The following is a 46,218-nucleotide window of genomic DNA, read 5'->3' on the forward strand; positions in this document are numbered from 1 at the left end:
TGCATCTGCACCATAAGTACGCATAATACCCATAGGGCTTGGATAATTACTTAATCTCTTAGACATCTTATTGCCATCTTCTGCCAGGACAATGCCATTAACTATAGCATTCTTAAATGGGGGTTGATTGAATAATGCAGAAGATATGACGGTTAAAGTATAAAACCAACCACGAGTTTGATCGAGTCCCTCGGCAATAAAATCCGCTGGAAACGCTTTCTCTGTGTTCTCTTGGTTTTCAAAAGGATAATGATTTTGAGCATACGGCATGGCCCCAGAATCAAACCAGCAATCAAATACATAAGGAACACGACGGAAAATTTTTCCGTCCTTGATAATTTCTAACTCGTCGATAAAATGGCGATGCAAATCATTAATCCGCTCACCGGTTAGTTGCTCTAACTCTTGGATACTGCCAATAACTATAATTTCACCGTCAGAACTTTTCCAGATGGGAATCGGGGTTCCCCAATAGCGATTTCTGCTAATTGCCCAGTCCCGGGCTCCGTCAAGCCATTTACCAAATCTACCCTCTTTAATATGGTCAGGAACCCAATGAATCCTCCTATTTGCGTGAATCATACTGTTTTTGATTTTTTCAACAGACACAAACCAAGAATTGACTGCCTTATAGATTAAAGGCGCATCTGTTCTCCAACAAAAGGGATAACGGTGCATAATTGTGCCATGGTGAAACACTTTTCCTAAGTTTTTCAAGAATTTAATAATTAACTTGTCGCAATCTTTAATATATTGGCCATTATAATCGGGTACCTCTTCAGTAAAGCAGCCATGATTATCAACTGGGCATACTACAGGAACATTATGGTCCTTACATACAAAAAAGTCGGCCTCGCCGAAAGCAGGAGCCATGTGTACCACTCCCGTGCCTTCACTTTCTTCTACAAAAGCTCCTGGAAGCACTAAGAATGCGCCTTCTTCTCGCTTGGAACTAAAGTAATCAAAAAGAGGATAATAACTCCTTCCTAGTAACTCTTCTCCTAAAAAGGACTCCAAAATATCATAAGAATTAGCGTCTAAAAACCATCGAGATAAACATCCGCTTCCTAAAATATATTCTTCTCCAGAAAGCTTATCCCTAATACGTACGTAGGTAATTTCTGGATTAACAGCGACAGCCATATTGGATACCAAAGTCCATGGTGTCGTTGTCCATACCAAAAGAGAAGCATGATCATCACAAATCGCAAACTTGATAACTACCGAAGGATCGGAAACCTCCTTATAATTCTGCCCTGCTTCAAAGTTAGATAATGGTGTACCCAACTTAGTCGAAAAAGGAACAACTTTAGTCCCTTCGTACACCAACCCCCGATCATAAAGAGCACGGAATACCCACCAAACACTTTCCATAAAAGTGGTATCCATAGTTTTCCAAGTGGCGGAGAAATCTACCCAACGCCCTAAACGCCTGATATATTCTTGCCACTCGTTAACATAACGAGACACAATATTCCGACACTCTTCGTTAAAAGCTGCAATACCGAAGTTCTCAATAGCTCCCGGTTCTGTCAAATTTAAGGATTTCTCAACTTCATACTCAACAGGAACACCATGACAATCCCATCCAAATCTTCTAGGAACATAGTTACCATCCATTGTTGCGTATCGACCAACCACATCTTTAATAGTGCCAGCTAAAAGATGGCCATAATGAGGTAATCCTGTCGCAAATGGAGGGCCATCATAAAAAGAAAACAAAGGGCTCCCTTGACGATTAAGTAAAGTTTTCTGGAATATGTTCCTTTCTGCCCAAAAATTAAGAATCTTTTCCTCTCTCTGAGCAAGGTTTTCCTTGTTATCACAATCCTCTTTCATACACTGAACCGCTTCGTATTTAAGATAAAATCCAAAAGAACCTAAGAATACCGTAATTTTACAACGGAAGAAGACCTTTCACAAAAGGCACTATCTAGCGACGCTCAATACTAATATACAACAAGAAATACATACAAGGTTAGGATACATAGGACATATAGATACTATCCTAGCATCCTAAAATCTTTACCTTAGCTATGGCCTAACTACCAATATATCCATCAAAATAATCAAGGATATTTTTTTAAAATATTATCAGGACATTCTGGCTATTGCATAAAAGCAAAGAAAGATCTAGAATGTCCCCCTTGGGGGTGTATAGGTTTCGACTTGGAAATGAAGTGTTAATTGCATGCGGAGGACGTTGGCTGGCCTCCTAAAAAGCCGACAAAACAATAAATGCCGAACCTAAGGCTGAATGCGAAATTATCAGCTTTGCTGACCTCACTGAGGAAAGAATTGCTGCTTAATGAGCAAAAGTTGTTGCCTAAATTTTAGGTAGCCCGGCGCCCATGGATTCCACCAGAGATCTGTGGTGCGCTGTCATCGATCTGGTTGGAATTTGTTTCCTCTAATTCTCAAGGAAATTTGTTCGAGACTTTTGAGAGTCGTTGACTACTATAGACGTTCTTAGCTGAGGTAGTTCAATGTACTATTTACTAAGGACTAAGCATGTAGATATTTGCAGGGAGTTTGCTAAGGACGAGAGTTCGAGTCTCTCCACCTCCAATCTTTTAACCCAAAAAATTTCCCACGTTTTTGCGTAGAGGGCCTATAACCCTCCTCTCCGCTTGCAGTAGGTTCACCTCGGTTATTTCGATAAGCTTTTTCTAGCGAGAGCTGTTTAAACAATAAGACCACAATATTAATAAGATAGCCTGCGCACGACTGGTTCTCAATCCTCGAATCTGAGGACATTTCAAATAACTCTTACTGTTTTGTAACAAATCTCTGATAATCTTCACCCCGGTTTATCTAAAGAGCTTCGGCATCCTTTAAATTTTGCCTTTCAGGAATACAGCGAGGCTCTATCTTATCCGCATTACTCACAATAATACCTAAACTTATCTGAACACAAACTCAAGTTTACAAAAGCATAGGATTACAGACATCTGATGAACACGAGTAAACGCGAATCAAGTTATTCTCATTCAACCTTTTATGCAGAGGGCATACCTAAACGATTTGATAAATGAGCAAACATAGAATTATTTCAACACTCTAATTGTTTCATTAAATTGATGACAATATTTAATAAAACTAAAACACAATAAAGTTAAACAAATAGAATAGATATTTTTTAAATTTGAAACAAAAACAATCTTAATTGTGAATGAGCTATGTGGAAGAAATTCGAACTTATGATAAACTATCCGGAGGTTAATATCCTTGTCTCTAGAGCAGTTAGATTATGAGCATTACATCTTTATCTTTTCTATTAGTAAACCATCAACATGATGGCCAAGGTTTCCCCTGTTCTAAAGCCGATCATTCATGTGTTGTAATCAATCCTTTGTATCGTTCTTGTACTGAAATATTTCTAAGCTTTATCCCCATTGCGAGTGCTTTCACGGGTGTTTGGGCTCTATCGGCCATTTCAAAACTAGAGCATTCATTTTTAATTATTGCGGGGAACCTTAGTCCTGTATGCCCTTTAAATCCTTGTTTAGATATTAGTAGAGCTCTTCCAAAAATTAAAACAGATGCCATTTTGGAGATACTTGGTATTAAGGCGCTATATTATCTATTGAGACTAATAATCAGGATCGCTCAGTCCCTATTCTGTTTTTTAAAAAGACAAGAGAATGAAAAATACTATTCCTCACCAATCGTCCATCAGCCCAAGGTTAACACAAATAATATCAACTGTAATCTTACCTATGCCAACCCCTTGCCTGACTCCTTTACCAGCTTAATCGATCTCAACTCTTAAATGAAATATCGTATCAGAGTTTAGAGAATCGTTGCAGCTGCAGCTGCGAGTTCAGAACGTTCAGTACGCTTCATAAATACATGACCATACAATGCAAGGTGATGGAATTTTCCAACTAAATAAGTGAGACCATTGGAATTTTCATCAAAATAAAGACTATCAATTTGTGTAGGATCTCCAGTCAAAACTATTTTAGTCCCTTTACCAGCTCGAGAAATGATTGTTTTAATTTCGTGAGGAGTTAAATTCTGAGCCTCATCAATAATCATAAACACATTAGGTAAAGATCTGCCACGGATATAGGTAAGAGCTTCCATTTCCAATTTTTTAGCATCAAGCAAAGACTGCAGGGCGTCGGAGAAATCTCCCATACCATTAACGCTAAATAGAAACTCTAAATTATCATGAATTGGTTGCATCCAATGTAAAAGCTTTTCTTCCTTAACTCCCGGTAAAAATCCAATGTCCTTACCCATAGGAACGATAGGACGACTTACCAATAATTTATTATAATCTCCTCTATCGAACACCTGGTACATAGCAGAAGCCAAAGCTAAAATAGTTTTTCCTGAGCCAGCCTGTCCCATGAGTGATACCAGCTTAACATCATCTCTAAGCAACAAATCTAAAGCACATTTTTGTTCTATGTTTAAAGGTTTTACCCCCCAAATTTTATCTGGGAGAGCTTTAAGAGGTATCACTTTCTTTTCTTTCATGTGATAACGTCCTAGCGCGAAATGGCTATCTCCTGCTTTTAGAAAGAAATACTCATTTGGAGCAGGCGTAATTTCTAAAGGTAGTTTTAAATGACCATTCGTATAAAAATACTCTATATCAGCCTCTGCGACATTGATTTCGCGATACCCTTTATATAAAGATCGAAATGAAAAACGCTTATTTTCATAATCTCTCGCTTCGATTCCCAAAGCTTCTGCTCTTACTCTACGTCCTAAACTTTTAGTAACAAAAATCATGGGTTCGCGTTGCGCTATCACTTGTAATAATTCTAAAGTCAAAAGCTTCCTATTTTTTTCGTCTCCGGATAAGTTAGCAATTGAAGATACTTCTATTCGCAATTCGCTACCATTAGGAAGAGCAATACCCTCAACAACATGAGTTTTCGAACCTTCTATCAATAATCGGATATTACTTAACGCTCTAGAAGCGTTTTTAGCTGATTCATCTCGAAATTTTGCAAAAGTTTCTAGCTCTTCAATCACAGTGAATGGAATGATAATTCGTGTGTTTTCAAATGAAGACAATGCTTCAGGATCATATATAAATACACTTGTATCAACAACCATTGTCTTCTTCATGCTATTGCTCTGCCTCCTTGGCATATGAGTTACTGTCTCTAAAAATATTTTTTCTTTATCTATCTATTTTGGGATCATAACTTTGGCGTTTTCATAACTTTCTCTAAAGCGCATTTGATCTCGGGAAAACCCATAAGATTAGATGACATCTTTTATGATTTTTGAAAATACGAATGAGTGAGAATTTAGCAAGAATCAAAGAAATATGTTATGTGAACTAAGAAAGATTTTCTTCCATAATGCATTTGTAAACAGGTGCTAAAACTTAAAAAAAAATAAGAATTTAAAATTTTAGATAACAAAAAAAGATGCCATACTCTTACGCTGACAAAGAGGGTCTCTGCCTTTAAGAAAGTAGTTAAGCGATTTCAACTTCTATATTTGGTTGTATTTTACAGAATATGTGGTATTACTAACTTCTTTTATATAGTGATTTTTTGTATAGTCAGCATGCTTGATCCCTTAATTAAAAAATCGTATCTTGTGTCATTACAAATAGTTCCTTATCGAAGGGAAAGGTATTAAAGTATTAGTTAAAAATCGAAAGCTATAGAGACTCTGAACAGGGTCTCGAAAAATAACTCAGCATGCATGTTCTTCGAAATAGGACGATGTTTTTATGGAGCCATAGATAACTTCTACATTTTGCAGGTTTATCTATGGCATTGAATCAGGTCTTTGATCTTGAAAGTGCTAATTGGACTGAGATTGATGTCGGAATTCTGGAGGTTGTATTATGAAAGTAAAAATTAATGATCAATTAATTTGTATTCCTCCCTTTATCTCAGCACGTTGGAATCAGATAGCTTTTATCGAATCGGAAGAGGAAGAAACCAAAGGATTAGCTACTCTAAAGCTTCATTTAGTTAGTGGGAAAACTACAGTTATTCCTAACTTAGATCAATCAATCATTGATATAGCTTTCCACGAACACTTACGACACCTTGAGACTTCTCAAACACTCAAAGACGACATGCCTCGTGATGATGATAAGGTAGGTACGTTAGTAAATATTATCCAACAGATATCTAAAAATGCTGATATAACACTATTTTCTCCCAAGCATTTAGCTTCTCCTTTGTTTTCTGGAAGCAATCCCATCGAAATGATTTTACAACATGCACCCGAACATAAAGATCATCCCGATGCTCCCGCAGATGTATTAGAGAAAATGGCAGCAATCATACGTACCTTAACAGGGAATAACCCAATACTTCTTCCGAAACCCGAGCCGCATTGTAATTGCATTCATTGTCAAATTGGTAAAGTAATACTGGAAGAAGAAAATATGACGGTGACTGATCAAGATCTCTCCTTTCGTACATGGGACATTGTTCAAACAGGAGACAAATTATATGTAGTATCTAATCCTTTAGATCCTCAAGAACAGTTCAGTGTATATCTAGGTTCGCCTATAGGTTGCACGTGTGGTGAGATGCACTGTGAGCATGTTAAAGCAGTCCTGTATACTTAAGGAAAATACTTATGACCTGGTATTAAGGTTATCTCTTAAGAGCAAATTGAGACTGTTTCAAATCCCATATCACTTTATTTCTCATTCTTGGAAATGGAAAATTTCTTGAATTAACTTATGCTCTTATTTTAAGAGAATTGACTTTTTCACTTACGTTAATATAATCCTCTTTTCTAGGGTTGTCTCCCTTAGAGGATTGCTGGGCATTTGTGTGACAGTTATTCTAATGTCAATATATTGTAGGAGTAAGGCATGCGAACCTTATCGATTTTTGTGCTTTTGTTTGCTTTAGGAATGGGAGTGAGCTCGTCTTTTGTACATGCTGCTGATACACTTCCTGGGAAATCATCTGTCCACCAGACGGACAATGCCTTTTCTCCTTTCACAGGCGAGATCAAAGGAAATAGAGTTCGCTTACGTTTGGCCCCGCATACCGATAGCTCTGTGATCAAAGAGCTTTCTAAAGGAGATTACGTGGCCGTCTTGGGAGAAAATAAAGATTATTACATTGTCTCTGCTCCTGAAGGCATCAAAGGATATATCTTTCGCACTTTCGTCTTAGACAATGTGATAGAGGGTGAACAAGTGAATGTTCGTCTAGAACCTTCAACTTCTGCCCCAGTCTTGGTGCGATTGTCTCGGGGAACCAAAGTACAACCCACAGATGCTTCCTTACAAGGTAAGTGGCTAGAGATCCACTTACCTAAAGAGTGCGTGTTTTACGTTGCTAAATCTTTCGTATCCTCTAAAGGTCCGATAGATTTGTATAAACGCTGGGAAGGGCAAAAAAAAATTGCTGTAGACCTCTTAAATTCTGCAGTACAGTTTGCACAAGTGGAGTTGAAAAAAGATTTAGAAAGTATCGATCTGGAATCTATCTACAAAAAGATTAATCAGGTACAAACCGACGAGTTCCGTGACGTTCCTGGTCTACAGTCTTTAATCCAAAAAGCCCTAGAAGACATCCAAGATGCCTATCTTACTAAATCTCTAGCAAAAGACAAGGCAACTACGACAACGGTTGAAGTGAATTCTACTGTCGATTCCTCTTCTCTCCCTGCTAAAGGTTCCCTACTTTCGAAACATATACGAAAACAAGCTGTTATCAAATCTTCCCCTATGGTCCAAGGAAGACAAGCTATCGAGTATTCTCTTTTTAAAATATGGGCTAGCATGCAACCAGAGGAATATGCTCATACTTTGACACAAGAGGCTTTCTATCAAGAAGAACAGAAAAAAAAGCAGCTTTTGGTTGGAGAACTCGAAATATATCCTCACGTTGTTAAAAACAACCCTGGGGACTTCCTCCTAAAAAATAAAGAAAACACCGTTGCCTTTGTTTATGCGACCCAAATCGATTTAGAAAAATGGGTAGGGAAACGTGTTTCGGTAGAATGCTTGCCACGGCCAAATAATCATTTCGCGTTCCCAGCTTATTATGTTTGTAGCATCAAAGAATCCGCATCGTAAACACTGCTCTAAACTACTTTATATGTCGCAATAGCAAACAAAACAAGGGACTAAGATGTCCCTTGTTTGTTAGTCATTATTAGTAAATGGATGGAAAATCCGTTTTTCCTCGAAATACTCGATATACATAAATGCTGTATCCAATAATCAAAGGTAACCCTAAAATTACGATTACAAATAGAGTTTGCAAAGTTTTATTACTCGCTGCCGCGTTTGTAAGGGTATAGCTATATTGTTGATCAATCGTTGAAAGCAAAATATTGGGGAATACTAAGACTATCGAGGAAACAATCAACAGTAATAAACTACACGATGAACATAGAAAAGCAAGTAAGAAGCGTTGCTTTTTTACAGCAAGTTTTATAAGTAAGCAATCCCCCAATGTGAGAATCATTAACGCAAAAAGAACAGGATACGCCGGCAAACCAGAGAAATTACCTAAAGCAAAGCAGGAACCATATACTTGGGGAATCATAGTCACAGTGGCGACGACTAAGGAGAGATAGATTATACAAAATGCTGCCAATACTTTAGAAAAGCATTTAGCTAACCTGGCATGCAAATCTCCAGAAATTTTCAACATCATGAAAGTACTTCCATGCAACGAAAAAGCACTAATTACAAGTGCTCCGCATAAAGCGGCATAGGGACGAGAAAATAATTCCCAAGACAACGATGCATAAGGAGTTTCAGGAGATAAAGGCAAACCTAAAATCATGTTACCGACTAAAGACCCTAAGAAAAATCCTATAGCCATTCCAGATATAGCGAATGCAGCATCCCAAAAATTACGCCATTTTTTAGATTCAACTTTACTACGAAATTCTAACGCACAGCCTCTACAAATATATAGGAAAACTAAACACCATATAGGCATATAAAAGATAGATAGCAAAGCTCCATATGCTGATGGAAACCCAGCAAATAACCCTCCAAAAATAATGATAAGCCAAACTTCATTCCCATCCCAAATAGGTCCTATGGAATTTAAAAATAAGCGACGATCCTTATCGCTTTTTGCGATATAATAAATCGAACTTAGTCCCAGATCAAATCCATCACCTAGAGAATAAGCAAATACGGAAACGCCCAAAATAGCATACCAAATTACTGACCAAACTAAAGAAACATCCATAAGCTATCCTAATTATTTTTTTTCCATCTCCAAAAGATCGTTCTCATCTGGGCCTCTTTGAATTTTCTTACAAATGAGGAAGAGAAACAAACTCAGCAAACATATAAACACCACGGAAAACATTGCTAAAGATTGAATAATCTGCCTACTATGGACGATGGGAGATACCGCATCTTTGGTTTTTAATAATCCATATACTACCCAAGGCTGTCTTCCTAATTCCGCAGCACACCAACCAACTTCATTACATAGGGTAGGAATAAAAACTGAACAGGAAAGAATAAAAAGAACTATAGAACTTCTCGCCCATCGTTGCCCTTTATAAGCAAGCCAGGTAACTAGAGATAGTAAGACCATGCATCCCCATAAAGCAACCATAAGATGATAAAGCTGAAAAACTACGGGAACATTCGGCCACTCCTCTTTGGAAAATTGATCTAAGCCGATTACGGGAGTTTGTGTGTTTCGATGAATCAAAAATGAAAGAGCTCCAGGAATAGGTAAACCAACTACACGCTCCTTTTTCATATCAACATAGCCGAACAAATATATTGGAGTACGTTCTTCTGTTTTGAAAATACCTTCAAAAGCAGCCATTTTAGCTGGCTGATTTTTTGCTACTCCACGTGCTGATACATCTGCAGACCAGAGTTGTAAAATTAAAACTATTATCCCAATAACAGATCCTAATTTTAATCCTTGATGAGCAAAATCATAATGACGCTTTTTTCTTAAATAGAAAGCACTAACACTAATTACTAGAAATACTCCCGACAACCATGTTCCTAAAACTACATGGATATAACGATCTATACTTGAAGAAGAGAATACAACCTTCCAAAAAGAAGTCATAGCTGGCATTAGTTGCCCATTATGCATAACCATTTCATAACCTGAAGGTGTCTGCATCCAGGAGTTAGCACATACTATCCAAAAAGCACTCATATGCGCTCCCAAAGCAACCATACATGTAGAAAAGAAATGCATTTTTTTGGAAACTTTATGACGTCCAAATAAAAGAACACCTAGAAATCCTGACTCCAAGAAAAAAGCGAAAACACCTTCACTCCCTAGTAAAGAACCAAAAATATTTCCCGTATATTCTGAAAAGCGCGACCAATTAGAACCAAAAGAAAAAATCTGCATAATTCCTGTTACAACACCTATCACAAATGTTAGGGAAAATATGCCCACCCAAAACCATGTCATTTGTTTATACACGGATTTTTTAGTGATAAGATACATTCCTTCCATAAAAACTAACATCATACTCAGTCCCATGCTCAGAGGAACAAAAAGATAATGAAAGGCTATGAATAAACCAAACTGTGTTCTAGATAGAATTGTTGCATCCATATGTGCATCCCTGATAGAGATTCAATAATAAAGGTTATTACATCGGATTGTTAATAACAAAAATGAAGATTTCTTTACCCACCTTCTGTATTCTCGCGCCGAATCAAAGTTTCATAGTAACTTGATAGCATGATGAGAACAAGCTCCCTACACCCTGCTCTCAAACAATGCTAATGTTCTTTTAAATCTTTTAAGCTTCTTGATTTTTTCTCCACAATAAAGTTTATAGTTTTTTGCTGCTTCCACATCTGCAGATGCTCATTCTTTGCTCTACCGTACAGAGATAACAAAGCATATAAAGAAACTAAAAGAACAATGAAAATAAATGCTTAAAGACGATTATTTGTATTTCTTGTTTCAAAATTTATAAAATGCTTTGCTCTTAACCTTTTTCTCAGTATGCTAGGGCAATACACCATCTTCGTTTAGCAAACAGCTCAATTCAGGCGTACCGTTGTTGGGTTTCGCTAGATAAACTACTAATTTTATGCCCGTAGACATCACCTTTTATACAACCCCTATATTAGAAATTATGCTCATTTGGGTGGTGTTGAACTATCTTCTTAAGTTTTTCTGGGGAACGCGAGCCATGGACGTCGTTTTTGGTTTGCTGGCTTTCCTTTTTCTATTTGTTCTAGCAGACAAGTTGCATTTTCCTATTATCCGTCGTTTAATGCTTCATGTTGTTAATGTTGCGGCGATTGTGGTTTTTATTATTTTTCAGCCCGAAATACGCTTAGCATTATCTCGCATCAGATTTCATGGAAAAAAATTCGTGATAGATCTGCAAGATCAATTCGTAGATCATCTGTCCTCCTGTATTTATCAAATGTCTGAAAGGCAAGTAGGAGCATTAGTGGTGATTGAAAATAAAGACCCTTTTGAAGAGTTTCTAAGTTTTTCTTCCGTCAAAATTAATGCTAATTTTTCTGAAGAGCTTCTTGAAACTATATTTGAACCAACCTCTCCTTTACATGATGGTGCTGTTATTCTTAGAGGAGAAACTATTGCTTATGCACGTGTTGTCTTGCCTCTTGCTCATGATACGACACAGTTGTCGCGTTCTATGGGAACTCGCCATCGTGCAGCATTGGGAGCGAGTCAAAGAACAGATGCTTTGATTATCATTGTGTCTGAAGAAAATGGACAAGTTTCGTTATCTCGGGATGGGATATTAACTCGAGGAGTGAAGATAGACAGGTTCAAAGCTGTCCTTAGAAGTATTCTTTTATCAAAAGAGCAGAAACGCAAACCCTTTACGTCTTGGATTTGGAAGAAATGATGAATTTTTTTTCTCGATTTATCATGAGAAACTGGCTAAGAAAAGTCGTATCTCTAGGATTTGCGATTATCATTTGGCTTCTTGTTGGCCAAAGTGTGACGATTACAAGAACTTTAAACAACATACCCGTACGTATTGTTGATCTGGACCCCGAGCAAACGGTATTAGGCTTGCAAAGTAATGGTCTACTAGACAAAAAGGCAACTATCACTATTACTGGCAACAAAAATACTGTGGAAAACCTACGGCCGACCAATCTAGAAATCGTCATTAGTGCTGAAGGACATACGGAAAGTTGGATCGCCACCATTGATAAGTATGATTTGGTAAGTCTCGACGAAGATATCAACTTGCGTAGAGATATACAAACAGTATCTGCTGACAATATCTTTATACGTCTCACCCAGTATGTTACAGAGGACGTGATCATAACTATTACTTCTCCAGTAGGCAGTCCGCCTAAGGGATATGAATACTTAGATGTCTGGCCTAAATATCTCATACAAAAAGTAAGCGGTCCAAAAGAATATATTAATGCCTTGAAAGAACAGGGTTTGGAATTAACTTTTAATCTTAATAAGGTTTCTTTTGAAGAATTAGAAAGAAACCGTATTGCTCAGGGGAACCATGATGAGATCATCTTCCCCGTACCTCAAGATTGGAAAAAAGTTTTAATTCCATTTGGTGATACTAATACCTATGTAAACTTGAACGACCCTCAAGCTGATTTTCTACGTCTCTTGTTCTTAAAAAGAGAATTCATTCCTTTGAATCTTAATCTCCCTGTTTTACTATTTTTCCCTATTAAAAATAGCAAAACTATCAACCCACAATTATATACTCTAGAGCCATCCCCACCTCTCATTCTTAATCGTGGAATTTATCAAATAGATGTTCCGTTATATGCTAAGGACGTTAGCAAATTGTTTCTTGATGTTGTAAAAAACAATATCGCTCTAACAATAGTTATGTCTCCACCTCATAAAAATAACACTATCAATTGGGCGATAGAGTTCATTGATGAAAAAACATTAGAGAATAGATTCGTAGAAGCCATTATGGCTCAAGAACATGGTATACTTCATGATTTTGCTTTAATTGATGAGACAAGCATTCGACATCGCTTCAGAGAATACTTAAGAAAACTCTCTCTATTTTTAAAAGACGGATCTCCTTTAGATCTATCTGCTGAAATTTCCGGGAACAAGGTATTTATTATTTTTGAAGACAAAAAAGAAAAAGTGGCATCTAAACCCAACTAGCCTCCTATCCTTGTGATCTCTGTCATAAAACAAGCATTTTTTTTGATTTTTTTGTCTTTTTTATAGACAATTCTCTTTTTGTGGTTTTGCTTAGTTATTTATGTGTTTGGTTGATTGCCTGAGTACGTCTTTTGAGTTTATTTTGGATACCACGTGTCCTTGTGCTAGCATGTCCCCTAAAAAGCACATGCTAACGCTAGTTTCCGCTTTGGCCTTATCCATTCTTGCAATAGTAGGGATGGTCACACTTGCTTTCATTTGTTCGGGACATTTGGTCCTTTCTGGCTATGTACTCGGTATACACAAATATGTTTTTACCCCATTACTTTTGGGAGCAGCTTTAATAGCCCTGTCTTTATCAGTAAGTTGTTTTAGAACAAGCAGTCGTTTTTCTATGTAGTCTTTGCGTAGTTTGAGTTGCCAACATTGTTCTCCAATTAGTAAGGGTGGTATACACGGTCTCCGGTTTTTCCCGATTATTATAAAAGTGACGTTAGTGTGATGTTTCTAGATGGCGTAACCTATGTTCTAAGCTCTTTATTCATAAGCATATGTAAAAGAGTTCCTTATTCTTTTCTAAAATTCCTAGGCCATTTCTTTGGTTTATGTATTTTTTATCTTGTTCCGAAATACCGAAAAACTGCTCTTACCAATTTAGCACTAGCTTTCCCTAATAAATCCTACAAGGAGCGGTATAGCATTGCAAGACAGTCCGTTCAACATACCGTAATTACGATACTAGAACTATTAGCAGTCGAGTCATTAACACCTCATCTTGATGATCTAATTACTATTGATACTGCTGAAAAATCACCACAAGGTTTTTCACAAGATGAATTAATGACTCAGGAAGAATTACTTACTACCTTTACACAATTAGATAATAAAGAGGGACTAATTCTATTTTGTGGACATCAAGCAAATTGGGAACTTCCCTTCCTCTTTATTACAAGAAATTATCCTGGTTTAGCTTTTGCAAAACCTATAAACAACATCAAGCTTAATAGGAAAATTATTAAGCTGAGAGAAAGTTTTAAAGGAAGGATTGTGTCTCCTAAAGGAGGCGTTCGTCATGCTCTCCGAGCATTAAACGAGGGTTGGATAATTGGAATCGTTGGAGATCAATCTTTATTAACTTCGTCTTATACCTATCCTTTATTCGGCTCTGATGCATTTACCACAACTTCTCCTGGTCTATTGGCATACAAAACCGGGAAACCAGTGGTATCTGTTTCAATATCCCGCCATAACAAGGGCTATAAAATTGCTCTTAGCAACAAATTTTATGCAGACCGTTCATTACCAATTAAAGAGGCGTCCTCTAAATTGATGGATAACGTAATGCATTTCTTAGAAAAAGGCATTGCTGCACAGCCCGAACAATGGATGTGGATGCACAAACGTTGGAAACGGAAGTTGGTAAATAAATTCAAAAAACGTTACGCGTACAGTCATATACTTGTACTAGTGAAGGAGACAAACTTGTCTTCCCTAGAAACTTTCTTACAAGATCTTTCTGTATTTTACTCCGGAGCAACTCTCGATCTTGCGGTACAAACCTTACAAACTAGCTATAGTCTACCTGAAGCTTATTCTAATTATAATCTTAAAGTGTTCTCTAATCTGAACGAGCTCTACGACATGCCAAATAGTTATCCAGCTGTTTTTGATCTCATAAATCTTCCAAGGTCACTAAGAAAACACTATAAAAAAACAGGTTCTGTCGCTCTGTTTACTCAAAAAACACTAGAAAAAAAGTGTTTGACTGACAAACCCCTTATTTCCTCTCTTAAAAGTTTTTCTAGGCAACACACTAAAATAAATACAGAGAATTGTAATTGAAGAACATATAGCAATCAGCAAAACCACTACAGTAATAAGTTTTCTTATCCTAAACCTCAAAACTTGCTGATTACCATATGCTTTTAAAAAGAATTAACCTTCGAATTATTAGAAAGTTAAATGCCTTTAGTTGTTAATTTTATATAAGCCTTTCATTTTCTGTAGGCGTACAAGAAGTCGCAGTATTCTCAATAACCATAGAAATGTTGTCTAGGGTAAGTCCCGAAGCTTTTAACCAAGGCATACTCATGTTTGCAACTAACTGATTCCTTAAGCTTCGTTTTGCTATATCTTTCATCTCACGATATCTATTTATAGCTTTCCTCCCTTCCGTTTGAGCAAGTCTAGCAAAAAGAGCTGTTGAAGTTACAGCCGTTACAGGAGTCATATTATTTCTATCTACTTTTCTCTCTAGAGACACTCTATTCTCATCCACTTTTTTAATTACCTCTTTGATTTCAGGCAATTTATAAATTTCCGCACCCTTATCACAAACAATAGACATACCCCTATAAGCTAATATAATAGAAATCAAAGACATTAAATCATCAGAAGTTAACCATATACTATCTTCAGAACGAACAGCTATGGACAAAACTCTAGCTAATTCTACCATAATCTCTCCTGCTAATACGGAGCCCAATTGACGGTGCACCGTATCAATAGTATTTGTCACATAAAGAGTGGATAATGACTGTGATAATCTTCCAGAATCAAAAGAATTGGAGGACGAAAGAAAACCTAGAGAATCCCAGGAACAAACTACACTGATTTTCGATGCAAGTTCCTCGTCATTAATCGTAATATAACGATTACCTATTCCTTCAATCACACCCTCTTTCAGGATAGGTTTAGAAAGAACTAGAGCATAGTTATTTGCAGCCTGCCCCCACATATCTTGAGTTTCTTTTTTCATAATTCTATTGAATTTACTTGAAGATAACTTACACTCTGATCTAAGATCCTCGAAACTAGGAAGATCGACACGTTTTCCTGCTAACAATGCAATGGTATCCACTCCTAGATTTTTCAGAGCTACCATTACTACTGCAGCGCTATACTTTTCTTCGAGTTTTCTAATTTCCTCTTCTCGAATTCCGGAGCTATTAGTATTCAATCTAAATAAAGCAGAAAATAGCCCACAGAGTAAGGATCCAAATCCTCCACAACCACCTTCCCCTTCAGCACAACCACATCCCGTACATCCACAATTTCCTGAGCAAGACGCTTCGGCATTATCATAACAGAACTGTGCTGCTCTTCTTGTAGTTTCACTCGTCAATACACTAGTAACTAAGGAAACTATAGATGATGCTGCCATAAGATTAGCCTCTCCATCATGATGAGTAGTTTGATATAGATTGCTAAGTGCATCTAAAAATAGAGTCAGGTTCTCAGGAATAGGTAAACCAAAACATCCGCTTAGAATTCCAGTAAATTCACGAAGCATTACTGTAGTTAAAGCGCCACCCTCTTTTTCGAAAAAATTAAATAATGTTTGTAACTCATGTGATTGTGCGTATGTAGAACTAGACTTTACGAGTTGACAAAATTCGACAATATTATTCATAGAAGTAAAATCGCCTTCCTTAACTAGATCAAGCAAGCGACTATAATCAGCCCGTGACATACCTCCAGAGATACTATCCAAGCATTCTTTGACTTTGCCTCCTGTTAAACTACCATCTTCAATGTCTTTCTTCAAAAGATCTATAAAAAATCTAAATACTTGTGTACGTATGTTATGTGATTTGACTTCTAATTCATGAGGAGTAGAAGTTTCTAAATCTTCTTCTTGCACAGAAAGAGAAATATCATCTAAACATTCCATACTTGCTCTAGGCCGTATAGTAATTAGAGATGATCTTGCTAGTAAAACGGACTCACTAGAAACACTATTTTTAAGATACGCTCCGGTGTTATTCCTCATAACAACTGGAGGTTCATTTAGCGCATCTAAGGTTCCTTCTTCGTCTTCGTCAATATAAGGAAAATCTGATAAATCCGAAATGCACATAGATAGATTGTCCAGAACGGAATCCAATGCAAATAGTGCTGCTGAAGTTGTATCTGATGCTACGCTACTCACTTCTGTACAATCAGAATTTTCAGAAATAGCAAGACTAGCTTGTCTAGCATGCGTAGACCTGTTTTCTAAGTTTTTAGATAAATCGTCTTCTCTTAGCCAAACTCTAGAAGTAAGATTAGAAGAACTAAACCCTTGTGTGTTCCCTAATTCTCTAGATCTTAAAATTTCGCGTGCACTACAGAATGCACTACTATTATTGATAGAAGATGTCATAATCTTCTCCTAATTTTATTATTATACTGTTAATTCACGGATCACATTGAAGGGAATTGTTGCCGAAGGTGTTCTAGCCTTAGCGGCGGACATGTTAGGCTGCTTATTTTAAAATGTAAAGTAAAAATTTTATTTTGCATGAGATATAAATCATGCAATGATGCTCATATATATGCCTCAAGAACTCTCATATATTCTTTAGAGGAGTTCTCACGAAATTTGTGAATAATATCAAAAATCTGATAACCTCCTTTTTTATCAAGTGTCCAGAAAAAGAAGGAAAGGTTCGCAAATGCTAAAAATCGATCTAACAGGAAAAATAGCTTTTGTAGCAGGTATTGGTGATGACCAAGGTTATGGATGGGGCATTGCGAAAATGCTAGCAGAAGCTGGTGCTACCATTATTGTTGGAACTTGGGTACCTATATACAAGATTTTCTCTCAATCTTGGGGACTAGGAAAATTTGATGAATCTAGAAAACTATCCAACGGCGAGTTATTACAAATCGCTAAAATTTATCCTATGGACGCGAGTTTCGATAAACCCGAAGATATCCCTCAGGATATTTTAGAAAATAAACGCTATAAAGGGGTCTCTCAATATACCATTTCTGAAGTGGCAAATGCTGTAGCTAAAGATTTTGGAAAAATAGATATTCTTGTCCACTCATTAGCAAATAGTCCTGAAATTTCTAAACCCCTATTGGATACTTCGCGTAAAGGATATCTATCTGCTTTAAGTGCATCTAGCTACTCTTTCGTGAGCTTGCTCGCTCATTTCGGCCCCATTATGAATCCAGGCGGCAGCACTATCTCTCTTACTTACTTAGCATCGCTACGTGCTGTCCCAGGCTATGGTGGAGGAATGAGTGCAGCGAAAGCTGCTCTAGAAAGTGATACCAAAATGTTATCATGGGAAGCTGGTCGCCGATGGGGAATTAGAGTAAATACAATTTCTGCTGGTCCATTAGCTAGCAGAGCTGGGAAAGCCATTGGATTTATCGAAAGAATGGTAGAATACTATCTCGATTGGTCGCCGATTCAAAAACCTATGAACGCCGAACAAGTAGGAGCAGCAGCAGCATTCTTAGTTTCTCCTTTAGCTGAGGCAATTACAGGAGAAACTCTTTATGTAGACCATGGAGCCAACGTTATGGGTGTTGGCCCTGAAGTATTGCCTAAGAATCTGTAATCTCAGAGTAACGGGTTAATCCGGCTTCCCAAGCAGAGATAATACCTAACTTCTTTGCTGGGGGAGCCAAGAAATCTGCTAAGCCATGCATTGCCTCTGGCGCAGAGTTCATGACAATCTTGAAATCAGCACTTTTTATTAAATCAATATCGTTAGCATCGTCTCCTGAAGCCATAACAAATGGCCTCTGTCCTTCGTAGACTAAGTCAACGACTCTATCTACGGCACTCCCCTTTGATACTGATTTATCAGTCATAAATAAGATTCTATAATCTTCATCAAATGGCCACCGCATTAACGTAGCAGAAACATGCCTCATAATAGCAGCCGAAGACGTGAACCGATCAGCAATCTTTTCTACTTCTTCTTTCTTCCCGAAAATTTTAACAGCAGCGAACGTAGCATAAGGATAATCATTAACTAAACTATGCGTTTCCCTAAGACGTTTTTTTTCCCGAGAATTTGGGAAATACACAGGATCAAGCAGAAAACGTAGTTCATCATCACTACGCCCTAAAAATGCTCGATAATAGTGATCGTCATATTGTGCTCCAGATTCTATTGCAACAGCAACACGAGCGTCCTCTGTATATTGTGCCAATAAATGCAAAAATTCATGCGGGATGCTTCGTGAATAAAGAAAAGTTTTTTTCTCAGAAGACCAAACACATGCTCCATTTTGGCAGCCTAATAAATAAGGAATAGCAAACTTTTCGAATAAGCTATGTGCATAAGCAAAATATCTTCCAGTTAAGAAAAATAAATTCCATCCTGTATCATGTAAGCGATGCAGGGCATCCACTACCTGAGAGTCCAAATGATGTGGCAGATGAGTAATTGTCCCGTCAATATCTGTAACTAATAATTTATTCATTATTCCCTATCTCAAACCATAAAAATCTATGCACGCTTCAATTTCTTGGGAAAGCGGTGCTCTTACATCCCATTCCTTAAAGCACTAATAAAAATTCTTGCGACAAAAGTATGCTGTTCAAAGATACGTTTCTATAAGAAAACGAACACTCACTCAAAGAAATATCCAAATAGCAAATCATTCAAACAAAATTATAATTCGAAAATCTTATTAACTTACCAAAGCAAAACACAAGAAATGACAATTTGTACTTGGAAATCATAAGATATTCCCATATATATCATAGACTAAAAACCATTCCCAAATAAAAGTGTGTGATTATAGTAAGTTAAATTGATCGTACTTAGGGATAGGGATACATAAGGTTGGTAAACATGCTGCACTCACTTTTCTTTTATCTAATTTCTTTCTCTGATGAGTTGCCTTTCACTGACACTGTGAATGATTCTCTGAATGTCCCCAGCATGTTTCCTGAAAATATGAAGGTAGAAATTATCAAAATGATTTGTTCCCTTGTCTTCCTTTTAGCTTTTTTTGCTTTGGGAGCTTGGGGATTTAGAAAATTTTTAAAATCTAAAGGACAGACTTTTGGTAATGGATCCACTATTAAAATCCTTGAGAGACGGTCTTTAACCCCTAAAACCACTATTTATTTAATTCGTGTAATTAATAAGATCCTTATCATCGCTGAAACAGCCGAACAAGTGACCTTACTGTCCGAGTTCCCGCCGAATACTGATATTAATGAATTACTTCAAAATAACGACATAAAATCATCGGCTTCTTCTTCCGATCTTCTTAGCAAGGCAATACAAAAGTTTCACAGAAACAAGGACTTAGTCAATAAATATGCTGAAAGATAATGTAGATATACTTTGATCTACTAAGAACATTTTGGAGTAATCATAAATGACAACCTGGAACCTAGACGAAAATAATCTATCTAAATTCCTAAATGAATCGGGTTTTTCCCCTTCCGTAGAAAGAGAAAGTGGTTTAGCCTATATCAACATTCAAGCAAATGACTGTGATTTACCTTTATTTTTCGTAATACGCAATAAGGGTGATGTTTTACAAATGATTTGCTACCTACCCTACCAACTTCAAGATAATCAGAAAGGTTCTACGGCACGTTTACTACATCTACTAAACCGAGATATTGATATTCCAGGTTTTGGTATGGACGAGGAACAGGGTTTGATATTTTATAGGTTAGTAATCCCTTGTTTGAATAAGGAAATAAACGGGAATTTGATTCGTGTCTATATTGATACCATTACTCTAGTTTGCGATAGTTTTGCCCATGCTATCGGTTTGATTTCTTCTGGAGCTATGAATTTGGACGAGTTGAAACAACAAGCACAGAAAGAGCATAAAGATCAGTAGGTAATGGAGCCTGTTTGAATGTCCGTATTAATTTTTTATGACACAGAAACTACTGGAACACAAATTGAGAGAGACCGAGTCGTCGAAATTGCTGCCTATAATAGTATTACTCAAGAGTCTTTCGTTACTTATGTTAACCCAGAAATTCCCATTCCTGAAGACGCCTCAAAAATTCACGGAATTACAACAGAAATGGTAACATCAGCTCCGAAATTTTCTGAGATGTATGAAAAATTTATATCCTTCTGTGGTCCTGATAGCATATTAGTTGCTCATAATAACGATAATTTTGACTATCCCTTACTGCAAAAGGAATGCCGTCGTCATTCTCTACCCCCTTTGGATTTGCCCTCTATTGATTCTTTAAAATGGGCCCAGAAATATCGTCCTGACTTGCCTAAACATAACCTACAATACCTACGACAAGTATATGGTTTTGAAGATAACCAAGCTCATAGGGCTTTGGATGACGTTATCACCTTGCATAGAGTTTTTTCAGCGCTTACAGGAGATCTCCAACCTCAGCAAATTATTGAACTGATGTCTGCACGTTGTCACCCTAAGGTATTTAAAATGCCGTTTGGTAAGTATCGTGGTAAACCGATCACTGAAGTTCCTGCTTCCTATATCTCCTGGTTAGAGCAACAAGGAGCTTTAGATAAGCCTGAAAACAAAGATGTTAAAGCAGCTATTGACTCGTTAAAGCAACCTACATGACCGTATCTTTTGCATTTTCTCCCTGTCCTAATGATATCTTTTTATTCCGTGCATTCCTAGATGGTTTCAGCAATGAGACTAATGACAATTTAACAATTGCCGATATATCCATTCTCAACCAACTAGCACTAAATCATAGCCATTCTATAGTGAAAATATCTGCAGCTCTTTTTCCTCGTGTTTCCAATAACTATGGCCTTATGTCTGTCGGCAATATCTTAGGTCATGGTATAGGTCCTTTGGTTTTGTCCTGGAAAGGCAACAGTATCCTGACATCAATAGCAACTCCTGGGGATACGACTACAGCCCATGCGTTATGCAGATTATTCTATCCTGAAGCTCATTTAGTTCCCATGCCATATCATAAGGTAATTTCGGCAGTTTTAAATAAGCTAGTAGATGGTTGTGTGGTTATCCACGAAGAACGTTTTTCTTATGATTCTAGACTATGTATACACAATGATCTTGGTAAATTATGGGAACGGAAAACAGGGCTACCTGTTCCCTTGGGATGTTTAGTGTATTCAAAATCCCTATCAGCACATCTCGTCAGTAATTTAGAACTAGATATTAAACAATCATTAGATCGCTCTTTAAAGGACATTGACATTTCTATAAAAGTAGCTGCCAAATATGCTAGGAACAAACACTCTGATACTATTCAGAAATTTATTGACACTTATGTCAATGAGGAAACGTTATGTCTTTCTGAATTAGGAAAAAAATCTTTCAATACTCTGTGGAACTACATTGATGCCTCCTTCTCTATGTAAATTATTAATTATCATTGCAGACCCCATAGAAGCTAGATCTTTAATTCCTGCATTGGGCTTTCGACAAATAAGCCAGTTCTTGTACTCATGTTACGATCCTGTTTTACAAGTGACTATAGATCTGTTAATTTTATATGAATGGGGCGGACGGAGTCTCATCGAAAAGTTAGGTCATTTACAAGATCCCTATGATTATGACTTATGGATAAACCTTGGATTTGCTGGAGCATGTTCTGACAAAATTCCTTTGAATTGCTGTTACAGTATTTTTTCTGTTACTAGATTATCAAACGAGCCTGGTCATCTCACTTGTGATCCACCGCTTCCGATTCCATCTGTACCGTCTTTGCCTCAAGCAAAGCTATCCTCTTCGGAAACACCCTACAGATATGGATTACATGACTCTTTAGAACTCGTAGATATGGAGGGCTATATAGTTGCGACAGTATGTCGACACCATAATCAACGATGCGTAATGATTAAGGTAACTTCAGATTATACCACTCCTAATGGAGTCAGCTATCTCAAAGAAAATATGGAAAAACTTGCGCATACTCTAACGGAAGCTTTCGTAGCATCCCTGCCTGAGATTATTTGCCTAGCTATCAACGACGTATCTGTATAGATAGTCCTTTTTACCCCAGGGTTGCGCCAATAGGATCTGACGCACACGAAGAAAAGTCATCTCCTTGGGATGTTGATAGTTCCCACATTCTTAAAAAATTAGGACAATTTGCGAGAAGCTCTTCTTTCGTTCCAACTGCAATTATTTCACCATGTTCCAAATAAAGGACTCGGTCAACATGCTCTAAAGTAGATAACTTATGTGCGACAATTATTTGAGTACACGTCCCCTTGAGATTACCTATGATCTCCTTAATATAGTTTTCACTAATAGCATCTAAAGAAGAAGTAGCCTCGTCTAGAATTAATATAGAAGCCTTTCTGAGTAATGCCCGAGCAATCGTAAGACGTTGTTGTTGTCCACCGGAAAGATTTCTACCACACTCTTGCACAAGTGTATGCACTCCCTGAGGCATTTTTTGAACAAAATCATAAGCGTATGCTTGTCTCAAAGCATGGAAAACTTCAGTTTCAGATACATTTTGTCCACAAGTTAAGTTATTCCATATTGTATCATAGAATAAAAATGGGTTTTGTAATACACATCCAATATGGTCTCTCAAAGAAGCAATACTATATTCTGAAATAGAGACTCCGTCTAAAAAAATATCTCCGTCAGTGATATTGTATAATCTCGGCAGCAATTTAGTAATTGTTGTCTTACCAGATCCTGTTGGTCCCACAATTCCTATAGCTTCCCCTTTCTTCAAAGTGAAATTAAGATTTCGTAAGACATATTCTTGATCATCATGATAGCAAAAAGACACGTTACGAAACTCTAAACTTGTTCTTAACCCTTTGAACTCTTTTTCATTTTTCTGAGTTTTATGCAAAAAAGGATGAGATAATACCTCATAAAGGCGTTCCGCTGCTGCACACCCTTTCATAATCGTAGTATTTTCATCACCAAACTTCTTAACTGGATCATAAATCAAATAAAGAAGACCACAAAAAACAATGAGTTCTTCTGGAGGAATATGAAACTTATACAAGCCGATAATAACAACAAATGCAAAAAACAGAGATGCTATCGTATGCAATAAAGGTCGTGGCAACAAGCCGTATGCAGCACTTTTTTCTTCTAGAGAAGCTATTTGATTATTTTGATGACAATACTTCTCGAATGCGAAAGATTCGGTACGAAAAACCTTCACAGTAAGTATTCCAGCAAGAAAATCTAAAAGGACTGAAGAGAATTTATCTTGATTTGTCTGGATTCTCTTTGCTAACGCCTTAATCTTTCTAGCTATAATGATAATCGGAAGAATAAGAATCGGAAAAGCAATACTTACCAACACACAAAACTTCCAAGATATAGATAAGCAGACAGTTAATGCTAATATTAAAGTGATAGGTGCCTGCACATAATTCACCATCAATGAATTTACTGCCTGTGCTATGCTTGCAGAATCATTGATAACACGACTACTCAGATTGCCCATATCATAGGTATGAAAAAAACTCATGGGAAGCTGTTGCAAAGCTTGGAAATAATCCTTACGTAGGTCACAGCTTACACGAATCGCAACAACTTGGGCTAAAAATCTTTGAAAAAATAGAGTAACTGCCTTGAGCACTGCAACTAGCAAGAGAAATAGGGATAGATAACGAAACTGCGAAAAATCAATATATCGCGCAAGATAATTAGATAATTTACCAGTTATAGATTTTGATCCTCTCGCATACTTAGCAATATATGCGTTTGCATCAGCTACTTTTAGTGAATTCGCACCCCGCGTAACTTCTGACCAACGGTTGATAACCTCTTCACGACTAATTTCGCTAACCTGTACCAAGCGGTCATTTTGACGGCGGCCAAACAAAACAAATACATCAGGCCCTGTTTTAGCAATCATCCCAAGAGAAAAGATCTCTGCTTGAGAGGAAATGGTTAAACCTAAAATTGCGAATAACGAAAAACCTAGAAGAGCAAGATGCCTCTTATGCCTCAGAACCGCTTTCAAAAGAAGTTTCATAAAGACCTATATCTCGAAATTTCTGGTAACGTTTTTCTAGTAATTCTTCTATAGATAGGCCTTTTAACCTCTGGCTCTCCTGGATCAGAAACTGTTGCACACTACGGTAAACCGCCATGGGATCATGGTGGGCACCACCTATAGGTTCCTTAATCACCGCATCTACAATAGCAAATTTCTTAAGATCCTCGCCATGCATTTTCAACATAGCTGCTGCGTCACTGTTTTTCTTGGGATCTTTCCATAGGATAGAAGCGCACCCCTCAGGAGAAATGACAGAGTAGTATGAGTGTTCTAACATGGCAATAACATCACCAATGGCCATGCCTAAGGCACCGCCAGAACATCCTTCACCGATAACTACAACAATGATAGGAGTTGCCAATCTTGCCAGCTCGAATAAATTATTAGCAATTGCCCACCCCTGCCCTCGTTCTTCTGCAGTAAGGCCTGGATAAGCTCCTGGGGTATCGACGAGAAAAATAACAGGAAGACCAAATTTTTCTGCCATCTTGGCCAACCTCAGAGCCTTTCGAAATCCCTCGGGGCACAACATACCAAAATTCCTGTGAACACGTGATGAGGTGTCACAACCTTTTTCCTGACCGATTAACATAAATCTCTGGCCGGCAATCTTAGTTAGTCCACCTACCACGGCAGGATCATCGCGGAAAGTCCTATCACCACATAATTCAACGAACTCTTCACACATCCCTTCAATATAATTTATGGTCCTAGGACGTGATGGATGACGACATATTTGAACTCTTTCCCAAGGGGTTAAATCAGAATAAATCTTCTCTTTTAACTTATCTAATCGTCTCTCCAATTTTTCGATCTCTGAGGAAGATAGTAATGAGTTTTTCTTATTTTTTTCTTTGAATTCGGCGATGGTTTTTTCGTACTCAACCACTTGTTTTTCGTGGGGAAGAAGCTCCATAACAACGTATCTCCTCTTACAAAAACAGCTATTTTAATACAAATAATTCTTAAAAACAATTATAAGATCGATTTAAAAACAATTTTCAAAAAAAGTATTGATCCAATTTAGTTGTTTTTTTCAAAAAGAACACGAATTTCCCCATTGGTGTAAGGAAAACTTATTAAAAAGTTACTACCCCAAAACCTAGTTCCCCCTTCCAAGGAGAATATTTCCATTTTAGAGCTAGAGGCAATGATCCTCAAAGACATGCGTTCCCCTTGCAATAAGATGTCATTTATAGGTCCTTTATAAGAATCTAAAGATCTAGAGCGTAATCTAGGACCATTAACTACTTGGCAACCTTGTCCCTTAGCAAAGATAGAAAAAGTCATACCCTGAGGATCTTCTAGTAGTGAAATAACCTCACATCGGCTTTCCTCGACATGAACAGAATGAACTACATGAGCGCCAAGATAAGCATCTTGTAGATAGGAAAATCCTGTTAGTCTCGGACATGGTAAGACTGTTGATGACGTAAAAATTACTGTTCCATTGGAATCTAAAGAAAATTCTTTAGGAGAACCGCAGATTCCAAACCCAGAGCAATCACTTATGTCTCCATAACATGGTCCATAATTCACTATACCGACATCATCAAGATAATAGGCACCTACTCCACTTTTACATCCCGAACCAGAAACATATGCGGAAAACGACCGATTTCTTTGCACCCATAATCCCAAGACGTTATCACTAAACTGATATTCACTATCGACTTGACAATCCAGCTGATAAAGCAGAGTTGTGCACAAGCCTGTCTTTTCCTTAGAAGCTCGACCACACTCTTGAGTCCACAAAGAAGGAAATACAATAGATTCATGGTTGAATAAAACTTGTTGAAAACGCGCTATATCCACAGCGAAGGAAGCACTGTCCTCATAAAACTCTGCAATTTTCAATAACAATAAAGCAAGCTCAGCTTGTTCGGCTGGATACGGCAGCCCTTGCCAGGGAAATCCTCCTCGATTGAATAAACGGACACCTCCAGAAGGAAGAATGTCTAAATCTAAAAAAGACAATCCAAGATCTTGCCCTTCTTCTAAAGCCATAAGTAGATATATTGCGCGAGCTATATCATGTACTTTTAAAAGAGGATGATAACGAAAATATTTGAGAATAGAACTACGAGATCCCTTATCCCTACAAGCATCAATAAATCGCTTAACTTGTGAATCAAAATTCAGACTAGGGAACACATCAATACTCTCCTGCAACCTAAGTTGTGACCCCATTACATCCACAATTTCATCAGAATAAGGACCGCAGTCCCACGATAATAATAAAAAACTTTAGAGTCAAGTTTCTACGAACACTACAAAAAACCTGACTCCAAAGACTAGAAAAAGAGAGAAGAACGAAATCAGGATTTCTTTGCAGGAGTTTCGATTAAACGTTTCATTCTTTTCCCAGGGGTAAATTTCACAGCTTTTCTTGCTGGAATGTGGATAGGAACTGTTGCATTCTTTGGATTACGTCCAACCTTAGGTTTTCTTTCGACAACCTGTAAAACGCCGAAATCTCTAAACTCTAACCTGTCACCATTAGCTAAAGCATCAGTCATTTTATCCAAAAAATTTTGGATTACAGTACGCACATGACTCGGATGAATCTTGTGATCCTGTGAAATTGTATTGATCAGTTTCTTCTTGGTCATGGTAGCCATATTAGCCCTTGCCTCCTATTAAAATGCCCTAAAGTAGCTTATTGAGTAGCCCTAAATAATAAACTTTTGAAGTATAAGCGTATCATATCTATTCATCCTTTGGATTCAAGACATTTTTTAAAATACACTTCGATTTCAAATCATGTTCGGTAGAAAAACGTATATTTACTCCTATACGTAATCTTCGTATTCTCAAGTCAAGACACAAAAGCCTTCAAACTCACTTATAATTTTAACGACAGCAAACGCGTGACTTCTTTAACACAACTTGATAAAGTACTACTTTCAGTGTCCTCGTAGCTCAGCAGGATAGAGCGGTTGCCTCCTAAGCAGCAGGTCATGCGTTCGAGTCGCATCGAGGACGACTCTGTTTCTTCCTTATCACGAAAATTCAACTTGTTTGTGGAGATAATTTCCGGGTCTTAACAGACGGAACATTTTTCTGAAAGTTCGGACCCACAATAAACGTATGGATGCCTTCGGCAATACCTTTGGCTACATGCATGCGGTAGCGCGCGTCTAACAGAGCAGCGCGCTCTCGAGAATTAGAAAGAAATCCTGTTTCCACCAAAACTGCTGGCATATCTGTTTCGCGAATTACAGCAAAGTTTCCTGCTTTCACTCCACGTATTTTTAATGCCCCATTCTTCTGCATAGAATTGAGGATATCCTTACCTAAAGCCTCTGACCTACGGCTCCTGGAAGCCGTATTATTGTTACCGTTATAAAAATATACCTCGGTACCGAAAGCTGACACATTCGAAGAATAATTACAATGAATGCTGACAAAAATATCAGCCTTATTCTGATTTGCTAAAGCTGCCCTCTTACCCAAATCTACATACACATCCGTAGACCGTGTAAGCACTGGCTTATACCCCATTCTCCTCAAATAACTCTGAACAGAGTTAGCGAGAGTCAAAGTGAGAGATTTTTCTTCATATCCCAGCTCTTTACTAGCCGTTCCTTTGTCTTTTCCTCCATGTCCTGGATCAATATAGATCACTTCATTACGACGAACACGGTGAGGTGAAGGAGAACCATCGACAGATGCCTCCACGACAAATCCCAAGAAAAAAAACAGAAGCAAAAAGGAAGAATTAGACATAATTTGACAAGACCTCTTGCACGACTTCTTTATCATCAAAAGGTATTGTTTGATGTTTAAAAATCTGATATGTCTCATGCCCTTTCCCTGCCACTAACACAATATCTCTATCTGAGGCAATGGACAAAGCATATGTAATTGCTTGTTTTCTGTCGATTTCGATGGAAAAATTTCTATTTACAAATCCTGTACAAATTTCATTGATTATTTCCTCCGGATCTTCCCCTCTAGGGTTATCTGAAGTCACAACTGAAAATCCATATGTTTCCGCCACACGGGCCATTATCTTACGTTTACTACGTTCTCTATCTCCTCCACATCCAAAAACTATTATAAGCCTTCCCTGTTCAGGAAGTAGTGTCTGCAATGTCTTGCAAACATTATCCAAAGCATCCGGAGTGTGAGCATAATCAATGTAAACAGGACAATTTCCGGAAAATATCGGCTCCAAACGTCCCTTTGGAGCCGATATGCTATTTATCTCGCTGATCAGATGCTGAATATCACAACCCAGATACTGATGAGTGACAGCTATAGCAGCTAAAATATTGTAAATATTGTGTTCTCCTATCAAAGAAGAGGAACACGAAAAAATTTTCCCATCGTGCATTAAATCAAATGATACACCATAGGAAGAAAGCTTAACATGACACGCACGATAATCCGAGTTTCTGGATATTCCATAGGAAACTATTCGTGCTTTTGTACTCTCTATAAATCTATCAACATAAGGGGAGTCTGCATTCACAATAGCTAACCCTGTAGTGGAAAGATTGGAAAATAACTTCTGTTTTGCCGCTAAATATTCGTCTAAAGAGTCATGAAAGTCCAAATGATCAAGTGTAAGATTAGTAAATACGCCTATGTCAAAAGAAACATCTGCAACACGGCCCAAAGACAACCCTATTGATGAAACCTCCATAACTACTGCTTTCTTATGATTCTTCACCATCTCAGCCAAATATTTATGTAAAAGGCACGCATCTGGTGTTGTAAAACCGTCTTGAACATAATCACCATTACCAAATACATGGCCTATAGTACCAATCAAACCAGTTGGAACAGACATTCTATCAAGTAACGACTTGATCAAATGCGCGACAGTAGTTTTACCATTGGTACCAGTAACTCCTATTACCCCAAGCTTATTAGAAGGATAGGCGTAGTATTTTGCAGCTAACCGCGACTCGGTCAAATAAAGATGTGGAGAAACTACTTGGACCACAGAAAGAAAAGGATTATAAAGAGAAGAAACGACAGCAATTGCTCCGTTATCAACAGCAGATGATGCAAAATCATTCCCATCATACTGACTACCCTTATGAGCAATAAATATATCCCCGACACCAACATATCGAGAATTTTTCGTAAGGTTTCTTACCTCTAGAGGCCGCACCTTACCGTAAACTTTTGCATCCACGCAATGAAGAAGTTCTTTTAAATCCATTTTTCTTGAATCAAAGCCAACCTAACTAGGGTTTCTTCTCTGAGTTACAATTTTTACAACAATATAGAAAATATTTATTCTTAACGAAAAGAATTTTATCTACTCTGTTAGCATGATTCTCAGATGGAAGATTGGTATATACAGGATAAACATCCAAAAAAAATGCGCCGAACTATTTTACATACAGAGAGTAAAATATGTCCAACTATTTTCTAAAGATCAACAGATGTATCGCCTAAAGAGATAAAATATTTTTACGGACTAAGAATGACTAATCCAAAATCAGGAGAACGGTAGTCCATACAACGATCGCTGTCTAAAAAATTATCTACCCAATAAGCTCAAACCAACTCTCCTACCTCATGATTAGGGAAATGTCAATCATAGACAAACGATTAAATTAAGTAGGGCAACAGAATAAGCCATTCTCACCTACTCTATAATAGCTGTCTTAAAAACTATAAAACTATATACTCTTAAATTGGTCCCTTCACTCGATATCTGTTATTTAGACTGTGTCTGAGATCGATTCCAAGATTCGTACAGAGACTTGATAGACGCTACTTCTTCCCGATAACTGTATTTTTCCTTATCTTCTGGAGCACCCAGGTAATTCAATACCCGGTCGGCCACTCTAGCAAATACTGGAGCAGCACAGCGGCCTCCCATATAGTTCTTAGTACCGTCTTCTCGTAATCCGTGTTCAGGATCATCTATGGAAACTAGCATGACCATAGGGACTATGTTAGGAGAGGCTGGATAAATCGGTGTGATACCTATAAATGAGGAAATATGACGATGTTTATCATATCTACCATTAATCAGTTTTTCCGTTGTTCCTGTTTTACCAGCACTAGAATGTCGCTTAGGTGAGGCACGAAATCCCGTACCTCCTGTACAAGTCGTGAAACGCATAGCCTGCATAACTTCATTAACAACACAATCTGGCAACACCCTTCCACTTCTTTCTTTGGAACGTAGCTGATATTCTTCCCCAGTATCTATTACAATCTTTTTCACTAATGTTGGGCGCACATCATACCCACCATTAGCAAGAATAGCATAAGCCCTTACCATTTGCATGCTGGTTACTAAAAGATTATAACCAATAGCTAATGAGTAGGGTGTAGACAAAGACCACTCAGGAATACCGCTAATATGGAACCGCTTAGGGGAAGGAACTAAACCGACAGCCTCTCCTGGCAATTCTATACCCGTTTTTCTACCAAAACCCAAAGCTATGAGTTTTTCTTCGTACCAATGATTACCGAGATGTTCGATAATACGATCAGCTAATTGCGCCATATATACATTGGAAGATTTCTGAATTGCCATGTACATATTAAGTTTATTATTACGCACGATGTCTCTAAGAGGAGAATGCTTTCTTCCTGGGAATAGAGCTCTTGTAACATCGATGGGTTCATGGGGATCGAATATCGGAGATTTGCCAAGAAGACGCATTTCCTCGTTTGCTAGAAGAGCAATCGCTATGGTTACAGGCTTCATAATAGAACCTGGCTCAAAAACATCACAAACGGCGGAGACTTTAGTACACTCTACTTTACTGAGATCATTGAAATACTCTTTATAATTTGAGGGATAAAAAAATGGATATTGTGCTAAAGCTAGGATTTCTCCAGTGTGGGAGTTCATAAGAACTAACCGCCCTCCCTTAGCCCTTGCTTCCTTGACGCCTATTTCTAACTCTTCTTCTGCGATTGTTTGAATACTAGGGTTAACGGTTAGATAAATGTCCGAGCCATCTTTAGGAATTTTTGTCACTCGGTCTAAGTCCAGTCTATTTAAAGGAGAGCGCAAATACTTTCTTTCACCAGGCTCTCCTTCTAAAATGTGATTAAAGTAAGCTTCTAAACCACCTGTAGGAAAAGCTTTTCCCGTTTTCTCGTCCTTTATTTCTCTCAAAGTATGCAATACCTGACCGAGCAGTTTACCTAAAGGATATGATCTCTGATAATCGGAAATAAAAAAGAGCGCGTTTGATGGAAGTTTATTTTTCGCTGCATAACCTCTCCACCATGAAAGAATACGATCACGCACTGAGACATCTAGCCAGAGAAAAAGTTTACGATGACGAGATTTTTTATCAAATTCTTTACGCAAACTTTCATAATCCCCATGACCAACGCAATTTAATAAAGAACTTGCAACTACATCACGATGAATTTCTGGTATCGCAACAGCATCTACACAAAGATGAAATTTCGTAATGTCTATGGCAAAAGCCTGCTTTTGCTCCATCTCTCCTTTACGTAAGGTAGTATTTGCGAAAAATGTTCCTCTACGAAAAGGATCTCTTACACGAAATTCATGTTGTCCCAAAGCCTCTGCTGCCCAGCGTTGTTCTTCACAAATTTGAATTTTATAATAACGTACAATCAAAAGCGCATAAGAAACCAATATCGCCGTAATAATTACGGTTAAAGATTTATGATGATTCATAAGATAAAATCTGAATAGTATCTTCTTGAGGATATTGTAAATATGAATACTCTGGAAGCGAAGCTATTTGCATTAAATGCTCAGGACTTTCTAGTTTATCGATTAAGAAAATTAGAGTAGTATTTTCCTGTTCTAATTGGCGTAGTCGCGACCATAACCTGGGAATTTCTAAACGTAATTTAGTAAGGTCATTCTGTTTATTTATATAGCAATAAAGCAAACTGCCTAGAAAACAAAAACAAAAAAATAAACGAATAAAACGATATTTAGTCATAGAGGAAGTTTTTCAAAACAACGCAACTTTGCTGACCGAGAACGTGGGTTTCTCCTTATTTCTTCATAACTAGGGACGATTACTTTTTTAGTAATCACTCTACCTAACCTATTAGCTTCGGCATTTCTAAAAAACCATTTAACTGGGCGATCTTCTGAACTACAAAAAGAGATAATGATCAAACGTCCATATGGAGCAAGCCATTGGATAGCGGAATCTAGCAAAAATTTCAACTCTAAGTCTTCTTGGTTAACATGTACACGAAGAGCTTGAAAAATTAAAGTTAGGGGGTGGATCTTTTTCCTCAAACGATATGAAGGAAATACTCCTTGAGTAGCTTCTTTAAGATCTCGCACAGTAATTATGCGTTTGTGCTTGCGAAATTGTACTATTGCTTTAGCAGCATTCTTCCAAAGAGGCTCCTCTCCATATTCCTTAAAAATCTTACCTAATTCATCTTCTCTTAAAGTATTGAGGACTTCGCAAGCTGTAACGCCTTGTGTTGTATCCATACGCATGTCAAGAACATGATCATCTCCTCTAAAACTAAACCCTCGCTCCAAAGTATCTATCTGCATAGAAGATATTCCTAAATCAGCAAGGACTCCGTCATAAGCACAACTCGGGGCATCATTGGCTAGATCCTGAAAAGAAGCATGACGAAAATGTACACGATCACCAAACCGTTCTAGTCTCTTATGTGCTAAATTTAAAGCGTCGAGGTCACGATCAGATGCATCATAGGATAAAATCGAAGGATATGATGATAAAAATGCTTCAGCATGTCCCCCAGCTCCGACGGTTACATCGCGAAATGTTTTAAGCGAACAACTAGCAAACAATGATAAACATTCATTAACTAAAACTGGCGTATGCGGAAAATTTTCAAACATAAAGACTTCCTTGGATAATATCGAAGTAGTATGCGATAAAGATAAGCATACACCATCTATCTGAAAGGAAATAGAATTTTTCTATCCATCAAGACTATTGACTTTTTCCTTACCTCTATTATGATTTAGAAAACAGGGTCTTCTTGGGCTGCCTCATGGTAGAAATTTTTAATTACAGTTCTTCAGTCTACGAAAAACATGCTTCCAATAATAAAATAGTTAACGATTTTCGTCAGGAAATCCAAATGGAGAGCCTAGCTATCCGAGAAGTTGCTAGACATGCTCAAATTTTGGATATGACACCAAAGCCCTCCGCTTTGACTACCTTAATGCAGACTGATAAAAAAACTCATTGGGCTTTCTTTTCTCCTCCTCAAAACTTTCATAAGCAACGCTGCTCAAATCCTTATCTTGCTCCTTCTTTAGGTTCTCCTGATCAACAAGATGAGGATATGGAGAAAATCTCTGCTTACTTGCGTGTATTAACTCGAGGAAAATTTTCTTACCGTAGTCGTGTCACTCCTCTTCTTTCTTATAGAGAGAACAAGGATAAGGAGACGGAGGAAGAGGAGGAAGATTCTGAAGAGACACAACTATTGAAAGAAGGTAGAATCTTACTTAAAGCTCTTGATCTTGGTATTAAATCTTCGAACGTAATGATTGATTACGTTATTTCTCGTATTTTTCAATTTGTTCAAGGTTAAATCATGATAGATAATGAATGGAAAGCGATCCTAGGATGGGGGGATCAAGAACTGGAAGAGTTACGAATCTCTGGTTATCTGTTTCTAAGGCAAGGGCATTACCGGAAAGCGATTCTGTTTTTCGAAGCTTTGACTGTACTTGATCCTTTGAGTATTTATGACTTTCAAACTTTGGGTGGGCTGTATCTGCAAGTAGGAGAAAATGAAAAAGCATTATTCATTTTAGACCAGGCCTTGCGCATGCAAGGAGACCATCTTCCTACTTTATTGAACAAAACAAAGGCCTTGTTTTGCTTGAATCGTATTGAAGAAGCTTCCGCTATAGCAATGTTTCTGACTACCTGTCCAGATTCTATAATTGCAAATGATGCCGAAGCACTAATCATGAGCTATACAAAAAAAAATATAGCTACTCCTTTAACCACGGCATCTTAACTCTACCGATTTTTTTTATTAAGATAGGTGGAGAAAAACTATTGATTGCTTATCAAGACCAGTGGTACATTGGCAATTTCTTCCTTACTTAGGAATAAACCTTGGTTTGTTCTTAACTAAAATCCTAGACAGATAAAAGAGAGTTGAATGTTAACTTGTAACGATTGCAGTACCTGGGAACAGTTCGTAAATTATGTCAAAACACGTTGTTCACATACCGCTTTTGAAAACTGGATTTCCCCTATTCAAGTTCTTGAGGAGACTCAAGAAAAAATTCGACTTGAAGTTCCGAATATTTTCGTCCAGAGCTATCTTTTAGATAACTATAAGAAAGATCTTTGTTCCTTTGTTCCTCTCGATGCTCATGGAGAGCCTGCTTTAGAATTTGTCGTAACTGAGATAAAAAGAGTCGCCCGCCCTGCAGTTGCGGTGCAGGTTTCAAAGGAAGATCTTCCAGAAATTGATGATAGTTCTAAAGACTTCGAATTGAAGTTAAATTCTGCTTATCGTTTTGATAATTTTATTGAAGGTCCTTCTAACCAATTTGTTAAATCCGCAGCAGTTGGTATTGCTGGACGCCCAGGAAGATCATATAATCCACTATTTATTCATGGTGGTGTGGGATTAGGGAAAACCCATCTACTTCATGCCGTAGGACATTATGTTCGCGAGCATCATAAAAACCTTAGAGTGCATTGTATCACTACAGAAGCTTTCATCAATGATTTGGTCTATCATTTAAGATTAAAGTCTGTAGATAAGATGAAAAATTTCTATCGCTCCTTAGATTTACTCCTGGTCGATGATATTCAGTTCTTACAAAATCGTCAGAATTTTGAAGAAGAATTTTGCAATACATTTGAAACTCTAATTCACTTAAGCAAACAAATTGTTATTACTTGCGACAAACCCCCAGGCCAATTAAAGCTTTCTGAAAGAATTATTACGCGAATGGAATGGGGATTGGTTGCACATGTGGGGATTCCTGATTTGGAAACCCGTGTTGCTATCTTACAACATAAAGCAGAGCAAAAAGGACTATATGTTCCTAATGACATGGCCTTCTATATTGCTGATCATGTGTATGGCAATGTGCGTCAGCTCGAGGGTGCTATCAACAAACTGACTGCTCATTGTCGTTTATTTGGGAAAACCCTTACTGAAGATATTATTCGCAATACTCTTCAAGAGTTATTTCACTCCCCTTCTAAACAGACTGTTTCCGTAGAAAATATTTTAAAGAGTGTTGCTACTGTTTTTCAAGTGAAACTACAAGACCTCAAGGGCAATTCTCGTTCTAAAGAATTAGTTTTAGCTCGTCAGGTATCTATGTATCTGGCCAAAACCCTTATTACTGATTCCCTCGTTGCAATAGGAGCTGCTTTTGGAAAAACTCACTCTACGGTTCTGTATGCCTGTAAGACAATTGAGCAAAAGATCATTAACGACGAAATGTTAAAGCGTCAAATTCAACTATGTAAAAACCATGTTGTTGGTTAATTCAGGAGAAGATCTATGTTCCGAAGAACAGGAAAAAATCACTTTGATGAGGTTCAAACTCTTTACAACGAAGATTCGACCTCTCAAACATCTTATACATATCCCCGTGCTGATCTTCTCGATCCCACTCAGGCAATATTTGAACATACAAAGTCTGTAGAAGCTAGGCCTTTAAGCTCTTCGGTAGCTGCCTCAGCCACCGAATGGTCTTCTGCTGAAGATACGCTTCCTGATTTTAATGAAGAGCCGGAAACAACTTTAGGAGAAGGCGTAACTTTTAAAGGTGAACTTGCATTTGAACGCCTTCTAAGGATTGACGGTACATTTGAAGGCATCCTTATTTCTAATGGTAAGATAATTGTTGGTCCCAAAGGTAGTGTAAAAGCTGACATACAAATGCACGAAGCTATTATTGAAGGGGTAGTTGAAGGCAATATTACTGTTGATGGAAGGGTTGAGCTCAGAGGTGAGGCAGTTATCAAAGGTGATATCCAAGCTAGTGAATTATGTGTAGACGCTGGTGTAAAACTACTTGGTTATGTTGCTATCTCGGGAATTACTCAAGATCAGGGTTAAGAAATAAGCTAATAATCCATACTTTGCTTTTAGCATAGTATTCAATCATATCCAGCCAGGATCTAGGTGGACAGTGCGTTGAAATAATACAAATTGGTTTCTTTTCCTTTTGTAGACAACTAACTCCTTGTTTCGAAAGACGCATACGCTGGACAGGAATTCCTATTCTTTTTCCTAATTCAATAACAATATCTTTTACGATCTCCCCTGCAATATAAAATATCTTTCTAGGATGTATCTCCTCCCAAACAAACTCTTGCTGAATAGATTTGCAAAAAAACAAAATAGCTTCTTTTTTTCCTTGTTCTGCCTTTTCATACAATGATAACACGACATTAGACGAAAGATAAAAAACCAACACATATCGTGAACAAGTGCTATTGCACTTAGCACAACAAGATAGGCCTCCTATTTCCAAATACTGAAAACAATGTAAACAACGTCCCTTTCTACTGATTTTTTGTATCACACGTAAACAAGAAGAGCATAGAATCTTTCCGGGACAAGCACATCCATAACAAACTATAGGAAAAATAAGTTCTAAAAAAAATAATAAGAATTTATGTAGGAAAGCAGTTTTTATTCGTAAAATTCTAATTAATTTGTTACGTTGTTCAACGTGTAGAAGCTTCAACCTTTCTCTCATTTGCAATGCTGAAACGATTTGTAAACTCCATTTGGAAATTGTGTGAAAAAGATAAATTCCGGTCACTTACTCCAGTCGCAGACGCTATAGATACGTTCTGCTACGAGCCAATACATGTGCCAACTTCGCCTCCGTTCATTCGTGACTCTGTAGATATAAAACGCTGGATGATGTTGGTTGTTGTTGCTTTGCTTCCCGCTATCCTGGCAGCCATTTGGAACGCAGGGGTTCAAGCATTAGTTTATAGCTCCTATAATCCTGAGATGATGAACGAGTTTTTGAACATCTCCGGATTCTCTAGTTATTTCTCTTTCATTTTTCATCGTCTGGGTATTTTATCCGTTCTAGGTGAAGGATTAAAGATATTTGTTCCTCTGTTGTTGATTAGTTATACTGTAGGCGGAGCTTGTGAAGTTCTTTTCGCAATTGTTAGAAAACATAAAATTGCCGAAGGATTGCTAGTTACTGGTATTCTTTATCCTCTAACATTACCTCCTACTATTCCTTATTGGATGGCCGCTTTGGGAATCGCTTTCGGTGTAGTGATTAGCAAGGAGCTTTTCGGCGGCACAGGCATGAATATTCTAAATCCTGCATTGACAGGTAGGGCTTTCCTTTTCTTTACGTTCCCCGTAAAAATGAGTGGAGATGTTTGGGTTGGGACCAATCCTCAAACTATTAAGAATAGCCTGTTTGCTATGAATTCTTCTGCTGGGAAATCCCTCATAGATGGTTTTTCTGAATCCACATGCTTACAAACTCTTAATTCTACTCCTCCCTCAGTCAAAAGAGTCCATGTGGATGCTATTGCATCAAATATACTCCACTTGTCTAAGGTGCCATCCCAAGAAGTTATTGAATCCCAGTTTTCTGTTTGGTCAGAAAGACAGCCCGGCCTTGTTTTAGATAATCTCTCTCTCGCAGACGTACATGACTTTGTAACTGCGCCCATACAAGATGGCGGTCTAGGACTTCTGCCGACACAATTTGACTCTGCCTACGCAATTACTGATGTAATCTATGGAACAGGTAAATTTTCAACATCCAATTTATTTTTTGGAAATGTTATTGGTTCTTTAGGAGAAACTTCGACCCTAGCATGTTTGTGCGGAGCTATTTTCTTAATAATTACTGGAATTGCTTCCTGGAGAACTATGGTTTCTTTTGGGATAGGTGCATTAGTCACTGCTTGGTTATTTAAAATTGTCAGCATTCTAATTGTAGGAAAATCGGGTGCCTGGGCTCCAGCTAGATTTTTTATTCCTGCATACCGACATCTGTTTTTAGGAGGATTAGCGTTCGGATTAGTATTCATGGCAACAGATCCAGTTTCTTCTCCTACGATGAGATGGGCTAAGTGGGTTTACGGTCTCTTCATTGGTTTTATGACAATTTTGATTCGTTTGATTAATCCAGCATATCCTGAAGGTGTGATGCTAGCTATTCTTTTGGGGAATGTCTTTGCACCTCTTCTTGATTACTTCGCATTAGGAAAGTATAAACGAAGGAAAGTATAGAATATGTCTTCGGGATCTCAACAAAATCGACGTTACTTGAATCAAACCTGGTATATCATTCTTTTCATCTTAGGACTGAGTCTGTTCTCAGGACTTCTACTGTCTACGGTTTGCTATGTACTCTCCCCTATTCAAGAAAAAGCAGCTATTTTTGATAGAAATCAGCAGATGTTGACAGCTGCACACGTTTTAGATTTCCATGGAAAATTTCAAATCCGGGAAGGAGATACATGGGAACCCGCCATCTACAACAAAACAAAGAACATATTAACAAAAACTTCTGCTAATAAGTCCCCTGTTGTCACTGCATCCGTTTTAGATACTTACGCACAACATTTTGTTCGCCCTTTACTAGCAAACCGGGAAGGGAAGATTTTCTCTTTTGAAGAGAAACGCATTGACCCTACAGTATTCATTGAAAACACGAAAGATTTTCACCGGCAACCTTTACTATTGTTTTATGCAATTTTAAATAATACTCCGGAATCTGCAAAGATGTCCCCAGCAGAGGTCATCCAACATCCTAAATCTATCCAGTCTATTGTTATTCCCATTTCAGGATTTGGATTATGGGGTCCTATTTATGGCTATTTAGGTTTAGAAAATAATGGAGATACAGTCCTAGGAACAGCCTGGTACCAGCAAGGAGAAACTCCTGGTCTAGGAGCAAATATTACTAACCCTTCCTGGCAAAAGCAATTTTTTGGTAAGAAAATATTTTTAAACACAACATCCGGGAATACCGATTTCTCTACCTCACCTTTGGGAATTGAAGTAATCAAAGGCCAGGTTCAGTCTGTTCTGGGTAACTCTCCTAAGGCAGCATCCTCAGTTGATGGAATTTCTGGAGCAACTCTAACCTGTAATGGGGTTACTGAAGCTTATGCCCATTCTCTAGCTCCTTATCGCTCCTTACTTATTTACTTTGCTAATCTGAATTCTTCGGGAGAAAATCATGACGGTTAGTAATAAGTCTTACAAAAGTTATTTCTTAGATCCCTTATGGAATAATAACCAACCGTTGGTTGCTATTCTCGGCATCTGTTCGGCATTAGCTGTAACCACCACCATGGTTACAGCTATCACTATGGGCCTGGCAGTAAGCTTTGTGACCGGGTGTTCTTGTTTCTTTGTTTCTTTGCTACGTAAGTACACTCCTGATAGCGTCCGAATGATTACTCAACTGATTATTATCAGTTTATTCGTAGTCGTCATCGAGCAAATCTTGAAAGCTTTCTTTTTTGAAATCTCAAAAACACTTTCAGTTTTTGTTGGTTTAATTATTACTAATTGCATAGTAATGGGGCGCGCAGAGAGTATGGCTAGAAATGTCCCTCCTATTCCTGCTTTTCTTGATGGTGTGGGAGCTGGTTTAGGATATGGTTGGGTATTGGTAATCATTAGTTCCATCCGCGAACTGTTTGGCTTTGGAACATTTCTAGGAATGAGAGTCATCCCACAGTTTTTATATTCTTCAGAATCACATCCTGATGCTTATGAAAACTTTGGTCTCATGGTTTTAGCTCCATCAGCATTCTTCCTTATAGGAATCATGATTTGGGTAATGAATATTATAAGATCCAGGAAAATAAAGGGGTAAACCAATGTGGTTAGGTGAATATTCTTGGCTCAATGTGTTTGGTATTTTTTTACAAGCTACGTTCATTCAAAACATCTTGCTTTCTAATTTTCTTGGCATGTGTAGCTATCTGGCCTGTTCAGCTAGAGTCCCTACGGCAAATGGTCTTGGAATGTCCGTGGCGCTAGTACTAACATTGACAGGAAGCATTAATTGGTTCATTCATCATTTTATCACTGGTCCTAAAGCTCTTACATGGCTATCCCCTCAATTTGCTCAAATAAATCTAGGTTTCCTAGAACTTATTATTTTCATTTCTGTCATTGCAGCTTTTACCCAAGTTCTTGAACTATTCTTAGAAAAAGTTTCTAGAAATCTTTACCTGTCACTTGGTATCTTCCTTCCCCTAATCGCTGTAAATTGCGCTATTCTAGGTGGAGTTCTTTTCGGAATTACCCGAAATTATCCTTTTATTCCTATGGTTATCTTCTCTTTAGGAGCTGGTTGTGGCTGGTGGTTGTCCATTGTCTTATTTGCAACAATTCGAGAAAAGTTAGCTTATTCAGACATCCCTCAGAACCTTCGTGGGATGGGTATTTCTTTCATCACAACAGGATTAATGGCTATGGCATTTATGGGTCTTACTGGTATAGATGTGTCTAAACCTTCACAACCCCAGAAAGAAGAAATTCAAAAAGAAACAGCCTCTTCAGACTTAAAAGTCACAACTCCTATTATTAAAAACACAAAACAAAAACGTCGTTTTCATAACTAGTAGTTACTTCCTAAGGGTACCAACTGCAAAATATATTCCTTCGCTATTTGTTGACTTTTAATTATTTTTTTGATCCGTTAGGGGCATCTCAATTTACCAAGAGCTATATATATGAAACGTCTAAATCTCTGGTTATTAATGTCTTCAGCATTAATGACCACGAGTCACATATGTTGTGCACAAGCGCAAAATATAGGCCCTTCTAATGGATGTAATGGGGGTTCTCTCAATCAACTTACTGGTAGTGACTATACCTGTATAGGAGATATCTGTTTTTCTAATATAAATACGACAAATAAAAGTTGTTTTGCTCCATCAAGCGGAGGGCTCACTCTTACCGGAAATGGTTACGACATTTGCTTCCAAAGTGTTAATTCTGGGAACAAACCATGTGCTGTTGATGTAACACAAGGCAACGTAACTATTTCGGGATTTTCTAGTTTCTTATGCGCAAATGCGCTAAACAGCGGGGCTATTTGTTGTTGTGATACTTCTTCAGCCAGGACCTTGTCCATGTCTGGAAATGGCACAGTTTCATTTTTAAACAATACCGCTAGCACAAAAGGCGGGGCCATTTGTGCTAACACTATAAATTTCACCTCAGGCGGGCATACTATATTTTCTGGGAACACTGTTTCAGGATCCTCAGGAATAGGTGGAGCTATCTGCTTAGAAGGTATATCCGGCAGTTCCTGCACACTATCTGCTCAAGGTGGAGATATTGTTTTCTATGAAAACTCAGCAACAGATACCTCAGCCAAAGGTGGGGCTGTTGGAATAAAAGGTAGCAATGGAAGCTGCACCCTAGATGCCAATTCTGGAAACATTATCTTTGATGGTAATACTATCAAATCCAATAGCAGTGCTGTAAGAAACTCTGTTTACTTGGGCCAAGAAACCTCAGCAACACACACTTTTAAAGCTAAGGAAGGTTTCGGGATTTATTTTTATGACCCTGTAACATGTGATGTCTCTTCTCCAACTGGCTCTGTTAAGATTAACGACACTGGATACACTGGATCTATTGTATTCTCAGGAGAAAAACTTTCCCCTGATGAAAAAACAAAATCCGAAAACAAGAAAACTGATCTAAAACACGCTTTAACAGTGCAAGCAGGCTCTTTAGTTCTTAAGGATGGAGTGACTGTAGAGGCTAAACAAATTACTCAAAATGATAATACTTCCACTGTAGTGATGGATCTAGGAACTACTCTTCAGACTCCTAATTCTGGTGGTGAGACCATAACGCTTCAAAACCTTGCGATTAACGTTGCCTCATTGGGGGGGGGGGGGTGCCTCCGACACGGCTGTAATCAACAGTCAAACAACTAGCAAAACAGCATCCGTATCTTCTCTATCACTCATTGATTCTGACGGCAACGGTTACGAATATCCTATCTTTGGATCAAATTTATCTTCAGCTAAAGTAAAAATCCAAACTAACTCCAGCACAGCTACAACACCTTCTTCTAATCCCACTAAAGAATCCCCTACCCCACACTACGGCTATCAGGGAAATTGGACCGTCTCCTGGGGAAATACGTCAGGGAACGCTATAAAGACAGCAACATTAGCTTGGGAAAAAACGGGCTATATTGCTAATCCCGAGCGTGTGTGTGCTTTAGTTCCTAACACCCTATGGGGAAACTTCTCTGACCTCCGTGTTATCCAAAATCTTATGGAAGTCAGTGTAGATGGCGCCGAATGTCACCGAGGCCTATGGGCATCCGCTGTTGCTAACTTCTTGCACAGAAGTGGCTATGATGTCCAAAGCCCTAAAGGAGCTCCTTCCCCAACAGAAACAAGACGAAAATTCCGCCACCATAGCGTCGGCTACATCGTGGGAGTCATGGGAGAAACCCTAAATGAAGATATCCTCAATGCCTCTTTCTGCCAACTCTTCGGTAAAGACAAGGACTACTTCATAAGCAAAAACTCGGCTACCACATACGCGGGTTCTTTGTACTACCAACACACCTCTTGGTGGAACGGATGGAACAAACTCATCCACTCTATAGTGGGAACTGAAGCTCCTCTAGTATTCAATGCTCAGCTCACTTACTCCCACACCTCTAACGATCTCAAAACCAAAATGACAAAAGCTTTCCTTCCAGAAAAAATGGTCCTCCCCTCCCTCATCAAAGGCGATTGGGGGAATGATTGCTTTGGTTTAGAGTTCGGTGGTGCTGTGCCTGTAGACCTCAATAACCCTTGGTTATTCGACACCTACACCCCATTCGCTAAACTCCAACTCATCTATGCTCACCAAGGAGACTTTAAAGAAAACACAGAACAAGGAAGAATCTTCGATAGTAGTAGCCTCACTAACCTCGCTCTCCCTATCGGAATGAAGTTCGAGAGATTCGCAAAAAATCATGACGCTTCCTTCAACGTAGTTTTAGCCTACTCACCAGATATCGCTAGAAGTAATCCTGATTGCACAACAGCCATGATCTCTGATCCTGTCTCCGCAATCTGGACCACACGAGCTACTAACTTGGCTCGAAATGCTTTCATCGCTCAAGCCGGGAATCATTTCTCCATAACCCCAAGATGTGAGATCTTTAGCCAATTCGGCTTCGAACTCCGCGGATCAGCTCGTACTTACAACATAGACCTGGGTTCTAAAATCCAGTTCTAACCCACTCACCTCCCCCATCCCCTAACAGGGATGGGGCCTAATATTCAGAATAAATATCCTTTCTATGGTCCACATCAATGATCAACACCAACAACAAATCATCTTGAATTGTGTAGACTATACGATATTTACCTACACGAATCCTCAATAGAGTGAGTTTATCTATTCCCCGTAATTTTCTAACACCTTGAGGTCGCGGAGACTCAGACAAAGAATCTATGGTCCTAACTATGCGTTCTTTATCTTTCTTAGGGAACTTAAGTAATTTTTTCGCAACTTTGTCAGTAATCTCAATAGCATAAATCATTGTTCAAGATTCTTTTTTGCCTCGTCCCAGGAGATTGTTTTTTCTTTTCCTGATCTGATATCTTCAAGGATTTTTGTAGCTTTATCTGCCAACCAACGATCTTCTAATTCTTCCAAACGTTCAAAAACAGTGGTAAGAATAAATTCTCTCATAGTCACTCCTAACTTAGCGCTAGCTAATTTGATACATAAGTGCTCATCTGGAGACATATCCACTGTTAATCTTGACCTGTCTTTCATAATTACAAATCTCCCTGAAATACAGATTTCTGTATTTCTTTATTATGAAGAGGAGTAGCTATTTACTCAAGGAAATATACGTTTATCTTCATTGACTTTTAATTATTTTTTTGATCCGTTAGAGGCATCTCAATTTACCAAGAGCTACATATATGAAATGTTTAAATCTCTGGCTATTAATGTCTTCAGCGTTAATGACCACGAGTAATATAGGGTTTGCTAATGCTCAGGTTATAGGTCCTTCTCATAGTGTTAATGGGGGTACCAGCACTAATTTAAACCAAACTGCTTACACTTGTTACGGTGATATCTGTTTTTCTAACCTAAACCTGACATCTTCTAGCTGTTTTTCCTCGACTAGTGGACTTACTCTAACTGGTAATAGTGATTCTATTTGTTTCCAGTACATCACTAGTTCCTCTCCAGGCATTGTTAATTCTACAGGAGGAAACGTAACAATTTCAGGATTTTCTGATTTTTTATGCAGTAACGCAAAAACTAAGGGGGCTATTTGTTGTTGTGATTCTTCTTCTTCGACAGTAAGGACCTTTTCCATGTCTGGAAATGGCAGTGTTTCATTTTTAAATAATACTGGCGACACAAAAGGTGGCGCTATCTGTGCTAACACTATCAATTTCACCTCAGGCGGAAAGACTATATTTTCTGGTAACACTATTTCGGGATCCTCAGGAATAGGTGGAGCTATCTGCTTAGACGGTATATCTGGAAGCACCTGTACACTATCTGCTCAAGGTGGAGATATTATTTTCTATGGTAACTCAGCAACGGATGCCTCAGCCAAAGGTGGGGCGATTGGGTTGAAAGGTAATAACGGTAACTGTACTTTAGACGCCAATTCTGGAAATATTATCTTTGATGGGAATACTATCAAATCTACTGGCACAGAAAGAAATGCTATAGACCTAGGAAACAGTACAGAAAACCATTCTTTTAAGGCTAAAGAAGGGTACAGCATTTACTTCTACGATACAGTTACTGGTGGAGGTTCTACGGGAGAAGTAGGAATCAACGAGACGGGTTACACCGGTTCGGTGATATTCTCTGGAGAAAAATTAACTACTGAGACCACCAAATTTAGCCAGCCTCTTAAAATTAAAGCAGGCTCTTTAGTTCTTAAGGATGGAGTGACTGTAGAGGCAAAACAAGTTACTCAAACAGACGCTAATTCTACAGTAGTGATGGATTTAGGCACGACTCTCAAAGGCACAGATAGTTCCGCTGGGACAGTTTCTCTTCCTAACTTAGCTATCAACATTGCCTCGTTGGGGGGGGGGGGGGTACGTGCCCCAGCTAAAATCCAAACACAGGCTAATCAACAAATCACCATTAACTCTTTATCCCTAATCGATCCTGATGGCAATGGCTATGAATATCCTGTATTTGGAAAAAATCTAGACTTTACTGGTGTACAAGCAGCCATTACCACGAGCGGCACAGTCACAAAACCAACTACTAATAACACTACCCAAACTCCTCACTATGGCTATCAGGGAAATTGGACCGTCTCCTGGGCTCAGGGAGCGGGAACTCAAGAACAAAATGCTACGTTCACGTGGGAAAAAACAGGCTATATTGCCAACCCCGAGCGTGTGTGTGCTTTAGTTCCTAACACCTTATGGGGGAACTTCTCTGACCTCCGTGTTATCCAAAATCTTATGGAAGTCAGTGTAGATGGTGCCGAATGTCACCGAGGCC

The 46,218-nt window shown here is 38.1% G+C and carries 42 protein-coding genes, 1 tRNA gene and 1 other RNA gene (1 of these 44 only partly in view); 26 read left to right on the forward strand and 18 right to left on the reverse strand.

Going from position 1 to position 46,218, the window contains the following annotated elements; genetic code table 11:
• On the reverse strand, positions 1–1,839 hold the 5' portion of the coding sequence (ileS, locus tag H359_RS03310; RefSeq protein ID WP_020370263.1) for an isoleucine--tRNA ligase. It extends 1,284 nt beyond the left edge of the window; only the first 1,839 of its 3,123 coding nucleotides appear in the window; it begins with the start codon at positions 1,837–1,839; its stop codon lies beyond the left edge, outside the window.
• Positions 1,840–2,149: 310 nt separating this feature from the next.
• Here ileS and ssrA point away from each other — a divergent pair.
• Positions 2,150–2,569, forward strand: a transfer-messenger RNA (tmRNA) gene (gene ssrA / locus H359_RS05095).
• Between the two features lie 681 nt (positions 2,570–3,250).
• The gene (locus H359_RS03320; protein ID WP_020370264.1) at positions 3,251–3,772 is read left to right on the forward strand and encodes a hypothetical protein; all 522 of its coding nucleotides are present in this window, start codon (positions 3,251–3,253) and stop codon (positions 3,770–3,772) included.
• Positions 3,773–3,792: 20 nt separating this feature from the next.
• On the opposite strand, the gene H359_RS03325 is transcribed toward H359_RS03320, so the two are convergent.
• Positions 3,793–5,088, reverse strand: coding sequence for a PhoH family protein (locus H359_RS03325; protein ID WP_020370265.1), 1,296 nt, complete (start codon positions 5,086–5,088; stop codon positions 3,793–3,795).
• A gap of 736 nt (positions 5,089–5,824) precedes the next feature.
• On the opposite strand from H359_RS03325, the gene H359_RS03330 reads away from it, so the two are divergent.
• Together H359_RS03330 and H359_RS03335 are read left to right on the forward strand one after the other, a co-directional pair.
• Entirely contained in the window at positions 5,825–6,562 is a 738-nt protein-coding gene (locus H359_RS03330) for a hypothetical protein (RefSeq protein WP_020370266.1), read from the forward strand.
• 252 nt (positions 6,563–6,814) lie between these two features.
• Positions 6,815–8,032 (forward strand): SH3 domain-containing protein, encoded by a 1,218-nt coding sequence (locus H359_RS03335; RefSeq protein WP_020370267.1) that lies wholly within the window; start codon positions 6,815–6,817, stop codon positions 8,030–8,032.
• Between the two features lie 79 nt (positions 8,033–8,111).
• Here H359_RS03335 and cydB read toward each other — a convergent pair whose 3' ends face one another.
• The gene (cydB, locus tag H359_RS03340; RefSeq protein ID WP_020370268.1) at positions 8,112–9,167 is read right to left on the reverse strand and encodes a cytochrome d ubiquinol oxidase subunit II; all 1,056 of its coding nucleotides are present in this window, start codon (positions 9,165–9,167) and stop codon (positions 8,112–8,114) included.
• 12 nt (positions 9,168–9,179) lie between these two features.
• The gene (locus H359_RS03345; protein ID WP_020370269.1) at positions 9,180–10,523 is read right to left on the reverse strand and encodes a cytochrome ubiquinol oxidase subunit I; all 1,344 of its coding nucleotides are present in this window, start codon (positions 10,521–10,523) and stop codon (positions 9,180–9,182) included.
• A 487-nt stretch (positions 10,524–11,010) separates the two neighbouring features.
• Between H359_RS03345 and cdaA the strand changes: the two genes are divergently transcribed.
• The 4 genes from cdaA (at position 11,011) to H359_RS03365 (ending at position 14,909) form a co-directional block, all read left to right on the forward strand.
• On the forward strand, positions 11,011–11,805 hold the full coding sequence (gene cdaA / locus H359_RS03350) for a diadenylate cyclase CdaA (protein ID WP_020370270.1): 795 nt from the start codon (positions 11,011–11,013) through the stop codon (positions 11,803–11,805).
• Entirely contained in the window at positions 11,802–13,067 is a 1,266-nt protein-coding gene (locus tag H359_RS03355) for a CdaR family protein (RefSeq protein WP_202897954.1), read from the forward strand. Before cdaA ends, H359_RS03355 begins: the two co-directional genes overlap by 4 nt.
• Positions 13,068–13,167: 100 nt before the next feature.
• Positions 13,168–13,467 (forward strand): hypothetical protein, encoded by a 300-nt coding sequence (locus H359_RS03360; RefSeq protein WP_035392077.1) that lies wholly within the window; start codon positions 13,168–13,170, stop codon positions 13,465–13,467.
• A gap of 101 nt (positions 13,468–13,568) precedes the next feature.
• Positions 13,569–14,909, forward strand: coding sequence for an LpxL/LpxP family acyltransferase (locus tag H359_RS03365; protein WP_020370275.1), 1,341 nt, complete (start codon positions 13,569–13,571; stop codon positions 14,907–14,909).
• A gap of 139 nt (positions 14,910–15,048) precedes the next feature.
• On the opposite strand, the gene H359_RS03370 is transcribed toward H359_RS03365, so the two are convergent.
• Complete coding sequence (locus tag H359_RS03370) at positions 15,049–17,211, reverse strand: hypothetical protein (RefSeq protein ID WP_020370276.1); 2,163 nt, start codon at positions 17,209–17,211, stop codon at positions 15,049–15,051.
• A 292-nt stretch (positions 17,212–17,503) separates the two neighbouring features.
• On the opposite strand from H359_RS03370, the gene H359_RS03375 reads away from it, so the two are divergent.
• Positions 17,504–18,403, forward strand: a complete 900-nt coding sequence (locus H359_RS03375; protein ID WP_020370277.1) for an enoyl-[acyl-carrier-protein] reductase — start codon at positions 17,504–17,506, stop codon at positions 18,401–18,403.
• Here the strand turns inward: H359_RS03375 and H359_RS03380 are convergent.
• Entirely contained in the window at positions 18,390–19,277 is an 888-nt protein-coding gene (locus tag H359_RS03380; RefSeq protein WP_020370278.1) for an HAD-IIB family hydrolase, read from the reverse strand. The genes H359_RS03375 and H359_RS03380 overlap by 14 nt on opposite strands.
• Before the next feature lie 374 nt (positions 19,278–19,651).
• On the opposite strand from H359_RS03380, the gene H359_RS03385 reads away from it, so the two are divergent.
• From H359_RS03385 to H359_RS03405, 5 genes are read left to right on the forward strand one after another with little or no spacing between them, the layout of a single operon-like run.
• Positions 19,652–20,140 carry a FliO/MopB family protein gene (locus H359_RS03385; protein ID WP_020370279.1) on the forward strand — a complete coding sequence of 163 codons (489 nt, stop codon included), beginning with the start codon at positions 19,652–19,654 and terminating at the stop codon, positions 20,138–20,140.
• Positions 20,141–20,186: 46 nt separating this feature from the next.
• A complete protein-coding gene (locus H359_RS03390) occupies positions 20,187–20,663 on the forward strand; it encodes a YbjN domain-containing protein (protein ID WP_020370280.1) in 477 nt (158 codons plus the stop codon).
• Positions 20,664–20,681: 18 nt separating this feature from the next.
• Entirely contained in the window at positions 20,682–21,380 is a 699-nt protein-coding gene (locus H359_RS03395; protein ID WP_020370281.1) for a putative quorum-sensing-regulated virulence factor, read from the forward strand.
• Positions 21,377–22,153 (forward strand): MqnA/MqnD/SBP family protein, encoded by a 777-nt coding sequence (locus H359_RS03400; RefSeq protein WP_020370282.1) that lies wholly within the window; start codon positions 21,377–21,379, stop codon positions 22,151–22,153. The genes H359_RS03395 and H359_RS03400 overlap by 4 nt, the downstream gene beginning before the upstream one ends.
• Positions 22,134–22,778, forward strand: a complete 645-nt coding sequence (locus H359_RS03405) for a phosphorylase family protein (RefSeq protein ID WP_020370283.1) — start codon at positions 22,134–22,136, stop codon at positions 22,776–22,778. Before H359_RS03400 ends, H359_RS03405 begins: the two co-directional genes overlap by 20 nt.
• A gap of 10 nt (positions 22,779–22,788) precedes the next feature.
• Here the strand turns inward: H359_RS03405 and H359_RS03410 are convergent, their stop codons facing one another.
• The 4 genes from H359_RS03410 to H359_RS03425 all read right to left on the reverse strand — a co-directional run bounded on the left by H359_RS03410 (position 22,789) and on the right by H359_RS03425 (position 27,398).
• Positions 22,789–24,753: an ABC transporter ATP-binding protein gene (locus tag H359_RS03410; RefSeq protein ID WP_020370284.1), complete on the reverse strand. Its 1,965-nt coding sequence runs from the start codon at positions 24,751–24,753 to the stop codon at positions 22,789–22,791.
• Positions 24,719–25,693, reverse strand: coding sequence for an acetyl-CoA carboxylase carboxyltransferase subunit alpha (locus H359_RS03415; RefSeq protein ID WP_020370285.1), 975 nt, complete (start codon positions 25,691–25,693; stop codon positions 24,719–24,721). The genes H359_RS03410 and H359_RS03415 overlap by 35 nt, the downstream gene beginning before the upstream one ends.
• 107 nt (positions 25,694–25,800) lie before the next feature.
• Positions 25,801–26,967 carry a hypothetical protein gene (locus H359_RS03420; RefSeq protein WP_020370286.1) on the reverse strand — a complete coding sequence of 389 codons (1,167 nt, stop codon included), beginning with the start codon at positions 26,965–26,967 and terminating at the stop codon, positions 25,801–25,803.
• 128 nt (positions 26,968–27,095) lie between these two features.
• Positions 27,096–27,398, reverse strand: coding sequence for an HU family DNA-binding protein (locus H359_RS03425; RefSeq protein WP_020370287.1), 303 nt, complete (start codon positions 27,396–27,398; stop codon positions 27,096–27,098).
• A gap of 290 nt (positions 27,399–27,688) precedes the next feature.
• On the opposite strand from H359_RS03425, the gene H359_RS03430 reads away from it, so the two are divergent.
• Positions 27,689–27,762, forward strand: a tRNA-Arg gene (locus H359_RS03430).
• A gap of 27 nt (positions 27,763–27,789) precedes the next feature.
• Here the strand turns inward: H359_RS03430 and H359_RS03435 are convergent.
• From H359_RS03435 to rsmH, 5 genes are all read right to left on the reverse strand, one after another.
• Positions 27,790–28,584 (reverse strand): N-acetylmuramoyl-L-alanine amidase family protein, encoded by a 795-nt coding sequence (locus H359_RS03435; protein ID WP_035392083.1) that lies wholly within the window; start codon positions 28,582–28,584, stop codon positions 27,790–27,792.
• Positions 28,499–29,953 (reverse strand): UDP-N-acetylmuramoyl-L-alanyl-D-glutamate--2,6-diaminopimelate ligase, encoded by a 1,455-nt coding sequence (locus H359_RS03440; protein ID WP_020370289.1) that lies wholly within the window; start codon positions 29,951–29,953, stop codon positions 28,499–28,501. The genes H359_RS03435 and H359_RS03440 overlap by 86 nt, the downstream gene beginning before the upstream one ends.
• Positions 29,954–30,457: 504 nt before the next feature.
• Positions 30,458–32,416: a peptidoglycan D,D-transpeptidase FtsI family protein gene (locus tag H359_RS03445; RefSeq protein WP_020370290.1), complete on the reverse strand. Its 1,959-nt coding sequence runs from the start codon at positions 32,414–32,416 to the stop codon at positions 30,458–30,460.
• Positions 32,403–32,690 carry a hypothetical protein gene (locus H359_RS03450; RefSeq protein ID WP_020370291.1) on the reverse strand — a complete coding sequence of 96 codons (288 nt, stop codon included), beginning with the start codon at positions 32,688–32,690 and terminating at the stop codon, positions 32,403–32,405. The genes H359_RS03445 and H359_RS03450 overlap by 14 nt, the downstream gene beginning before the upstream one ends.
• Positions 32,687–33,583, reverse strand: coding sequence for a 16S rRNA (cytosine(1402)-N(4))-methyltransferase RsmH (rsmH, locus tag H359_RS03455; protein WP_020370292.1), 897 nt, complete (start codon positions 33,581–33,583; stop codon positions 32,687–32,689). Before rsmH ends, H359_RS03450 begins: the two co-directional genes overlap by 4 nt.
• Positions 33,584–33,738: 155 nt before the next feature.
• On the opposite strand from rsmH, the gene H359_RS03460 reads away from it, so the two are divergent.
• The 4 genes from H359_RS03460 (at position 33,739) to H359_RS03475 (ending at position 36,798) form a co-directional block, all read left to right on the forward strand.
• Positions 33,739–34,287 carry a DUF5399 family protein gene (locus tag H359_RS03460; RefSeq protein ID WP_020370293.1) on the forward strand — a complete coding sequence of 183 codons (549 nt, stop codon included), beginning with the start codon at positions 33,739–33,741 and terminating at the stop codon, positions 34,285–34,287.
• Between the two features lie 3 nt (positions 34,288–34,290).
• The gene (locus H359_RS03465) at positions 34,291–34,722 is read left to right on the forward strand and encodes a tetratricopeptide repeat family protein (protein ID WP_020370294.1); all 432 of its coding nucleotides are present in this window, start codon (positions 34,291–34,293) and stop codon (positions 34,720–34,722) included.
• Positions 34,723–34,869: 147 nt separating this feature from the next.
• Entirely contained in the window at positions 34,870–36,222 is a 1,353-nt protein-coding gene (dnaA, locus tag H359_RS03470) for a chromosomal replication initiator protein DnaA (RefSeq protein WP_020370295.1), read from the forward strand.
• Positions 36,223–36,237: 15 nt separating this feature from the next.
• On the forward strand, positions 36,238–36,798 hold the full coding sequence (locus H359_RS03475; RefSeq protein WP_020370296.1) for a bactofilin family protein: 561 nt from the start codon (positions 36,238–36,240) through the stop codon (positions 36,796–36,798).
• Here H359_RS03475 and H359_RS05015 read toward each other — a convergent pair.
• Positions 36,779–37,267 carry a hypothetical protein gene (locus H359_RS05015; RefSeq protein ID WP_162138592.1) on the reverse strand — a complete coding sequence of 163 codons (489 nt, stop codon included), beginning with the start codon at positions 37,265–37,267 and terminating at the stop codon, positions 36,779–36,781. The two genes, H359_RS03475 and H359_RS05015, sit on opposite strands and share 20 nt — an antisense overlap.
• Positions 37,268–37,449: 182 nt before the next feature.
• Here H359_RS05015 and H359_RS03485 point away from each other — a divergent pair, with 182 nt between their 5' ends.
• The 6 genes from H359_RS03485 to H359_RS05235 all read left to right on the forward strand — a co-directional run bounded on the left by H359_RS03485 (position 37,450) and on the right by H359_RS05235 (position 43,956).
• Positions 37,450–38,961, forward strand: a complete 1,512-nt coding sequence (locus tag H359_RS03485; protein WP_035392128.1) for a Na(+)-transporting NADH-quinone reductase subunit B — start codon at positions 37,450–37,452, stop codon at positions 38,959–38,961.
• Between the two features lie 3 nt (positions 38,962–38,964).
• A complete protein-coding gene (gene nqrC, locus H359_RS03490) occupies positions 38,965–39,927 on the forward strand; it encodes an NADH:ubiquinone reductase (Na(+)-transporting) subunit C (protein ID WP_020370299.1) in 963 nt (320 codons plus the stop codon).
• Positions 39,917–40,561, forward strand: coding sequence for an NADH:ubiquinone reductase (Na(+)-transporting) subunit D (gene nqrD, locus H359_RS03495; RefSeq protein ID WP_020370300.1), 645 nt, complete (start codon positions 39,917–39,919; stop codon positions 40,559–40,561). Before nqrC ends, nqrD begins: the two co-directional genes overlap by 11 nt.
• 4 nt (positions 40,562–40,565) lie before the next feature.
• The gene (gene nqrE, locus H359_RS03500; protein ID WP_020370301.1) at positions 40,566–41,315 is read left to right on the forward strand and encodes an NADH:ubiquinone reductase (Na(+)-transporting) subunit E; all 750 of its coding nucleotides are present in this window, start codon (positions 40,566–40,568) and stop codon (positions 41,313–41,315) included.
• A 111-nt stretch (positions 41,316–41,426) separates the two neighbouring features.
• Complete coding sequence (locus tag H359_RS05230; protein ID WP_021119562.1) at positions 41,427–42,647, forward strand: hypothetical protein; 1,221 nt, start codon at positions 41,427–41,429, stop codon at positions 42,645–42,647.
• Complete coding sequence (locus H359_RS05235) at positions 42,574–43,956, forward strand: autotransporter domain-containing protein (protein ID WP_330932972.1); 1,383 nt, start codon at positions 42,574–42,576, stop codon at positions 43,954–43,956. The genes H359_RS05230 and H359_RS05235 overlap by 74 nt, the downstream gene beginning before the upstream one ends.
• Positions 43,957–43,993: 37 nt before the next feature.
• Here the strand turns inward: H359_RS05235 and H359_RS03510 are convergent, their stop codons facing one another.
• Together H359_RS03510 and H359_RS03515 are read right to left on the reverse strand one after the other, a co-directional pair.
• Complete coding sequence (locus tag H359_RS03510) at positions 43,994–44,263, reverse strand: type II toxin-antitoxin system RelE family toxin (protein ID WP_020369936.1); 270 nt, start codon at positions 44,261–44,263, stop codon at positions 43,994–43,996.
• Complete coding sequence (locus H359_RS03515; protein WP_021119554.1) at positions 44,260–44,502, reverse strand: DUF6290 family protein; 243 nt, start codon at positions 44,500–44,502, stop codon at positions 44,260–44,262. The genes H359_RS03510 and H359_RS03515 overlap by 4 nt, the downstream gene beginning before the upstream one ends.
• 152 nt (positions 44,503–44,654) lie before the next feature.
• Between H359_RS03515 and H359_RS03520 the strand changes: the two genes are divergently transcribed.
• Positions 44,655–46,218, forward strand: a 1,564-nt coding sequence (locus tag H359_RS03520; RefSeq protein ID WP_040434085.1) for a polymorphic outer membrane protein middle domain-containing protein, incomplete at its 3' end; no start/stop codon positions are given.

The sequence above is a fragment of the Chlamydia ibidis 10-1398/6 genome, from assembly GCF_000454725.1.
GTDB lineage: Bacteria > Chlamydiota > Chlamydiia > Chlamydiales > Chlamydiaceae > Chlamydia > Chlamydia ibidis.

Excerpts from the sequence above, each read along its gene's own strand:
- H359_RS03320 (WP_020370264.1), top strand. The coding sequence starts at position 3,251 with ATGAGCATTACATCTTTATCTTTTCTATTAGTAAACCATCAACATGAT.
- H359_RS03325 (WP_020370265.1), bottom strand. The coding sequence starts at position 5,088 with ATGAAGAAGACAATGGTTGTTGATACAAGTGTATTTATATATGATCCT.
- H359_RS03330 (WP_020370266.1), top strand. The coding sequence starts at position 5,825 with ATGAAAGTAAAAATTAATGATCAATTAATTTGTATTCCTCCCTTTATC.
- H359_RS03335 (WP_020370267.1), top strand. The coding sequence starts at position 6,815 with ATGCGAACCTTATCGATTTTTGTGCTTTTGTTTGCTTTAGGAATGGGA.
- cydB (WP_020370268.1), bottom strand. The coding sequence starts at position 9,167 with ATGGATGTTTCTTTAGTTTGGTCAGTAATTTGGTATGCTATTTTGGGC.
- H359_RS03345 (WP_020370269.1), bottom strand. The coding sequence starts at position 10,523 with ATGGATGCAACAATTCTATCTAGAACACAGTTTGGTTTATTCATAGCC.
- cdaA (WP_020370270.1), top strand. The coding sequence starts at position 11,011 with ATGCCCGTAGACATCACCTTTTATACAACCCCTATATTAGAAATTATG.
- H359_RS03355 (WP_202897954.1), top strand. The coding sequence starts at position 11,802 with ATGATGAATTTTTTTTCTCGATTTATCATGAGAAACTGGCTAAGAAAA.
- H359_RS03360 (WP_035392077.1), top strand. The coding sequence starts at position 13,168 with ATGTGTTTGGTTGATTGCCTGAGTACGTCTTTTGAGTTTATTTTGGAT.
- H359_RS03365 (WP_020370275.1), top strand. The coding sequence starts at position 13,569 with ATGTTTCTAGATGGCGTAACCTATGTTCTAAGCTCTTTATTCATAAGC.
- H359_RS03370 (WP_020370276.1), bottom strand. The coding sequence starts at position 17,211 with ATGACATCTTCTATCAATAATAGTAGTGCATTCTGTAGTGCACGCGAA.
- H359_RS03375 (WP_020370277.1), top strand. The coding sequence starts at position 17,504 with ATGCTAAAAATCGATCTAACAGGAAAAATAGCTTTTGTAGCAGGTATT.
- H359_RS03380 (WP_020370278.1), bottom strand. The coding sequence starts at position 19,277 with ATGAATAAATTATTAGTTACAGATATTGACGGGACAATTACTCATCTG.
- H359_RS03385 (WP_020370279.1), top strand. The coding sequence starts at position 19,652 with ATGCTGCACTCACTTTTCTTTTATCTAATTTCTTTCTCTGATGAGTTG.
- H359_RS03390 (WP_020370280.1), top strand. The coding sequence starts at position 20,187 with ATGACAACCTGGAACCTAGACGAAAATAATCTATCTAAATTCCTAAAT.
- H359_RS03395 (WP_020370281.1), top strand. The coding sequence starts at position 20,682 with ATGTCCGTATTAATTTTTTATGACACAGAAACTACTGGAACACAAATT.
- H359_RS03400 (WP_020370282.1), top strand. The coding sequence starts at position 21,377 with ATGACCGTATCTTTTGCATTTTCTCCCTGTCCTAATGATATCTTTTTA.
- H359_RS03405 (WP_020370283.1), top strand. The coding sequence starts at position 22,134 with ATGCCTCCTTCTCTATGTAAATTATTAATTATCATTGCAGACCCCATA.
- H359_RS03410 (WP_020370284.1), bottom strand. The coding sequence starts at position 24,753 with ATGAAACTTCTTTTGAAAGCGGTTCTGAGGCATAAGAGGCATCTTGCT.
- H359_RS03415 (WP_020370285.1), bottom strand. The coding sequence starts at position 25,693 with ATGGAGCTTCTTCCCCACGAAAAACAAGTGGTTGAGTACGAAAAAACC.
- H359_RS03420 (WP_020370286.1), bottom strand. The coding sequence starts at position 26,967 with ATGGGGTCACAACTTAGGTTGCAGGAGAGTATTGATGTGTTCCCTAGT.
- H359_RS03425 (WP_020370287.1), bottom strand. The coding sequence starts at position 27,398 with ATGGCTACCATGACCAAGAAGAAACTGATCAATACAATTTCACAGGAT.
- H359_RS03435 (WP_035392083.1), bottom strand. The coding sequence starts at position 28,584 with ATGAGACATATCAGATTTTTAAACATCAAACAATACCTTTTGATGATA.
- H359_RS03440 (WP_020370289.1), bottom strand. The coding sequence starts at position 29,953 with ATGGATTTAAAAGAACTTCTTCATTGCGTGGATGCAAAAGTTTACGGT.
- H359_RS03445 (WP_020370290.1), bottom strand. The coding sequence starts at position 32,416 with ATGAATCATCATAAATCTTTAACCGTAATTATTACGGCGATATTGGTT.
- H359_RS03450 (WP_020370291.1), bottom strand. The coding sequence starts at position 32,690 with ATGACTAAATATCGTTTTATTCGTTTATTTTTTTGTTTTTGTTTTCTA.
- rsmH (WP_020370292.1), bottom strand. The coding sequence starts at position 33,583 with ATGTTTGAAAATTTTCCGCATACGCCAGTTTTAGTTAATGAATGTTTA.
- H359_RS03460 (WP_020370293.1), top strand. The coding sequence starts at position 33,739 with ATGGTAGAAATTTTTAATTACAGTTCTTCAGTCTACGAAAAACATGCT.
- H359_RS03465 (WP_020370294.1), top strand. The coding sequence starts at position 34,291 with ATGATAGATAATGAATGGAAAGCGATCCTAGGATGGGGGGATCAAGAA.
- dnaA (WP_020370295.1), top strand. The coding sequence starts at position 34,870 with ATGTTAACTTGTAACGATTGCAGTACCTGGGAACAGTTCGTAAATTAT.
- H359_RS03475 (WP_020370296.1), top strand. The coding sequence starts at position 36,238 with ATGTTCCGAAGAACAGGAAAAAATCACTTTGATGAGGTTCAAACTCTT.
- H359_RS03485 (WP_035392128.1), top strand. The coding sequence starts at position 37,450 with ATGCTGAAACGATTTGTAAACTCCATTTGGAAATTGTGTGAAAAAGAT.
- nqrC (WP_020370299.1), top strand. The coding sequence starts at position 38,965 with ATGTCTTCGGGATCTCAACAAAATCGACGTTACTTGAATCAAACCTGG.
- nqrD (WP_020370300.1), top strand. The coding sequence starts at position 39,917 with ATGACGGTTAGTAATAAGTCTTACAAAAGTTATTTCTTAGATCCCTTA.
- nqrE (WP_020370301.1), top strand. The coding sequence starts at position 40,566 with ATGTGGTTAGGTGAATATTCTTGGCTCAATGTGTTTGGTATTTTTTTA.
- H359_RS05230 (WP_021119562.1), top strand. The coding sequence starts at position 41,427 with ATGAAACGTCTAAATCTCTGGTTATTAATGTCTTCAGCATTAATGACC.
- H359_RS03510 (WP_020369936.1), bottom strand. The coding sequence starts at position 44,263 with ATGATTTATGCTATTGAGATTACTGACAAAGTTGCGAAAAAATTACTT.
- H359_RS03515 (WP_021119554.1), bottom strand. The coding sequence starts at position 44,502 with ATGAAAGACAGGTCAAGATTAACAGTGGATATGTCTCCAGATGAGCAC.